52 protein-coding genes, 1 pseudogene and 1 riboswitch are annotated in these 57,671 nt (G+C 46.2%); of the genes and pseudogenes, 23 read left to right on the top strand and 30 right to left on the bottom strand.

Annotated features, from left to right (window positions below):
* Positions 1-411: 411 nt before the first annotated feature.
* Positions 412-2,949 carry a M1 family metallopeptidase gene (locus FC47_RS01165; RefSeq protein ID WP_056967581.1) on the bottom strand — a complete coding sequence of 846 codons (2,538 nt, stop codon included), beginning with the start codon at positions 2,947-2,949 and terminating at the stop codon, positions 412-414.
* Between the two features lie 295 nt (positions 2,950-3,244).
* Between FC47_RS01165 and FC47_RS01160 the strand changes: the two genes are divergently transcribed.
* Positions 3,245-4,645 carry an amino acid permease gene (locus FC47_RS01160; RefSeq protein WP_006500710.1) on the top strand — a complete coding sequence of 467 codons (1,401 nt, stop codon included), beginning with the start codon at positions 3,245-3,247 and terminating at the stop codon, positions 4,643-4,645.
* Positions 4,646-4,705: 60 nt separating this feature from the next.
* On the opposite strand, the gene FC47_RS10860 is transcribed toward FC47_RS01160, so the two are convergent.
* The 5 genes from FC47_RS10860 to yaaA form a co-directional block, all read right to left on the bottom strand.
* A complete protein-coding gene (locus FC47_RS10860; protein ID WP_235803975.1) occupies positions 4,706-5,227 on the bottom strand; it encodes a DMT family transporter in 522 nt (173 codons plus the stop codon).
* Positions 5,228-5,233: 6 nt separating this feature from the next.
* Positions 5,234-5,617: a DMT family transporter gene (locus FC47_RS10855; protein ID WP_056967580.1), complete on the bottom strand. Its 384-nt coding sequence runs from the start codon at positions 5,615-5,617 to the stop codon at positions 5,234-5,236.
* Positions 5,618-5,799: 182 nt separating this feature from the next.
* On the bottom strand, positions 5,800-6,498 hold the full coding sequence (locus FC47_RS01145) for a class I SAM-dependent methyltransferase (protein ID WP_033934712.1): 699 nt from the start codon (positions 6,496-6,498) through the stop codon (positions 5,800-5,802).
* A gap of 22 nt (positions 6,499-6,520) precedes the next feature.
* A complete protein-coding gene (locus FC47_RS01140) occupies positions 6,521-7,771 on the bottom strand; it encodes a chloride channel protein (protein ID WP_039946114.1) in 1,251 nt (416 codons plus the stop codon).
* Between the two features lie 21 nt (positions 7,772-7,792).
* Complete coding sequence (gene yaaA / locus FC47_RS01135) at positions 7,793-8,536, bottom strand: peroxide stress protein YaaA (RefSeq protein WP_006500714.1); 744 nt, start codon at positions 8,534-8,536, stop codon at positions 7,793-7,795.
* Positions 8,537-8,673: 137 nt separating this feature from the next.
* Here yaaA and FC47_RS01130 point away from each other — a divergent pair, with 137 nt between their 5' ends.
* Positions 8,674-9,513 carry a prephenate dehydratase gene (locus FC47_RS01130; RefSeq protein WP_006500715.1) on the top strand — a complete coding sequence of 280 codons (840 nt, stop codon included), beginning with the start codon at positions 8,674-8,676 and terminating at the stop codon, positions 9,511-9,513.
* 99 nt (positions 9,514-9,612) lie between these two features.
* Here FC47_RS01130 and FC47_RS01125 read toward each other — a convergent pair whose 3' ends face one another.
* From FC47_RS01125 to FC47_RS01115, 3 genes are read right to left on the bottom strand one after another with little or no spacing between them, the layout of a single operon-like run.
* Positions 9,613-10,818, bottom strand: a complete 1,206-nt coding sequence (locus FC47_RS01125; RefSeq protein WP_033934713.1) for an ABC transporter permease — start codon at positions 10,816-10,818, stop codon at positions 9,613-9,615.
* Positions 10,815-11,501 (bottom strand): ABC transporter ATP-binding protein, encoded by a 687-nt coding sequence (locus FC47_RS01120; RefSeq protein WP_033934777.1) that lies wholly within the window; start codon positions 11,499-11,501, stop codon positions 10,815-10,817. The genes FC47_RS01125 and FC47_RS01120 overlap by 4 nt, the downstream gene beginning before the upstream one ends.
* Positions 11,494-12,558 carry an efflux RND transporter periplasmic adaptor subunit gene (locus FC47_RS01115; protein ID WP_006500719.1) on the bottom strand — a complete coding sequence of 355 codons (1,065 nt, stop codon included), beginning with the start codon at positions 12,556-12,558 and terminating at the stop codon, positions 11,494-11,496. The genes FC47_RS01120 and FC47_RS01115 overlap by 8 nt, the downstream gene beginning before the upstream one ends.
* Positions 12,559-12,794: 236 nt before the next feature.
* Positions 12,795-12,887: riboswitch (TPP riboswitch) on the top strand.
* A gap of 112 nt (positions 12,888-12,999) precedes the next feature.
* Between FC47_RS01115 and thiW the strand changes: the two genes are divergently transcribed.
* The 3 genes from thiW to FC47_RS01100 all read left to right on the top strand — a co-directional run bounded on the left by thiW (position 13,000) and on the right by FC47_RS01100 (position 14,454).
* Positions 13,000-13,494 carry an energy coupling factor transporter S component ThiW gene (thiW, locus tag FC47_RS01110; RefSeq protein WP_006500720.1) on the top strand — a complete coding sequence of 165 codons (495 nt, stop codon included), beginning with the start codon at positions 13,000-13,002 and terminating at the stop codon, positions 13,492-13,494.
* Between the two features lie 97 nt (positions 13,495-13,591).
* Complete coding sequence (locus FC47_RS01105; RefSeq protein ID WP_006500721.1) at positions 13,592-13,825, top strand: cytochrome b5 domain-containing protein; 234 nt, start codon at positions 13,592-13,594, stop codon at positions 13,823-13,825.
* A 125-nt stretch (positions 13,826-13,950) separates the two neighbouring features.
* Positions 13,951-14,454 carry a prolyl-tRNA synthetase associated domain-containing protein gene (locus FC47_RS01100; protein WP_081036714.1) on the top strand — a complete coding sequence of 168 codons (504 nt, stop codon included), beginning with the start codon at positions 13,951-13,953 and terminating at the stop codon, positions 14,452-14,454.
* A gap of 42 nt (positions 14,455-14,496) precedes the next feature.
* Here the strand turns inward: FC47_RS01100 and FC47_RS01095 are convergent, their stop codons facing one another.
* Positions 14,497-15,363 carry a TrmH family RNA methyltransferase gene (locus tag FC47_RS01095; protein WP_033934716.1) on the bottom strand — a complete coding sequence of 289 codons (867 nt, stop codon included), beginning with the start codon at positions 15,361-15,363 and terminating at the stop codon, positions 14,497-14,499.
* Positions 15,364-15,546: 183 nt separating this feature from the next.
* Here FC47_RS01095 and FC47_RS01090 point away from each other — a divergent pair, with 183 nt between their 5' ends.
* Positions 15,547-16,041 carry a hypothetical protein gene (locus tag FC47_RS01090; RefSeq protein WP_056967579.1) on the top strand — a complete coding sequence of 165 codons (495 nt, stop codon included), beginning with the start codon at positions 15,547-15,549 and terminating at the stop codon, positions 16,039-16,041.
* Positions 16,042-16,188: 147 nt separating this feature from the next.
* Here FC47_RS01090 and guaA read toward each other — a convergent pair whose 3' ends face one another.
* The 3 genes from guaA to FC47_RS01080 form a co-directional block, all read right to left on the bottom strand.
* Positions 16,189-17,742, bottom strand: coding sequence for a glutamine-hydrolyzing GMP synthase (gene guaA, locus FC47_RS01085; protein WP_056967578.1), 1,554 nt, complete (start codon positions 17,740-17,742; stop codon positions 16,189-16,191).
* A 355-nt stretch (positions 17,743-18,097) separates the two neighbouring features.
* The gene (locus FC47_RS10850) at positions 18,098-18,244 is read right to left on the bottom strand and encodes a hypothetical protein (RefSeq protein WP_155519125.1); all 147 of its coding nucleotides are present in this window, start codon (positions 18,242-18,244) and stop codon (positions 18,098-18,100) included.
* A gap of 140 nt (positions 18,245-18,384) precedes the next feature.
* Positions 18,385-19,620 (bottom strand): RNA-guided endonuclease TnpB family protein, encoded by a 1,236-nt coding sequence (locus FC47_RS01080; protein ID WP_056967577.1) that lies wholly within the window; start codon positions 19,618-19,620, stop codon positions 18,385-18,387.
* Between the two features lie 155 nt (positions 19,621-19,775).
* Here FC47_RS01080 and FC47_RS10845 point away from each other — a divergent pair.
* Positions 19,776-19,910, top strand: a pseudogene (locus FC47_RS10845) (ATP-binding protein); the annotation flags it as partial.
* 399 nt (positions 19,911-20,309) lie between these two features.
* On the opposite strand, the gene coaA reads toward FC47_RS10845, so the two are convergent.
* From coaA to helD, 3 genes are all read right to left on the bottom strand, one after another.
* Positions 20,310-21,233 (bottom strand): type I pantothenate kinase, encoded by a 924-nt coding sequence (coaA, locus tag FC47_RS01075; RefSeq protein ID WP_056967576.1) that lies wholly within the window; start codon positions 21,231-21,233, stop codon positions 20,310-20,312.
* Positions 21,234-21,532: 299 nt separating this feature from the next.
* Positions 21,533-23,626, bottom strand: a complete 2,094-nt coding sequence (locus FC47_RS01070) for an LTA synthase family protein (protein WP_039946001.1) — start codon at positions 23,624-23,626, stop codon at positions 21,533-21,535.
* A gap of 185 nt (positions 23,627-23,811) precedes the next feature.
* On the bottom strand, positions 23,812-26,115 hold the full coding sequence (helD, locus tag FC47_RS01065; RefSeq protein ID WP_056967575.1) for an RNA polymerase recycling motor HelD: 2,304 nt from the start codon (positions 26,113-26,115) through the stop codon (positions 23,812-23,814).
* Between the two features lie 177 nt (positions 26,116-26,292).
* Here helD and FC47_RS01060 point away from each other — a divergent pair, with 177 nt between their 5' ends.
* The 3 genes from FC47_RS01060 to hflX all read left to right on the top strand — a co-directional run bounded on the left by FC47_RS01060 (position 26,293) and on the right by hflX (position 28,978).
* Entirely contained in the window at positions 26,293-26,940 is a 648-nt protein-coding gene (locus FC47_RS01060; RefSeq protein ID WP_056967574.1) for a VTT domain-containing protein, read from the top strand.
* A 79-nt stretch (positions 26,941-27,019) separates the two neighbouring features.
* Complete coding sequence (locus tag FC47_RS01055; RefSeq protein ID WP_056967573.1) at positions 27,020-27,667, top strand: histidine phosphatase family protein; 648 nt, start codon at positions 27,020-27,022, stop codon at positions 27,665-27,667.
* Between the two features lie 30 nt (positions 27,668-27,697).
* Positions 27,698-28,978 (top strand): GTPase HflX, encoded by a 1,281-nt coding sequence (gene hflX, locus FC47_RS01050; RefSeq protein WP_033934724.1) that lies wholly within the window; start codon positions 27,698-27,700, stop codon positions 28,976-28,978.
* A gap of 49 nt (positions 28,979-29,027) precedes the next feature.
* Here hflX and FC47_RS01045 read toward each other — a convergent pair whose 3' ends face one another.
* The gene (locus tag FC47_RS01045) at positions 29,028-29,486 is read right to left on the bottom strand and encodes a TetR-like C-terminal domain-containing protein (RefSeq protein ID WP_338141051.1); all 459 of its coding nucleotides are present in this window, start codon (positions 29,484-29,486) and stop codon (positions 29,028-29,030) included.
* 324 nt (positions 29,487-29,810) lie between these two features.
* Here FC47_RS01045 and FC47_RS01040 point away from each other — a divergent pair, with 324 nt between their 5' ends.
* On the top strand, positions 29,811-30,854 hold the full coding sequence (locus FC47_RS01040; protein WP_056967572.1) for an aldose epimerase family protein: 1,044 nt from the start codon (positions 29,811-29,813) through the stop codon (positions 30,852-30,854).
* A gap of 88 nt (positions 30,855-30,942) precedes the next feature.
* Entirely contained in the window at positions 30,943-31,608 is a 666-nt protein-coding gene (locus tag FC47_RS01035) for a type 1 glutamine amidotransferase (protein WP_006500548.1), read from the top strand.
* Between the two features lie 79 nt (positions 31,609-31,687).
* Here FC47_RS01035 and FC47_RS01030 read toward each other — a convergent pair whose 3' ends face one another.
* The 5 genes from FC47_RS01030 to FC47_RS01010 all read right to left on the bottom strand — a co-directional run bounded on the left by FC47_RS01030 (position 31,688) and on the right by FC47_RS01010 (position 34,517).
* Positions 31,688-32,509, bottom strand: a complete 822-nt coding sequence (locus FC47_RS01030; RefSeq protein WP_033934727.1) for a DUF6681 family protein — start codon at positions 32,507-32,509, stop codon at positions 31,688-31,690.
* Between the two features lie 14 nt (positions 32,510-32,523).
* Positions 32,524-32,967, bottom strand: coding sequence for a hypothetical protein (locus FC47_RS01025; protein ID WP_033934728.1), 444 nt, complete (start codon positions 32,965-32,967; stop codon positions 32,524-32,526).
* A gap of 89 nt (positions 32,968-33,056) precedes the next feature.
* Positions 33,057-33,494, bottom strand: coding sequence for a Fur family transcriptional regulator (locus FC47_RS01020; RefSeq protein ID WP_006500551.1), 438 nt, complete (start codon positions 33,492-33,494; stop codon positions 33,057-33,059).
* A gap of 46 nt (positions 33,495-33,540) precedes the next feature.
* A complete protein-coding gene (locus FC47_RS01015) occupies positions 33,541-34,101 on the bottom strand; it encodes a guanylate kinase (RefSeq protein ID WP_033934782.1) in 561 nt (186 codons plus the stop codon).
* The gene (locus FC47_RS01010) at positions 34,101-34,517 is read right to left on the bottom strand and encodes a bis(5'-nucleosyl)-tetraphosphatase (protein ID WP_006500553.1); all 417 of its coding nucleotides are present in this window, start codon (positions 34,515-34,517) and stop codon (positions 34,101-34,103) included. The genes FC47_RS01015 and FC47_RS01010 overlap by 1 nt, the downstream gene beginning before the upstream one ends.
* Before the next feature lie 198 nt (positions 34,518-34,715).
* Here FC47_RS01010 and FC47_RS01005 point away from each other — a divergent pair, with 198 nt between their 5' ends.
* Positions 34,716-36,104, top strand: coding sequence for an amino acid permease (locus FC47_RS01005; protein WP_048345754.1), 1,389 nt, complete (start codon positions 34,716-34,718; stop codon positions 36,102-36,104).
* 49 nt (positions 36,105-36,153) lie between these two features.
* Here FC47_RS01005 and FC47_RS01000 read toward each other — a convergent pair whose 3' ends face one another.
* From FC47_RS01000 to FC47_RS00985, 4 genes are read right to left on the bottom strand one after another with little or no spacing between them, the layout of a single operon-like run.
* Positions 36,154-37,227 (bottom strand): ABC transporter substrate-binding protein, encoded by a 1,074-nt coding sequence (locus FC47_RS01000; RefSeq protein WP_056967571.1) that lies wholly within the window; start codon positions 37,225-37,227, stop codon positions 36,154-36,156.
* Positions 37,224-38,042 carry an ABC transporter permease gene (locus tag FC47_RS00995; RefSeq protein ID WP_006500556.1) on the bottom strand — a complete coding sequence of 273 codons (819 nt, stop codon included), beginning with the start codon at positions 38,040-38,042 and terminating at the stop codon, positions 37,224-37,226. Before FC47_RS00995 ends, FC47_RS01000 begins: the two co-directional genes overlap by 4 nt.
* Complete coding sequence (locus tag FC47_RS00990; RefSeq protein ID WP_056967570.1) at positions 38,039-38,854, bottom strand: ABC transporter permease; 816 nt, start codon at positions 38,852-38,854, stop codon at positions 38,039-38,041. Before FC47_RS00990 ends, FC47_RS00995 begins: the two co-directional genes overlap by 4 nt.
* On the bottom strand, positions 38,851-39,957 hold the full coding sequence (locus FC47_RS00985; RefSeq protein ID WP_056967569.1) for an ABC transporter ATP-binding protein: 1,107 nt from the start codon (positions 39,955-39,957) through the stop codon (positions 38,851-38,853). The genes FC47_RS00990 and FC47_RS00985 overlap by 4 nt, the downstream gene beginning before the upstream one ends.
* A gap of 295 nt (positions 39,958-40,252) precedes the next feature.
* Here FC47_RS00985 and FC47_RS00980 point away from each other — a divergent pair, with 295 nt between their 5' ends.
* Positions 40,253-40,861 carry an Lreu_0056 family protein gene (locus FC47_RS00980; protein WP_056967568.1) on the top strand — a complete coding sequence of 203 codons (609 nt, stop codon included), beginning with the start codon at positions 40,253-40,255 and terminating at the stop codon, positions 40,859-40,861.
* Between the two features lie 111 nt (positions 40,862-40,972).
* Here FC47_RS00980 and FC47_RS00975 read toward each other — a convergent pair whose 3' ends face one another.
* Positions 40,973-41,767, bottom strand: a complete 795-nt coding sequence (locus tag FC47_RS00975; RefSeq protein WP_006500560.1) for an acetoin reductase — start codon at positions 41,765-41,767, stop codon at positions 40,973-40,975.
* Positions 41,768-42,037: 270 nt separating this feature from the next.
* Here FC47_RS00975 and FC47_RS00970 point away from each other — a divergent pair, with 270 nt between their 5' ends.
* The 6 genes from FC47_RS00970 to FC47_RS00945 all read left to right on the top strand — a co-directional run bounded on the left by FC47_RS00970 (position 42,038) and on the right by FC47_RS00945 (position 50,458).
* Positions 42,038-42,406 carry an RDD family protein gene (locus FC47_RS00970; protein WP_155519124.1) on the top strand — a complete coding sequence of 123 codons (369 nt, stop codon included), beginning with the start codon at positions 42,038-42,040 and terminating at the stop codon, positions 42,404-42,406.
* 432 nt (positions 42,407-42,838) lie between these two features.
* Positions 42,839-44,152: a cytosine permease gene (locus FC47_RS00965; RefSeq protein ID WP_056967566.1), complete on the top strand. Its 1,314-nt coding sequence runs from the start codon at positions 42,839-42,841 to the stop codon at positions 44,150-44,152.
* The gene (locus tag FC47_RS00960) at positions 44,149-45,234 is read left to right on the top strand and encodes a DUF917 domain-containing protein (RefSeq protein WP_034540629.1); all 1,086 of its coding nucleotides are present in this window, start codon (positions 44,149-44,151) and stop codon (positions 45,232-45,234) included. Before FC47_RS00965 ends, FC47_RS00960 begins: the two co-directional genes overlap by 4 nt.
* A gap of 3 nt (positions 45,235-45,237) precedes the next feature.
* Positions 45,238-46,797 carry a hydantoinase/oxoprolinase family protein gene (locus tag FC47_RS00955; protein ID WP_056967565.1) on the top strand — a complete coding sequence of 520 codons (1,560 nt, stop codon included), beginning with the start codon at positions 45,238-45,240 and terminating at the stop codon, positions 46,795-46,797.
* A gap of 215 nt (positions 46,798-47,012) precedes the next feature.
* Entirely contained in the window at positions 47,013-49,424 is a 2,412-nt protein-coding gene (locus tag FC47_RS00950) for a Xaa-Pro dipeptidyl-peptidase (protein WP_056967564.1), read from the top strand.
* Positions 49,425-49,546: 122 nt separating this feature from the next.
* Positions 49,547-50,458, top strand: a complete 912-nt coding sequence (locus tag FC47_RS00945; RefSeq protein ID WP_056967656.1) for a proline-specific peptidase family protein — start codon at positions 49,547-49,549, stop codon at positions 50,456-50,458.
* A 42-nt stretch (positions 50,459-50,500) separates the two neighbouring features.
* On the opposite strand, the gene FC47_RS00940 is transcribed toward FC47_RS00945, so the two are convergent.
* On the bottom strand, positions 50,501-50,887 hold the full coding sequence (locus FC47_RS00940; RefSeq protein WP_056967563.1) for a winged helix-turn-helix transcriptional regulator: 387 nt from the start codon (positions 50,885-50,887) through the stop codon (positions 50,501-50,503).
* A 153-nt stretch (positions 50,888-51,040) separates the two neighbouring features.
* On the opposite strand from FC47_RS00940, the gene FC47_RS00935 reads away from it, so the two are divergent.
* The gene (locus tag FC47_RS00935) at positions 51,041-51,619 is read left to right on the top strand and encodes an NADPH-dependent F420 reductase (RefSeq protein WP_056967562.1); all 579 of its coding nucleotides are present in this window, start codon (positions 51,041-51,043) and stop codon (positions 51,617-51,619) included.
* Positions 51,620-51,757: 138 nt separating this feature from the next.
* Here the strand turns inward: FC47_RS00935 and FC47_RS00930 are convergent, their stop codons facing one another.
* Complete coding sequence (locus FC47_RS00930) at positions 51,758-53,389, bottom strand: glycoside hydrolase family 43 protein (RefSeq protein WP_202812957.1); 1,632 nt, start codon at positions 53,387-53,389, stop codon at positions 51,758-51,760.
* A 16-nt stretch (positions 53,390-53,405) separates the two neighbouring features.
* Positions 53,406-54,797 (bottom strand): MFS transporter, encoded by a 1,392-nt coding sequence (locus tag FC47_RS00925; RefSeq protein ID WP_056967560.1) that lies wholly within the window; start codon positions 54,795-54,797, stop codon positions 53,406-53,408.
* Between the two features lie 58 nt (positions 54,798-54,855).
* Between FC47_RS00925 and FC47_RS00920 the strand changes: the two genes are divergently transcribed.
* Both FC47_RS00920 and FC47_RS00915 read left to right on the top strand, forming a co-directional pair.
* A complete protein-coding gene (locus tag FC47_RS00920; protein WP_155519123.1) occupies positions 54,856-56,742 on the top strand; it encodes a helix-turn-helix domain-containing protein in 1,887 nt (628 codons plus the stop codon).
* 110 nt (positions 56,743-56,852) lie between these two features.
* Positions 56,853-57,494, top strand: a complete 642-nt coding sequence (locus FC47_RS00915) for an HAD family hydrolase (RefSeq protein ID WP_056967558.1) — start codon at positions 56,853-56,855, stop codon at positions 57,492-57,494.
* Positions 57,495-57,671 lie beyond the last annotated feature (177 nt).

The following is a 57,671-nucleotide window of genomic DNA, read 5'->3' as shown; positions in this document are numbered from 1 at the left end:
TATGACGAAACCATCATTACCTACTTTTCGAAAAAATCAATGTATAAGTAGGAAAAAACTAATGTATATCGAGTTAGGGGCCCCTAACATTACCTACTATGTTGATAAAAACACGTAATCGGAGGTAATTCACAAAGTCGGTCTAACCCTATCAGCCTTAGAATATACAGATTTACCTACGATTCACAGAAAAAATGGCAAAAGTAGATAAAGCAAAATAAATCGGCTATGCATGTACCTACTTTTGGTAAAAAATCTGTCGATAGTAGGTAATTTCAAGCCGCCCAAGCCCTCAAGCCATACTTTCTTCACAAGGCATGCAGTCAAGCAATCATAAAAGTCGGGTTCCTGCATACTTTCAGGATTATCAGCCAGCCGCCAAAAGCTGCCAGTTTTTTAGTTTCTGTTTCGTTATTCGGCAACCGTCTTAGCAATTGCAGCATTAACCGCGGCCTGCTCGCTTTCAATCAATTCTACGCGACTGGCAATCACCTTTTCATCCATTTGAATTTCGCGTTTCAGCATTGGGTCGTTTTCCTTAGGCGTAAAGAAACGCTTGAATTCGGCCAATCGCTGCGCAGTCTTAAAGATACGAGAGATTACGGTAATATAGGTTGGAAATTCCATGTCGCCGCCAACGGTCTTTTCCAGCCATGACCATTCTTGCTGGATCCAGTCCCAGGCTGCCTGTTGACCATGATCATTAGCCAAAACGCCTCTAAACCAAGCCCGCAGATCCTGTGGCTTGATGGTATCGGCATCTTCAAACCGATCAATCAGCTGGGCAATCAATTGATCATCCTGCGTCTTGGTCAAAGCTGCACAGATATCCTGCTTAAAACCGGCATCGGCAGTCTTTTGATAATCCGCCAGCAGCGTATCAAATAGTTCCTGGCTGCCATAGTTTTTAACCTCGTTGGCCAGCACCAGTCCCCGTACATCAGCCGGCAGATCCGCCAGATGATCCTGATACTGATCAAACAATGCCTGCGCCTGCTTGATTGTGTCACGGTTTTGCGCATACAAGGCCGCGCTCAATACGATTGGCCGCGTTAATTGATCATCATTGGACTCATCTTTTTGTGAAAGCCAGCCAAGCCGCTGCACCTGCTTGACGCTAAGTTGATCAAACAGCTGCTGCAGTTGACGCTCTGTCTTGGCAGCCGGCTGGACAAAGTTTTTGAGACTGTTAGCCACATGGTACAGCATTTCATTAACGATTCCAGAACGACTGTCTTTAAAGCGACTCAGCAGCGGGACGATCTGAGCATAGGAAATCTGCCGTCCTTCTGCCAACAGACGCAGATCCTGCAGCAGCTGCAGCTGATCGATGGCTCCCAGTTCATCAAGGTGATCCAAAATATCATTTAGCAGCGTCTCATCATATTTAACGATGACATGCGAATTATCGCCTACATTAACGCGGAACGGCCGACCATTTTGTTTTCGCAGCTGGGCATAGTCGCCTAAAACCAGGCTTTGTTCGCTAAAGATCGCTGGTGCCTGATTATAATTGGCATTTAATGGAATCTGCCAGAGACGGCTCTTTTCCTCGCCATCACCAATAAAGAACTGCTGCTGACTGAGCATAAGCTTGCCATCCTCAACCTTGACCTCGACTACCGGATAGCCCGGATGCTCCAGCCACGACTCCATGATCTGGCCAACATTCATTCCTGAAGCCTCGCCTAATGCCTGCCAAAGATCGGCTCCCGTAGCATTGCCATATTGATGGGCAGCAAAGTAGTTCTTCAAGCCCTTGCGCATCGCTTCATCGCCCAGCAATGCCCGCACCATTACCAGCATCCGCGCACCTTTGGCATAAACGATCGCTCCATCAAACAGCGTATCGATCTCCGCGGGGTCATCAACGGCAACGTGAACCGACTGCACGCCATCCGTAGCATCCCGCTGCAGCGCCATTGGAACCTCAGAAGTCTGAAACATCTCCCAAACGTTCCATTCCGGCTCCAGAGCATCGACAGCCACGTATTCCATCATGTTGGCAAATGACTCATTCAGCCAAAGATCATCCCACCACTTCATCGTAACCAGATCACCAAACCATTGATGTGCCAGCTCATGCGTGATGACCGTGGCAATCAGCCGTTTTTGATTGAGCATCGTATTGTCCGGATCCAAAAGCATGTAGGCCTCACGATAGGTAACCAGGCCCCAGTTCTCCATCGCGCCGGCTGAAAAGTCTGGCAAGGCTAATTGATATGACTGTGGCAGTGGATATGGCGTCTGGTAAAAGTCTTCATAAAACTCAATCGCGCGTTTGGCAATATCCAATGAGAAATCAAGTTCTTTTGGCTGATGGGCCTTCGTAGAAAAGACACCGATCTCAACGCCGCTCTTGGTTTTGGCAAACTTGCTCTGCAGCTCGCCAAACGCAAATGCAACCAGATAAGTAGACATCTTGACGGTTTCTTGGAAGTAGTGCACGCCATTTTCAACATGATCTTCCGGCATATTGGCAATGATGGTTTCGCCTGGCTGTTCGTCATACTTGATGGCTAACGAAAACGTCGCCTTGGCTTCTGGCTCATCAATCCCAGGAAAAGCCTGCCGCGCCGCCGTGGTTTCAAACTGCGTACCAATCAGCTGCTTTTTTTGGCCGGCAACCGTGTAGTATGACGGATAGATCCCCATCATCGTATCAGTCAGCTTGGCATCATAAACTACTTTTAACTCCACGTCGCCAGAATGCGGCAGTTCAAGCTGAATGGCTTCTTGACGGTCGCTGAAGCTGAATGGTACGTCCTGTCCATCAGCCTGAACGCTGGCAACGTTTAGAAACTTTTGATGCAGTGCAATCTTAGTGTCCACAGCATTGCCTTTGATCGTCGTAATGCCTTTAAAATGCTTGGCGGCGCGGTCGATATCCAGGTAGATGTCGTAGTGGACTGGTTGAAATTTTTCATAAAAACGCGTTGAGTCTGCCATTTTCTTTCCTCATTTCGTTAAATTTATTGAACATTATAACGCCAATTGCTAAAAAGATTGAAACCGAGTACCTCATCAGCCTTCAATTCTTATAATTTTTTAATTTTAAATGGTATTCTTTGCCAGAATCGGTATAATGGTAGCTAGTTATTTTTAAGGAGTTTTTATGCAGTTTTTCCATAACCAATTAAATATCCATCTGATTATGGTCAGCTGCGCAACATCTGATTAAGCTTAACGGTAATGATGAGCGGTTCATAATTTGAATCGCTCTTTTATTTTTGGAGGACACAGCATGAGCGAGAAAAACCACGTCGCGCCAAAACTAAAGCGCACGATGACGGCTGGACAAATGGAAATGATCTCTTTAGGCGGCGCAATTGGCGTTGGACTGTTTATGGGATCAAAATCAACCATCAAATGGACCGGGCCTTCCGTACTTTTGGCCTATGCCTTTGTCGGTTTGATTCTGTATATCGTAATGCGAGCTTTGGGCGAGATGATCTACGTCAATCCCAGCACGGGGTCGTTTGCTGACTATGCCACCCATTACGTGCACCCAATGGCCGGCTACATGGCAGAATGGGCCAACGTTTTTGAATATATCGTGGTCGGGATGTCAGAAGTTATTGCTTCAACTGAATATCTCAAGTACTGGTGGCCGCATACTCAAACCTGGGCTGCAGGTCTGATCATCATCTTCTTTTTAGCCATCGCCAACCTGGCCAGTGCCAAAGCTTATGGTACCTTGGAGTTCTGGTTTGCCATGATCAAGGTCGTAACGATTGTTTTAATGATTATTCTAGGCTTTTTGGTGATTCTGCTGGGATTTGGCAATGGCGGTCATCCCATTGGCTTTAGCAATCTTTGGGCTCATGGCGGCTTTTTCACCGGCGGCTTTAAGGGCTTTATGTTCTCAATGTCGATCATCGTTGGGTCATATGAAGGAATCGAGCTATTGGGAATCTCGGCCGGTGAGGTTGCCAATCCGCAAAAAGCCGTGGTCAAATCGGTTAAATCCGTTTTGTTTAGAATTCTGATCTTTTATGTCGGTGCGATTTTCGTCATTGTTACGATCTACCCGTGGAATCAATTAGACAGCGTCGGCTCGCCATTTGTTGAGACGTTTGCCAAAGTCGGCATTACCGCAGCGGCTTCGATTATCAACTTTGTGGTTTTGACGGCCGCTTTATCCGGTGCCAACTCAGGGATCTACAGTTCTAGCCGAATGCTTTTCCGCTTGGCGCATGAAGGCAATGCTCCACGCCTGTTTGGCAGACTTTCCAAGCACGTGGTTCCCGATGCGGCAATTCTGGGAATTTCTGGCGGGATTCTGATCGGCTTTGTCTTAGACATCTTCGCCGAATACTTCAGCAAGTCAACTGCCGATCTCTTTGTCGTTGTCTTCAGTTCATCCGTTTTGCCAGGGATGATTCCTTGGTTTGTGATCTTGTTGGCTGAACTGCGATTCCGGCAGCATAATCCTGAACTGATGCAGGATCATCCGTTTAAACTGCCGCTTTATCCATTTTCAAACTACTTTGCGTTTGCAATGCTGATCATGATCGTTGTCTTCATGTTTATCAACCCTGATACGCGCATCTCAGTAATCGTTGGCGCGGGCGTCTTAGTTCTGGCCGCGATCGTCTATCTTTGCCGTAACGGCTTAAATGGCAAAAAACAAGCTGTCAAATAATCAAAAAGCCAAGCTGGTGGATCCCCACCACGCTTGGCTTTTCATATTGACACAACCTGGTTAGTTTAATGATCGACGATGCGAAAAGGCCTGCAGCGGCATCATCTGCAAGAAAGTTGCCAAAACAATCAGGCAGCTGGCCAAGATATTGACCGGACCAAATTGAGTGTGCAAAAGCGCCACCGCCAGAATCGTTGCCACCAAAGGCTCAAAAGCTCCCAGCATCCCTGTCGTACTAGGATCGATATATTGTACGCTGGCCAGGTAGAGCGTATAGGCCAAAAGCGTACCGCCAATAATAATCCAGCCAATCAAGGCCACGTCTAACGGTCGCAGGGCCGGCATTGGCATAATAAAGTACAGCGGGATAAAACAAATGCCACAGATCAGCATCGACCAGGCCGTAACATTAAGCGTGCCATAGCGGGCAAACAGTCGCCCGGGTGCCATCGTGCTGATTGCATTAGCCAGCGCAGCCAAAAGCGCCCAAAAGCATGCTTGCGGCGACAACGCCAGATGATTGAGATTGCCGTTGGTCACCAATAAAAACGTTCCAACCAAGGCTACGATGATCGATACCACATCGATTCAGCGCGGCATCATTTTCTGGGCAGCTGCCGTATAACCAATAATGATAACTGGCGCCAAGTATTGAATCACCGTGGCTGTCGGGGCATTGCTGTACTTAACGGCCGCAAAATAAGTCAGCTGCGACATGCCCATCCCAAAAAAGGCAAATAAAACCAGCTGCAGTACGTCATGACGATTGCTAAACAATGCCTTGGTTGACGATCTTCCAGTTAGCTTGGCCAAGATGAGCAGCAGCATTCCAGCTCCTAAAAGCCGCAGCCCGACCAGCCAAACCTCACTGACCGTCGTTTCGCCAAACAGATATTGCACGGCAACGCCTGAAGTTCCCCAAAAAGAAGCTCCCGTAACGGCCAGCAGAATGCCTTTCGTTCTCTTATTCAAAATCTTTCCTCCCTGTCGAATGCATACTGAATAAGGATAAGCTTTTCATTACCAAAGAACAACCAGCATTTAAAAAAAGCTCATAAAAAACGCTCAGCAGTCGGCAATCGCCTCTCAAAACCGCTGAACGCTTTATTTTCAATCGTTTTTAATCATCAGCGTAACTGCCAGCCTGCTTGCGGCTAGAAACGCTTGGCCAATAAGATTTTAGTACTTAACCATGGAACACCCCACCAGCCGTTGACGCCGCACTGGTGAACCGTAATATCATGAAAGCCCAGCCCTGCCAAAATCTTTTGGTACTCATCAAAATGCCTAAAATCAATAATTGCCAGCGTACCATCGCTTTTTAAGGTCCGAGCTGCTTCTTGAACGGCACGCGCGCGATTGATCGTTGGCTTGACCTGATGCAGCGTCATCCAAATCAAAATCCCATCAAACTGGTGATCTTTAAATGGCAGATTCAATATGTCCGCTGCCTGCACTGAAGCGCGATCTGCCATTGCCGCAGCTTGAAGACTGTCCTTGGCGCGGGCAAGCGAATTATGCGACTGTGCAGATTTGCGCCCGACTTCGACCCCTGTTGCATGTCCTGGGATCGTCAAGCGCTTTGCCAGCTTTACCAGCACCTTTCCTTGATCAGTGCCAAGATCAAGCACCTGCGCGTCAGAAGACAGATGCAGATACGTGATTGTTTCATCAATTATCTGCTCTTTGCCGCGCCATGATGCATTTAAATACAGCCCTAAACAGATCAATAACAAAACCGTCACCAGCCAAAACAGCCATTGATGCCAGACAACGGCCGCCCCAATCGATAACATCGCTGCCAGCGCGATTGCCAAAGGCACCAGCGGCGCATCTACTCGCTTAGACTTCATCAGCACCGTCCTTTCTTCTATCTTATGCTTTTTTAGCCTGCATCCAGCTGGAAATTGCCATGCTTAGTGCCACGCCTAATCCTAATGGCAAAAGGGCTGAAAAATTCAAATGACAGACTTCAAACAGCATAAACATTGCCATTAATGGTGCCTGCTGAGTAGCTGCCAGGAAAAAAGCTGCCCCTAAGACAGCAAACTGCATCAACGGTTCGCCAGGCATTGCCTGAATAAAAATCATCCCTAACAGTACGCCTAAAGACGAACCCATGGCAATTGATGGCGTCAGTGTCCCACCATAGCCGCCACCACTGATTGTTGCCAAAGTAACCAGCCCTTTGGCAAAAAAGCCGAACAGCAGTAAAGCAACTGCCGAATGAGAAACACTGGTCACATTGATTGCCATCTGGGCCACGCCCCGGCCATTCCCCATGATTTCTGGGAAAAAACAGGCAACGGCACCCGTCAGCGCCCCAGCCAGCGGCATTGTAATAAAAATCCGTCGATCCTTAACGCGCAGTGCACTGGCGCGGCCAATCAACCGTTTGTACCAAGTACCCAAAAAGCCCATCAGCGGTGCCACGATCACTACAAAGGGAATCAAGCGCAGCGAAAACTGACGTGACGCCACCAGATAATACGGCTGCCAGCCTTTGACGATCGCACCGACCATCGTTGCAATCGCAGCCATGGTCAGACTGACGATCACGGCTTTTTTATCAATCTTTTTATAGAGGATCTCCAGGCAAAACATCGCTCCTGTAATCGGTGCAATGTAGACGCCGGCAAAACCGGCCCCAGCTGCTGCGGCAATCAGTAGGCGGCGGTCTTCTGGAGCCAGCTTAAGCCAGCCAATCTGATCGCCCAATCGAATCCACGACTGGGCCCACATTGCGCCGGCTTCTCTTGGGGCCAGCTCCCGACCGATGGATCCCCCAGTCCCGACATAGAACACCTGGGCCGTGACGTGCATGATCGTGGCCCCCATTGGCATTTTTTCGCCATCAACGGCCTTGCCCAATTTAACCGGTCGATAGTGCAGCTGCATAAAGTACCAGACGACTGATACGATCAAAGCCCCAATAATCGGCGCCAGCAGCCGGTTTAATGGCGTGGCTGAAAACGCGACCGGAATCGCGTTGGTTTCGGTAAAATGAAAAAATACTCTTTCCGTTGCGTCCAGGACAATGCTTAACAAACCGGAACTGGCTCCGGCAATAATTCCCATGACAATCGTTGCAATTGCCAGCGCACGACTGTCACTTGACTTCTCTATTCTCAATTCTCTCTTCCCATCCTAATCTGCTACAAAAACCAAGTTATCATTTGTCGATGCCTGCTCATCATAATGATAGCCAAGATCAAACTGCTTTACGACTGCCAGATCATCAGCCTGACGCTCAGCCAGATAGCGCACCAGATTACCCCGTGCGATCTTGGCCCGTGTGGCTTGAGTCTTGAAGCGGCCATGCTCTGCTTTGACAAACGTGCAGCTGACCAGTTGACGCTTGCCTTTGACGTAAGGAATGACTGCTTTGGCATATTCTTTTGATGCCAGATTCAAAACCAGCTCGTCTTGTGCATAAAGCTCATCGGCCAGTCTGCTGCCCCAAAACTCATATAGATTCCTGGTCCCGGCAACTTTAGCTCGATCACCCATGCCCAAGCGATAGGAAACGATTCCGTCAAACGGCCTCAATAAGCCATAAAAGCCCGATAAGATGCGCAAGTGGTCCTGAACATAGCCAAGTGCTTTCTCATCAAAAACTCCCGGAGCCATCCGCTGGTACTGCAGGCCGGTAAATGCCAGCAATGCCGGGGTCAGCTGATGATAAAGATCCATCTGCTGCACCCATTGATAGTTGGGAATGGCAATTTTTTCGCTGCAGTCCCACCAAAGATGATGAAGCTGGTCGTAGCTTAAACTGCGCAGATAATCTAAAATCGTTTCCGTTTGCGGCAAAAACTGCGGTAAGCCTTGAATCGGCAATGAATCCGGATCAGCTTTCATATTCCGAGCCGGAGCAATGATAATCTTCATAAAAATCTCCTTTTATCGACCCGTCTATTTTAGCATGTTCCCAAACAAGCACCACTAACTAATCCGGTAATGGTTGTCATAATTTAGACAATCAGCTAAGATTAGAAGAAATTTTTTAGATTACGGAGGAATTATCTATGATTGCACAACCGCAGCGAACCGGGGTTACCGTTGGCTATCAAGGCGTCCCGGGATCATTCTCTTCTCAGGCCATGCATCAATGGTTTGGCCAGGTTGAAAGTCGCAACTATCCTAAGTTTGAAGACGTTTTTTTGGCACTGCAAAACGGCGCAATCGACTATGGCGTCGTCCCAATGGAAAATTCCTCAACCGGTGCCATCAATGACAACTACGATCTGATCAACAAGTACCATTTCTTTATCGTTGGCGAGCAGTCCATCTACATTGCTCAAAACCTATTGGGCGTTAAAGGAGCCAAACTCAATGACATCAAGGAAGTCTATTCGCATCCCCAGGGTCTTTTGCAGACCAGCCAGTTTTTAGCCGCGCATCAGATCCAAGGAAAAGAATGCCTCAATACGGCACTGGCAGCTAAAATGGCCGCTGAAAGGCAGGATCCGGCAGTTGGCGCGATTGCCTCGACTGAAGCAGCCAAATTATATGATCTAGACGTTTTGGCACCCAGCATCGAAAACGATAAGTCTAATCACACGCGTTTTATCATTTTTGGCCGCGCACCAGAAGTCTTGCCGGATGCTGATCGAATTTCATTGATCTTTACCTTGAAAAATGAGGTTGGTACGCTCTATGAAGTCATGCGCGTCATTAAGGAGCATGCTATCAACATGGTGCGGATCGAATCGCGGCCTTTGCTGGGCAACCCCTGGGAATATTATTTCTATGTTGACCTAGATGGCAATCTGGCTGACCCGCGGATTACCGAAACTTTGGCTGAACTGAAAAACTATACGACCTCACTGCGTCTGCTTGGCAATTACCATCGTCAAGAAAATTAATTCCATCAGCTCAAACCAAAAAGGCACGCTGTTCAAGTTCAAGCTTGACAACGTGCCTTTAATGGTTTCTTTAAACTGCCGCTTTTCAATGAAAATTGACTAACGCAGAATCTCGATCAGGTTTTTGTTGGCAGCCTGTTTAGCCGGCAAGATCCCAAAGATGATCCCGACTGAAGCTGAGACCCCAAATGCCAACAGGAACGAATTCAAGGTTATGACGGCATGAATGTGGTAAGGCATGAAATTACTGATTATGCCCGCCAGCAGCCAGCCGATGACAAAGCCCAGCAACCCGCCGCCGACCGTTAAGACGATGGCTTCTAACAAGAACTGGGCCATCACGTTTTGCGGCGCGGCCCCAACGGCCAGCCGAATCCCGATTTCCTGCGTTCGCTCCGAAACCGAGATGTACATCATGTTCATGACCCCAATCCCAGCGATAAACAGCGAGATCCCCGCAATGGCACTGATAAAGGCCGTCAAACCGGTAATCATGTTGTTGACTTTGGTCAGTTCCGCGCCGGCATCGACTGCCATGTAGGTACCATCGTGAGCGCTGGTTCCCTTCTTTTCCATGTATTTCTTGATCTTTTTGGTAACCTTGCCGGCATTGGCGCCTTGATAAAAGGTCAGCTTAATGCCATAGCCGGTTGTCGCCGTAGTCCCCGAATAAAACAGCTTGGTACCGCCAATCAGATCTGCGCCGTACTTGTTGTCATTATAGGTGTTGGCCTGTGAGCGATACACCCCGACCACGCGATAGTCGTGATCCCCAATCGAAACTGAAGTGCCGACTGCATTTTGAACCGTCTGATACTGCTTTTTAGCCAGCGACTCTTTCATCAGAATAACCGGTTCTTCAGTCAAAAGCTCATTGGTCGTAAGATTGCGGCCCGCTATAATGGAAATCTTGCTGGTTGGCCGCTTAAGCAGTGAAATCGTGGCGTTGTTGACCCGCTCATTGCCAACCAGCGGCGAGACGGAAGCATTGTTGGTTTCATGCGAGATTGCGGCTTTTTTCACCTTAGCGCCAAATCGTTCCTCAATCGCGTTTAAGTCCGTTTCGGTAAATCCGGAAGCAGCTGACTGCGAATCGTTGGGCGTAAAGTAAAGATAGGTATACTGCTCGCCGTTTTGAGTCGTATTAAACTCGTCGCTGAGCCTTTTTTTGACCCCATTTCCCAGTGCCAGAATCGTAATTACCGCTGCGATCCCAATCGTAATCCCAATCGTCGTCAGAAAACTGCGCTTGGGGTTGGCTCTTAGCGATTGCAGAGCACTGCGCAAGAGTTCGGCATTTCTCAATTTGCTCCCACCTTTCGATCGTCGACAATTCGGCCATCAATGATCTTGACGACGCGCTCGCACTGTTCGGCAACCCGTGGATCATGCGTCACCATGATGATGGTCGTATGCTGAGTCTGATTGAGCTGCTTAAACAGGTCCATGATTTCCTGACTGGTTTTAGTGTCCAAAGCCCCCGTTGGCTCATCGGCAATCAAGAAATCAGGATTGGCAATGATGGCGCGCGCGATTGAGACCCGCTGCTGCTGACCACCCGAAAGCTCAGTGGGCAGTTTGTCATCATACCCTCCTAGACCAACACGACTCAAAACTCGGGCCGCCGTTTTTTTTGCCTGCCGCCGACCCACTCCCGCATACAGCAGGGGCAAAATGACGTTTTCGGCAATACTGATGTCGCGAATCAGCTTAAAGTTTTGAAAGACAAACCCCACGTGCTGGTTGCGCAGCTTGGCAAAATCCGCCCGCGTATAGTCATGGATCGCCTGGTCATTGTAAAAATAGTTTCCTTCAAAATCATCATCCAAAAAACCGATGATATTGATCAAGGTCGACTTGCCAGACCCTGATTCCCCGATAATCGCCATCAGTTCACCGGCCGCAACCTGCAGATTGATATCATGCAGCACGTGAAATCGAGTCGCACCCTGACCATAGTACTTGTTAACGTGTTCCAGTCTAATCATTGCCATCAGCGCTCACCTTGGTCCCGTTATGCAGCTTGCTGTCTGGGTTGGTAACGATCTGCTGACCAGCCTTGACGCCGCTTTTGACTTCAAAGTATTCATTGACCCGCTTACCGCTAACGGCAACTGCTTTGGCCTTACCGTTTTTAACGACGTAGACCTGCCCATTTTTAACGCTGGATTTTGGAATTCGCAGCTGGTTTTGCGCAACTGAAGCCTTGACCGTCTGCCCATCCATAAAGTCTTTGCTGCTTAGATCGGCATCGACCTCGTAGCTGGCACCGTTGCTTTGCGAGTTCGTGGTCGGCACCGTGGCCAGGTAGCTGATCGTCGTATCGGCCTGTTTGCCCGTTGCCAGTGCCCGCACATGAATCGCCTGACCAGTTTTAAGCTTGCTGTAGTTATATTCCGATACTTTGGTCTTAAGCTTCAGATCGTTGGAATAGATCGTGATTACCGGTGCGTCCTGCTTAGTGTCGTCTACCGTGACCGTACCATCAAATGGTGCCGTTAAAGTCTGGGTGACCTTTTGACTCAGCGTGTTGACCTTATTTTGAGCTGCCGTAACGTCGCTTTGCGCATCGGCCAGACTGGCTTGGGCCTGGGCAACGCTGCTGGCCGATCCAGAAGCCGTGCCATCCTCGCTTTGCGCCGCCGCATCCTTTTGCGCCGCACTGACATTGTTTTGCTGTGCCGTTACGTTGCGCTGTGCCTTGGCCAGTTCCTGCTTGGCATCGGTCAGTTCTTCATTGGCACTCTCGCTGTAGGTCGTTACCAAAGGATCGCCCTCACTGACCTTTTGTCCGTTGGCAACCCCGATCGACTGCACCTTGCCAGATGGCAGACTCAAGACCTGCTGCTGTTGGGCGGCAACGGTCCCGGTCAGCGTCAAAGGAGTCGTTTTGGCAACCTTGGCAACGACATAGCGTGAAGACAGCGCGGCCTTGTTCTGCTTGATTTTATTGATGATCCCCATCCCAATCAGCAAAACCAAAACGATTGCCGTGCCGATCGTTGTCTTGCGGTGATTTTTTACCCAATGTTTTATTTTTTGCATAATCTTCCCCAGTTTCTACTTCTCAAAAATCCGTTTGAATGCGACAAATGTACTAAAAGCAACAGATGTTTTAGTTAGTTACTTAAGTGATTAACTAGATAATACCAAATTTTTCTTAAAAGGCAATCCTTATTTTAAAAATTACTTAAATACTTTATCTAACGACCAATGAATTTAGTGCCATCGCCGCTTGTCAATCCCAGCAATGCAGTGGTTAAATGGTAGTTGAAATAAAATGACTCTGTCTGGGGTGCCATTGATTTGGCTGAGAGATACCCACATAACCTGATCTAGTTAGGACTAGCGGAGGGAGACAGCTTAATTTGGCGTGGCCGCATCGTCACGTTCTTTTGATTAATGATTAAGCACTCTTTCTCGGCACTGGGAAAGAGTTTTTTTATTGGTTTGAGATGATTTTAAAACGTTTTTAGGAGGAATCTTATGAAAAAACGGACCTATCAGCTGGTGCTGACCGCTGTCTTGTCAGCACTGGCCGTTTGTGGCGGCAGCATGTTCTCATTTCCCATTGGCGTGGCCAAATGCGCGCCAACGCAAAGTCTGATCAATATTGTTGCTGGCGTGGTCTTGGGGCCGGAATGGGCAGTCGTGCAGGCGCTTTTGACCTCAACCGTGCGCAATCTTTTAGGCACGGGGACGCTTTTAGCCTATCCCGGCAGCATCTTTGGCGCCTGGCTGAGCAGCTGGCTGTTTAAGCGGTTTGGCAAGATATGGCTGGCGGCTTTGGGCGAATTGATCGGTACGGGTTTGATTGGCGCGCTGGTCTCCTATCCAATCGCTGCTTTGCTGATGAGTGCCAAGGGATCACTTTTCTTATTCGTCCCCAGCTTTGCAGTCAGTGCCATTGTTGGCGGCCTGTTAGCCTGGGTGATCTTAAAAGCTGCCTGGCAGCCAATCAGTCGCTTTGCCAAAATTTAATATTTATTTAGGGCAGTTATTTGGCTTTTTTCCATCAGCTCTTGTACAATTCAGTTATCAAGCTACAATCGTTTTCTCATTAAGGAGGAATCAGCAAATGGAAAAAACATTTACTTTAGCCGAATTAAAGCAGTTCAATGGTCAAAACGGTCAGCCGGCCTATGTTGCCGTTAAAGGCACGGTCTACGACGTAACTGAAGTGTCAGCATGGCAAGGCGGCAAGCACCATGGCGTTACGGCCGGCACTGATGCCACCGCGGCTATTGCTCATGCTCCTCATGGCGAAAGCGTCTTGGGCAAGCTGAAAGTAGTCGGTAAGCTGGCTGACTAACTGCCGCGATTCATCGACATCATCTAAACTGAAAAACAGTCATGGTCCTCAACCGTGACTGTTTTTTGTTGAAACGCTTTCTTGCTTTGATTATGATGGTAATAAACATTCAAGAGGTGAATCAAATGACTAAAGGTTCTGCAATCGCCTACCAAGAACTGCTTGACGAGCTGCAAAAACTGGACATCAAGTACGAAATGGTGGACCATCCCGCCGCTAAGACCACTGCAGAAGCCGATGCCTATATCGCTGGTAAAATCGGCGTCCGCACCAAATCGATGTTTCTAAAGGATAAGAAGAAAAACTTCTACCTGGTGATCATGGACGATGCCAAGCGCATGGACTTTAAGGAGTTTCAAGAGCTTACCGGCACTAAGCACATCTCAATGGCTCATGACAGTGACATTGAAGATCAGCTGGGGCTTGAGGCCGGTATCGTTTCGCCATTTGGCATTATGAACAACACGGCTCACAACATTCAGATCTACTTTGATCAAGACATGCTGGCTGAAAACATTCCATTAACGTTCCATCCCAATATCAATACGCATACGATCTTTCTTTCAGCGGCCGATCTGATGAAATTCATCAAAGCTCAAGGATTCGACTATCAAATTATTGATCTGTAAACTCAAAACGCCCATTCGTGAATGGGCGTTTTTTGAATGCTGCTATTCGGCAACCCGATTGCCCAGTTCCCAAAATGCCAGGGCTGAGGCGGCCGCAACGTTTAAAGAATCGACTCCGGGAGCCATTGGAATCTTGATCGTGAAGTCGCTTTGCTCGATCGTTGCCTCTTTTAGTCCTGGACCTTCTGAACCCATGATAATCGCCAGGCGGTCCACTGCAGTCAGCTTGGGATCGTCAATGCTGACGGTATTATGCCGCAATGCCATGGCTGCCGTCTGATAGCCAGCTTGATGAAGCAGATCAATACCAGCATGCTGCCAGGTTTTGGCGTCAACATAAGTCCAAGGTACTTGAAAAACGGTTCCCATCGCCACGCGCGAAGACCGGCGATAAAAAGGATCCGCCGAGTCGCTGGTCACGATGACGCCATCAATGCCCAACGCCGCCGCTGACCGGAAAATCGCACCAATATTGGCTGGATTGACCACGCTCTCGAGCACGGCAATACGGGGATGCTCAGCCGGCATGGTCGCTAAAAAATCAGCCAGCTCCAGACGCTTGACGCGATGCATCGCTGCCAGTGCGCCCCGCAAAAGATTATAGCCCGGCAGCTGACGAAGCAGTTTGCTATTGGCAACGTAAATTGGCGTCTGTCCTAAGCCGCTGGTCTGATTAGCCGCCATTTCATGATCCAGATCTGCTAAATCACGCGTCAAGGCCTTTTCTTCCACTAAAAGCGAAGCCGGTTGATAGCCAGCGCGCAGGGCCCGCTCGATTACCTTGGGACTTTCTGCGATAAAAAGTCCCGGGTCAGGCTCCAATGCGTGAAACAGCTGGGCTTCATTCAACCGTACATATGGATCCAAATCCGCGCCATTCAGGTCATCCAGAAAAATTAAGTTATGCATTTTTATCTACCTGTCCTTAAAGATCTAAAACCATTTTAGCATAACCAGCCAACACCTTTAGTTAGGCAGTTTGCGTCAAAGTTAATCGAAAAGCCCGACAACGTTCGCATTTGTTTCAAAATTTCCAGCTATAATTGCAGAGTCAACCATCATCAAAAGGCCCGGCAAAACGTCTTAAAAGCCATGCATACCAGCAACTACCAAACATTTTTAAAACAGCTGCAAAAACGCGTTCCCGACTATCTGGCCACTGCCAAAGCCAACGTTGACGCTATGCAGGCCGCTTACAGCTATGGCGCTTCAGTCGTCGACCAAAAATCAAGTATCAAGATCCAAGCTGTCAGTCATGGGCGCTTAAAGCTGACTTGGCAGACTGATAAAAGCGGCAGAATTCAGCTGCCAATCGTTACCTACCGTCAATCGCGGCTGATCATCAACGGCAAAAAGCTGACCCGTTTTAAGCGTTCTTTGGTTGGCTCACCGACAGTCATTCAGCAGCCGGGGCAAAACACTGCCTATTTAAGCTATGCTGCTCCATTATGGCTCAATTTCTTAATCGTTATTTCACTGCTGAGCTGGCTAGCTTGGGCGTTCAGGATGTTTTTTAATCATCACCATTCCCAAACCAATGATCATTTCGTTTCAAAAGACGAGCCGGCCATAAGATCTTATCCATAATTTTGGAATCGTTTTATCTGCTTCCCTACTAAAAAGTCAACAGAAAAAGCCCCATGATCCACGTTTTAGTGAATCACGGGGCTTTGATTTTGGTTAGGGTTGGTTACCAGAAATACCGTTATATCGGCTTTTCTCTTTAATCAATCCCTATTCCCATTCAATTGTCGAAGGCGGCTTACTCGTGACATCGTAAAGAATCCGGTTAACGTGATCAACCTCATTTACGATGCGAACCGAAATCTTTTGCAAGACATCCCATGGAATCTTGGCAAAGTCAGCCGTCATCCCATCGATACTGGTTACGGCGCGGATACCAACCGCGTAGTCATAGGTCCGACCGTCACCCATTACGCCGACGGAACGAATGCCAGGCAGCACCGTAAAGTATTGCCAGATTTCTTCATCCAGACCAGCCTTCTTGATCTCTTCACGCAGGATCGCGTCACTTTCCCGCACGATTTCCAGCTTTTCAGGCGTGATCTCGCCCAAGACCCGAATCCCCAGACCAGGACCTGGGAATGGCTGACGCCAAACCAGATCATGCGGAATACCAAGCTTTTCGCCCAGTTCACGAGTCTCATCCTTAAACAGGCTGCGCAATGGCTCGATCAGCTTAAAGCCGAGCTTCTTTGGCAGGCCGCCGACATTATGATGCGACTTGATGGTTTGCGCCGTGTCGGTCCCGGATTCGATAACGTCGGTGTAGAGCGTACCTTGGGCCAGGTATTCGGCATCCTTCATCTTCTTGGCTTCTTCGTTAAAGACTTCCACGAATTCCTTGCCAATGATCTTCCGCTTTTGTTCTGGATCAGAAACGCCCTTCAGCTTGCCCAAGAAACGATCAGCGGCATCAACCTTGACGATTTTAACACCCAGGTCGCGGCTCAAGGCGTTCATTACCTCATCAGCCTCGTTCTTGCGCAGCAGGCCGTGATCAACAAAGATGCAGGTTAATTGATCGCCAATTGCCTTGTGGATCAAAACAGCCGTAACGCTGGAGTCAACCCCGCCGGAAAGGCCCAGGATAACCTTTTTGTCGCCGACTTCTTTACGGATGCTTTCAACCTGCATGTCGATAAAGTCGTCCATTGACCAGTTCGCTTTTGCCCCACAAACGTCAAAGGCAAACTTCTTCAGAATATCCAGACCATACTGACTGTTGCGGACCTCGGTATGGAACTGAACGCCGTAAAGCTTCTTTTCATCGTTGGCGATGGCTGAGATTGGGCAGTTCTTGCTGGTAGCAACGACCTTAAAGCCTTCTGGTGCCTCAACGACGCGATCGCCATGGCTCATCCAGACATACTGCTTCTTTGGCAGGCCCTTGAACATTACCGCGTCGTCATCGATAACTTCAATATCAGCTCGGCCATATTCAGAATCGTCGGCCGGCTCAACTTTGCCGCCCAGATCATAAGACATCAGCTGCATGCCGTAGCAGATCCCTAAAATTGGAATGCCCAGCTTGTAGATTTCTGGATCGACCTTAAAGGCGTCTTTTGCATAGACACTGTTGGGGCCCCCAGAGAAAATGATGCCTTTGGGATGCATCTCTTTGATTTCTTCAGCGCTCAGCTTGTGGGAGAGCAATTCGGAATAGATGCCAAAATCACGAATCCGGCGCGTAATCAGCTGGTTGTACTGACTACCGAAGTCGAGCACAAGGATCTTGTCGAATGCATCAAGATTGACGTTAGCCACTTAGTTTCCACTCCTTTTGTAAAAGATCATTGTTTTTAAATCTAAAGGCTATTTTACGGGTAAAACCGAACAAGGTCAATCCTCAAGATGATTTTATGCCCTGGTTTGCCTAACATATTTCATTAAATTAGAATTCTCATACCATATTTACGGACGATTAATTTAAAATCAGTCGGCTGTTAAGTCAGCAAACGCTTAATATCCGAACTGGCAATCGTTAATCAAGCTTCAGTTGATGCAAACTGACTGAGGCTAAGTGAATAATTTCTTAAACTTTATTTTAATTATTCTTCAGTCTTATTTCTTAAGTTAAGACCGATTTTGAGTTAACATTAATTAATATCAGCAATACGTTTTATAGAATGGTACAATCTTCGTTGACGTCAGTGCCGACAAACATGGCAAAAACGTGCTGCTCAAAGTCGGTAACAGTTATGCAGAGGGCAAAAACGTTGACTACAATAAGTTCTTTGAACGATTCTACCGTAATGACACCTCGCATAACAGTCAACTACCACCGATTAAAATCGGTGGCTTGTAGCTCACAAGCCTAACGGCTTAGAAGTAGTAACGCACTAACGTGCTCCTTCTGCTGTGGCTACATCATCGGGTGGTTGACAGCACCCGTTTAACCAACAAGGTTTACTCATTAGTTATTAATTTGCTAAAATATGGACGTTCATTACCACTAATATACTGAGTCCCCAGGAGTTGAATGTTCATGGCGCCAATGCGATCATCATTTGATTTGTACCCGCATCGATCGCAAACATACAAATGTTCTTGATGGTTACGATTGTTTTTCCAGATGCGACCACATTTCGGACAACGTTGGCTCGTGTATTTAGCTGAAACTTGAACTACTTCGCTCCCGACTAAACGAGCCTTATAAGTTAAAAATTGGCCTAGCTGATAGAAAGCCCAGGATACTTGTTCATAGCGCTTTGCTTTTGCAACCTTTTCAGTCGCAAATCGTACATTAACTAGATTTTCCAAAACAAAGAGAGTATCAGCACCATAACGGTTAACGAGTGTCTTTGACAACTGATGATTGACATCAGTCATCCAGCGGTTCTCTCGTTGACCAATCTTCTTTAATCGGCGCTTGGCTGATTTAGTTCCTTTGCTTTGCAGCTGTTGGCGTAATCGTTTAAATTTACGGCGCTTGCGCATTACTTCTTGACCCCGGAAAAACAACGTTTTCCCTTGCTCATCATACGCAGTTGCCAAGAATCTTAATCCTCGATCAATACCAACTACATGTTGTGATTGTTCTTTTAGGTAGTCTGGCAGTTCTTTGGTTGCGCTAATGTGCATGTACCACTTACTGCCAACATGTAATATCTTAGCCATTCCAAATTGCCAAGTACCGTCTAAATATTGATCGAATCCTTGGCAAGTAAATGGTGCTTTTATACGACCATTAACTGTATTGATAGACATTACATGATTGTCTTTAAGTGACCAATCACGATTGCGTTGTAAATCTAATTGAGGTCGTTTGAAACTGATCGGATACCATAGCCAATCTAGAGTGCGGGACTCATTTTCCCAAATATCGTTGCCATATTGATCCTGCCTGCCTGTGTTATAACGATAAGGTTTTTGAGCCAATTGTGTTTTAACAGTTCGATAACGAGCAACGACATTACGAATTGCTGACTGAGCCATTTGCGCTTTTAATCCATAATCTTTTCGCAATTGATGGTACAACGCCCTGTTTAACTTCGCTTGAGCCATTTCAAAGCTATGGTTAAACATATACTGAGAAACTGCATTACAAGCTTGCCGGTAATTCTCTAAGGATTTAGCTAAAGCCGATTCATCAAGTGGTGACTGTAACTTTAATTTGCACTTAATAGTAATGGCTTGTTGCATTAGGTTCACCTCACTTTCTTCATAGCTTAATTATACTATATTTATATGTGAAATTTAAGAAAGGAAAAAAGCGAAAAAAGAAGCACCATAATAGGTGCTTGAGTGGGGCTTTCCTCCCGTCACTAAAGTAACGGGTATCCAGCCTAGGTATTATCAATGAAAAAAGATCTGGGTTTGGGATTGGTCTTTCAATCGCCCAAAACCTGGTCAAAAACTTCAAAGGCAGCCTAAGCGTTAACTGGAAAGACGACACCATCTATTTTACCGTCAGCTTTAAAAGTCTTAAGTAATCCAGTCACAGCAACGCAAAAACACAATAGACTACTACGGCCGCGCCCTTGATAACCAGTCGCGGCATCGCAAAATACCCGACCAAAACACAGCGCCCCAGCAAGCAGGCTTGTTGGAGCGCTTTTTCTTGTAGATTCAGCTGACAATGAGCGTAAAAGTCGTTGCTAAGCATTGATTGGACCAAATTATGCGAAAAATCAAGGAATAGTAGGTAGTTTCAAGCCCCATAGCAGCTTAGGGGACCATTTTCTTCACAAGACCGGCTTACCTTAACCGTCTCACATTGCCAGGTTTCCAAAAAGTCATCGCTATTCCCCGCCAGAAAGCTTTGTCAGCAAGATCCCAACATCACTAAGCAATACTGCTGACACTTGCCATCATGACTTGAGTAACGTTCCTTAGTCTTCTCGCAGATAAATCCGATCAATATGGTGATTTTCGGCTTTATGCAGAATCACATCGGCCCGATTGCGCGTTGGCAGGATATAGTCGCGCAGATTTGGCAAGTCGACCGTATCCCACACTTTCCGAGCCATCGCAAAAGCTTGTTGACGATTGCCCTTGGTGTAAGGATAGTAATAATTGCTTGGATCTTGAAAAGCCGTATCTAGAAGCATACCGAATCGTTCTAAGTACCATTGTTCAATCAATTCGGGTTCGGCATCAATATAAATCGCAAAATCAAAAAAGTCGCTGACGTAGATTCGCTGCGTAGTTGGCAGTTGCAAGACGTTAATTCCTTCAACGATTAAGACGTCTGGTTTCTCAATTACCTGGTACTCGTCCGGAACAATATCATAGACACTGTGCGAATAAATCGGTGCCTGTACGTAATCCTTGCCGGCATTGACGTCATTTAAAAAGGTCAATAGCTTTTCCATATCATAACTTTCCGGGAATCCCTTGCGCGCCATGATTCCTCGCTTTTCCAACTCACGATTGGGATAGATAAAGCCATCAGTTGTAATCAGCTCAACCTGTTTATCTGGCATCAAGCGTTTCAGCAAAATCTGTAGCAATCGTGCGGAAGTACTCTTGCCGACTGCCACTGAACCAGCAATTCCAATAATATAAGGTATTCGCCGCATTGGTTTACGCAAAAAGGTCATCTTCTGCAGCTGCATCTGCAAGTAGTTTTGATACTGCAATTGGATCAGCTTAATTAAAGGCAGATAGACCTCACGTACATCCGCCAGCGAGATCTGGTCATTGAGCGATTTAATATCATCAAGGTTTTCCTGGGTTAAGAAAGTTTTGCCATAGGGGAAAAAACTATGCCAGGTTTCACGATCAAAGCGATCATAATTCAGCCATTCATCCATGTTATTTTGATCCTTTTTGTCAAATTTCTTTTTTAATTTTATCACAAACGATCGCTATGTGTGAAAACGTTCGCAAGTGTAAAATAAATCGTAATCCTTTCGCTACTGGCACGGTATAGCTAACATTACAGTACCGCCCCTGTTCCAGCAGCGGCCTTTTGGTAAACAGAGCAGAGCAACAGCTATTTGCGCCTATCGTAATGATCTGTTCTGCTGCAGCCATCGTTTTGCGTCCAGACCAGCATATCAGCCGTGCCTCATTAAAAAAGCTCAGCCGTTTAAGCGACTGAGCTTTTGGATTATTTAGTCGGGAACTTCAGCGTGACGCCTTTTAATTCAGGTGCATCGGTCGTGTATTGATCCAGCGTTGATTGGTTGTTGTTTTGACTCTTCAAGCTGGTCTTGCTCTTCTTTTGCGCCTGTTTAAGCTGTTTCAAGCCATTCTTCAGCGTGTACGAGTAGCTCTTCTTGTTGACTGTCTTAAAGCCTTTCAGTTTGTAGAAACGCAGCAGGTCGCCATTGACGACTTTATCAGACAGGCCAAGATCCGTCGTGACATACTTTTGAATCTTGGCAAACTCGGCTTTCTGGGCCTTGGTTGGCGACTTGATCTCCTTGCCGCTGCTGGTGTAGTAGTAATCCCCATTGTACTTGGTGTACTTGTTGGTTACCCAGTCACCATTTCTAAATGGCACGATCTGGTTGCGGTTCTTAGAAAGCAGGTCTTGACCAAACTGAACGTATTTATTGGAACTGATGCCCAATAGATCCTCAATGGTTGGCAGAACGTCGATTTCACCACCATAAGTATGGTTGACGCCGCCCTTTAAGCCTTCCATGTTGATCATGAACGGTACTTTCTGGAACATTGCCAAGTCATAATTGTCAACTGACTTCTTACCCAAGATCTGAGCAATAGCTGCCTTGTGGTTGTTGGAGATTCCATAATGGTCACCATACAGAACCAGCATCGTATTCTTGCGCAGACCGGTTGAATCCAGGTAGTTGAGCAGTTCGCCAACTGATTCATCCAGGTAGCGAGCTGTTTGGACATAATGATCAACCGTACTGTCACCGGTATTCCATGACTTGATTGAAGTATTTTTCTTGTCAATGATGTAAGGATAGTGGTTCGAGACCGTAATCAGCTTAGCATAGAATGGCTGTGGCAGCTGTTCCAGATAGTATGCGGATTCCTTTAAGAACAGCTTGTCTTTGACCCCATAACCCATGTCCTCATCCTTAACCTTTGGCAGATAGTCCTTGCTAAAGAAGTACTGGTAGCCAAAGCTCTTGTAGGCATTGTCACGGTTCCAGAAACTAGGCACGTCACCATGGAATGAGGCCGTAGTGTAGCCCAGCTTTTGTTCCAACAGAGCTGGCGCCGACTGGAACGTGTTGGTCGTCCCGTCAGTAACCATGGCCGAACCTTCTGGCAGACCATACAGCGAGTTTTCCAGCATCAATTCTGCATCGGCTGTCTTCCCTTGACCAACCTGGTTGAAGAAGTTGTCAAACGAAATCGTATCGCTGGCATGGTAAAGCTTGTTTAAGTTTGGCGTAACCTCTTCACCTTTCCACTTGTAATCGATCATAAACTGCTGGAAGCTTTCCAAGTGGATGATGATGATGTTTTTGCCTTTTGCCTGCCCATAATATTCAATATTTGGCGAAGCATAGTTTTTCTTTAAGAACTTCAAGACTGGCTTGATGTCATTGCTGTTGGCCTTAGCCTTAACCGCACTGTTATGGGTAGTCTTGACGCCATCATAGATCGTATAGGCCTGCAGTCCCAAGTATTTGACGATGTAGTTGTTGTCAAAAGTCCGCGTCAACAGCTGCGGGCGATCCTTTTCTGCCATGGCCAGGTTAGCACCAAACAGCACGAAGCCAATCATCGTAATCGTCATTGCATAGCGAACCTTAAAGTAACGCATATCAATCCGAATAAAATGCGCAGCCAGCAGAACGATCAAGATGATCACATCAGCGTAAACCAAAAAGTCGGTTGGCTTAATGATACCCATCAGACTCTTGCCCAGGTTGTTTGATGCCGCTCCAGAACCTTTGATGATGTTAAAGGTAATAAAGTCGGAAAATTCTCGGTAATAGAGAATATTGGCAAACAGCCAGGTCGAAAGCAGAAAATTAATTAAGATCATCAGCCAGTATGAAAGCCGACCGCGGAAATAAAGCGCGATGCCTAAAAAGACCAGAGCCCCAGGCAAGGTGTTAAACGCCAGCAAAAACTGCTGCATACTGTCGGAAATCCCCAAGTTGAACTTGGTTTTATAAGCCCAGTAACTCTTAATCGCAAACAAGAGCACCGTGAGAAGAAAGAAGCCCAGCTTGGTGTTCAAGCCACGCCTTACCTTCTGCAACGCTGTTTTCATAATCTTTCCTCCATCAAAAAATATCAACATTAGGTATCATACAATAAAAGATCCCTAGTCGTTACGATTATTCAACGTTTTTTAACAAATGTTTGGAATTTTTTGCATCTCAGCTTAATTGATTGCCGCCGACTTAACTGATTGGTGTTTACAAGCCCGCCTGACCATCATTAAATTTGAAGATTCTATGATAAACGATCCGTCAGCTCATACTCTTGACTCGGCACATCGGCAAACAGCTGACTGGCCTGCCCCACGCTGACGATCGTCAAATCATGCATCGCCCGTGAACAGATCGTGTAAAGCAGCTGCCGCTCACTGTCGCCATGATACTTTTGGTCGTTGGCATCCCAGACGATTACCGCGTCAAACTCAAGCCCTTTGGCCAGGTATGAAGGTACGACCAGCACACCATCAACCAGCCGCTGATTTTCAGTGCGGATCAAGTTTGCCTTAACGCCCTGCTCAGCCAGCAGCTGATAGATCTGTTCGCTGTCAGCCAGGGTCTTGCCGATAATGGCAACTGCATCATGCTGTTCTTGATAGTCCTTTAGAACCGCGACGACCTGTGCGACGGCATCGTTTAGATTTGTCAGCTGGTAGATGCTTGGCCGCTTGCCTTGACGCTCAAAGGCCTCGATTTTTTCGCCATCTTTGAGAATATGCTTGGTAAAATCTGTAATCTGTTTAGTTGAGCGATATGACTTGGTCAGCTGTACTACTTTCGTCTTTTCGGGATCAAACATCGTACCCAGCTGCCGCAGCAATTGCCGACTGTTGGCGCCCGTAAAGATTGCCTGGTTAAGGTCTCCCAGCAGCGTAAAGCGGGCATTGGGGAAACTGAACTTAAGATAGGCCAGCTGGAAGGCGTCATAGTCTTGAACCTCATCGACAAAGACATAGCGAATATCACGTTCGCCGCGCTTACCCGTCAGCAGATCATACAAATAGAGATAGATTGAGATGCCGGCAGCACTGATCTGCCGTTCTTTCAGATCCTGCGTGGTTTTTTCGATAAATGCCAACCACTGCTGCTCGGTCAAATCAAACTTCTGCAGATCAACCATCTTTGGCAAGGCCTTTAAAAACAGCAGATACTGTGCATTGATGTTGATCCACATGTTATGACGAATTGCTCGATGAATCGGCGCGAACTCCTTTAAAACGATCTGCTTGGCATAGAAGTTGTATTCCTGCTTGTCTGATTCAAACTCGCGCGGCCGATTGTTCATCATCGCGTCCATCTGCTCTTTGCTGAGACTTTGGACGGCTGCTTCTGCCCATTTTGAGCGCATGGCCCCGCCAACTCGGCTTCTCAGCTGATGATCCAGCGCATCTTTGGTCGCATCCAGACGATTGCCCAGGTTATAGTTGCGATTGAATGAGTAATAGATCGTCTTGATTTGTTCCTTGGTAAAAAACGGCTTGCCATGAAACATCAGATTCCGAAAGCGCAGGCCCCGCTGACCAAGCGCCCTGGCATAGGCACCAACTGCTTTAAAGCTGCTTAAGCTCGTCAATAGGCGATTGATGTTTTGATCGACTGCTGCCTGACTGCTTTCAAAGCGCTGCTGGAGCGTCTGAACGTGCAGTCTTGGCACCCGCCGATTAACGTATTGGAAGTAGGTCATTTGAACCATATTGTGCTCGCCCAGTTCTGGCAGCACCTGATCAATATAGTCGTTGAACAGTTGGTTGGGGCTGAACAAAACCACCTGGCTGGCCGTCAGATTGCCACGATAACGATACAGCAGCCAAGCCACGCGCTGTAAAACAGCAGCCGTCTTACCAGAACCAGCCGCTCCTTGAACAAACAGCAATTCATCTTTGGCATCCCGAATGATTTCGTTTTGCGTTTTTTGAATCGTCGTTACGATACTCTTCATCTTGGTGCTGGAATGGGTTCCCAAGGCACTCAGCAGCATCTGATCGGTTACGGCCTCATCGGTATCATAAAGCGTGACGATCGTGCCATCCTCGATCTGGAACTGGCGCTTGAGTCTGACATCGACCTCCTGCTTGCCAACGGGGGTTTCATAAGTGACCGGTCCCAGCTTGCCATCATAATAGATTGAAGAGATCGGTGCCCGCCAGTCATATACCAGAAAATGGTCCGGACGATCAGAGAACGAGGCCAGGCCAATATAAATGGTTTCAGGTTTTTGCGCACCTTTTTCCAAAAAATCGATGCGGGCAAAATATGGTTTGGCTTCCAAGCGCTTCAGTGTGCTCAAACGATCGGCGGCATGCTGCCAGCTGTTTTCCCGCTCATCAAGCATCTGCTGCTGGGCGCGAACCGACATGGCCGTATCCATCATCCCCGAATAAGTCGTGGTATTCATGTGGATATCATTGAACTGCTTGCTCAGGCCCTTCACATCCCGTTTGGCGTTTTCAATCGTGCCGCTGGCTTTTTCCTCAGCCTTGCGAACTTCTTTAACGACCTGCTCCAAATGATGCTGTTCGTATTGTTGGATTGATTCTGTCAAACTCGAACATCCTTCCTGTCTTGAAAATCTAATCTTAGAATTATAACATTTTTTGCGCCGCGATTCCGTTATTAAGACTTGTCCGCATAAGGTTTGCTTAACTTATCGCCAGCAGTCTGGTTTAGATGGTCACAAAATACTAGAATGATCTCAAAAGCTGATTTGAAGGTGGAAGCAATGGCTAAGCTCTTGTATGCTTTGACGCATATTCCTCAAGTGGTCCTCCCTTTGTTCAATTCACTGGGCAGCTGGACCTACGTCATATTATTTAGCCTGATCTTTATGGAAACTGGTCTGGTTGTTTTTCCTTGGCTGCCAGGACAGTCGCTGATTTTTGTCACGTCTTCGTTTGCTGCTTTGCACGGTGCCGAGGTCAAGATGAGCATTTTAGTACCCGGCTTTTTTATCGCGGCCGTGCTGGGCGACACGCTTAACTATCTGATCGGTACCCGCTTGATCAAATGGCCCTGGCTCAAGCGGCGGCTGGCTGGTCCGACTATGGCGAAAGCCCAGCTGTTTTTCAGCAGATATGGTTTGCGTGCGATCATCTTTGGGCGTTTCGTCCCGCTGATCCGCACCTTTGTCCCGCTGATTTCCGGCATCGCCAAATACCGCTTTGGCCGTTTTATGCTTGGCAATGTCTTAGGCGTGGCCATCTGGGTAGTCTCCGGCGCGCTGGCGGGATACTATCTTGGCAGCATTCCATTTGTACAGGCCCATTTTTCAACGCTGCTGCTGGGTTTGGTCATCTGCGGATCTTTGCCAGCCGTCTTTTTCAATCTCATCAAACGGATCCGCCGGCATATTATTGAACGCAACCTCTAACGCAATTTCGTACAATTTACCGCGGAATAATGGTAAACTGAATACTAAACAACGTACAGAATAATGGAGGTTTTTTCCCTTGGCAGTAAATGTTTATTTCGTTCGACACGGTCAGACCTACTTGAACCTGTTCCATAAATATCAAGGCTGGTCAGATGCACCGCTGACCGAAAAAGGTATTGAAGACGGCAAGCGCGTGGGCAAGGCTTTGGCCAAGATCGACTTTGACTATCTTTTCTGCAGCGATATGCGACGGACGGTTAAAACCGCAGAACTGCTAGCGGCCAGCCATCCTACCAAGATCGTTCATCCAGAGCCAGATCCAGCCTTTCGGGAAGTCTTTTTCGGCTTTTTTGAAGGCGAGGACACGGCTACGGCTTCCATGAACATTGGTCTTTGCCGTTCCTATGACGAGCTGGTCAGCAAGTATTCTGTTGAAAAGGCGCGCGATATCACCAAAGCTGCTGACCCATTCCATTTGGCTGAAAATGATGCCGAATTCTGGCAGCGCATGGACAAAGGTTTGGACCGGCTGCGCAATCTTCCTGATGGCAGTACTGCCGTCGTTGTTTCTCATGGTGCAGCCATTCGCTCAATCGTCAGCCGCTATGCCAAAGACAAGGCCCTGGCCAACGATGCACCCGTCAATGGCAGTATCACAAAACTTTCCTTGACCCCAGATCAAACCGAGATCGTCTTTTACAACCAACTGAGCTTGCCTGAATAAAACCTTGCTAAAAGGGGGAACTTTCTGTTAATGGACACTAATATACAAAGTGCTGAACCAGTAATTATCATTGGCCTTAACATGGACCAGGAAGATTATGAGTATTCCATGGAAGAATTGGCAGCCCTGGCCGAAGCCAATCAAATGGAAGTCATTGATCGTTTGGACCAAGCCTTGGATCGGCCTAACCCAGCGACCTACTTTGGCTCCGGTAAGGTGGAAGAGCTGCGTCACCTGGCCGAGGCAGAAGAAGTCGCCACGGTAATCGCCAATGACGAGCTGACGCCAAGTCAACTGCAGAACCTGGCTGATCAAACCGGTGTCCGGATTTTGGACCGAACTGCCTTGATCTTGGAAATCTTTGCCAAGCGCGCGCAAAGCCGTGAAGCCAAGATTCAAGTCGAGATTGCCCAGCTTCAATATCAATTGCCGCGTCTGCAGACGGCTGCCAATCAGCGGCTTGACCAGCAGACTGGTGGCGGATCTGGCTTTACCAACCGTGGTGCCGGTGAAACCAAGCTGGAAATGAATCGACGGACCATCAACCATAAAATCAGTCATTTGCGGGCTGAGCTCAAAGAAATCGCCAAATCTGAGGACGTTAAACGGGCTAAGCGAGAAAAAAGCGACACGCCAACAGCTGCCTTGGTTGGCTATACCAATGCCGGCAAATCGACCATTATGAATCAGCTGGTCAGTCGTTTCGGAGTTTCGGAAGAAAAGCAGGTTTTTGAAAAGAACATGCTTTTCGCCACTCTGGATACCAGCGTACGTCAATTAACGCTGCCTGATCAAAAACGCTTTTTGCTCAGTGATACGGTTGGTTTTGTCAGCAAACTGCCTACTCATCTGATCGAAGCCTTTAAATCAACCTTGGCGGAAGCTGCCAGTGCTGATCTGCTCATCCAGGTAATCGACTATTCCGACCCTAATTATGAAGCCATGATGCGCACGACCGAAAAGACGCTCAAACAGATTGGCATTGAAAACATCCCAATGCTGTACGTCTTTAATAAAGCTGACCAGACCGAGTTTGAATATCCAGTCATGGAAGGCGATAACCGGATTATTATCTCAGCCAAGGATGATGAATCCATTCAGCTCTTGGTCCAGGCCTTGCGTCGTCATCTTTTCAAAGACTACGTACAGACTGAGCTGCTGATTCCATTTGCCGATGGACGAACGGTTTCCTACATCAATGAAAACTGCAATATCTTAGAGACTGAATATCTCAATAACGGTACGCGGCTCAAAGTCGAGATGTCACCGCAAGATTTTGCCCGCTTTGAACGCTACGTCATTAAAAATTAAAAAAATCTGGCATCGACTGCATCGATGTCAGATTTTTTAATTGAGGTATCTAGTTTAAACCATCGCGTTCCATTTGATCCGAAAGATTGTGCATTGACTGCTTAACAAAATCAATGACGTCTTGCTGCGGAACCTCATAGTTGTTTTGCCGCCACCAGTAAAAGGCCCCTAGAATCGAACCGCTCAAAATGTAGGCCAGCATTTCTGGATTCTTGGAGTTTCGCAAAGCCGTAACGATCGTGTCTTGATTTTCAGTAACGTGACGCTGCCGCAGCAGAATCTCACTGACGATCTTCATAATCTCGCCGTACAAAGAGCTTTGCGAGCTGCTGTCGGCTAGATTGCGGAAGATATCACGATTATCGCTGACATACTTGATCAAGATTTCAACAAATTCATCCTCATTGCGGTCTGACTGATCAATCAAGATGTTCAAGCGCGTACTGATCGTCTGTTCCAGCAGATCATACTTATCATGAAAGTAACGATAAAAGCTGCTTCGATGCAACAGTGCCTCATTACAAATTTGATCGATTGTCAAATGTCCAAACTGGTGAGTCTTTAATAAGCTTTCCAGAGCATTTTGGAAATCTCGAACTGTTCGATTCATTTTCATTAAAATCGGCCTTTCTATTTTGAGATTATACTTAGATTATAAAACGTTGCTTTATGATACAAAACATCTTTCTTAGTATTATAGTTCTTTTAAAAGACAGTTCAATTAATATGTTTTCTTGATTTGTCTTATTTTTGGTATTTTTAATCACAAACTAGCGTAATATGGTACAATCTTTTTATGAAAACGTTTGCTTTTTAAGAGGTGGATTTAATTATGGAAATTAAAGAAAGCAGTTTCGGTACTTTTGAAGGACAAGAAGTCAAAAAATACACGCTTATCAACGATCAGGACGTGCAGGTCAGCGTTTTAAACTATGCCGGTCTGTTACAGGAAATCTCGGTTCCAGGCAAAGACGGCAAGCGCGTCAACCTGGTTTTGAGCGCAGCCGACATTGAGCACTTTACTGACAACGGCATGTGCAACAACCGAGTGATTGGCCGTGTTGCCGGACGGCTGGCCAAGGGCGAGTTCACGATTGACGGTCAGGAATATCACGTCGACACTAATGAAAACGGCAATACGCTTCATGGCGGCCCGAATGGTTTAGGCAACCAGTTCTTTGAAGCCGAAACCGTTACGACGCCAAATACCGTTAAAGTTGTCTTAACCAAGACCATGACGCCTGAAATCGACTCTTTCCCAGGCAATGAGAAAGTTACGGTTACCTACTCACTGAGCAATGACAACCGTGTCGTAATCGATCTGGATGGCGAAACGGATGCCAACACGCTGTTCAACCCAACCGTTCACACCTACTTCAACCTTGGCGATTCTGACGTGGCAACCGTTGAAGATCAAGTATTACAGGTTAACTCCAAGTTCCACTTAGACGTTGACGATGAAAAGATTCCAACTGGCAAAAAGCTCGTAAATGCCGGCACGCCATTTGATTTCCAAACTCCTCGTCGTTTGGGCGATGCGCTTAATGAAATGAAGAGTACTAAAGAAGGCGGCTTTGATGACATCTGGCAGGTTGAACCAAGCACGAACGTCAACCACGAACCAGTTGCCACGCTGTCTGACCCTGCCAGCGGCCGCAAGATGAAGCTGTACTCAGATCGCAATGGTTTGGTAATGTACACTGCCAATGGAATGGACAAGTCGCTCCAATTCAACCGGCCAAGTGCCTCATGGTGTGCGCTGGCAATGGAAGCCCAAACGCTTTCTGACACGCCTCACCATCCAGAATTCGGCGATATCACCCTGCGTCCTGGCAAGCCAGCTCACCACCGCATCGTTTACGCAATTGAATTTTAATCAAATCTGATATCAAAAACCGGCAGCCAGCAAGACAGGCTGTCGGTTTTGCTATAGAATAGGGTCTAAAACAAGGAGTGATCGATTAATGAGAATCAACGTTTTGCAGCACACCCCCAACGAAGGCCCTGGCGTAATCAGTGAATGGGCCCACCAGCGCGGCCACGAGATCTACGTCTATCATCCGGCCCAGTTCAACAAGCTGCCCACGGCTGATGAAACCGATATGCTGGTCATCTTAGGCGGTCCGATGAGTCCTAATGATGATCTGCCCTGGATTGCAAAAGAGCGGCAATTGATCAAAGAACTGCTGGCCCAGGACAAGCCAATGTTTGGTGCCTGCTTTGGCGGACAGCAGCTGGCAATGACTTTGGGCGCCACGGTTAAAGACGCGCCCGTTAAAGAAGTTGGCTGGGCTCCCGTCTTCTTAAAGAGCGATGTAATTCCTGACCTGCCTGAGGCATCTACCGTTCTGCACTGGCATCAGCAGATGTTTACCATTCCCAATGGCGCTCAGCTACTCTACTCATCAGCCGGCTTAAAAGAACAGGGCTTTGTTTATGGCCATCGCGTTGTTGGGCTGCAGTTTCACTTTGAGCCGCTGGCCGATAACGTCCGCGAGATCGTAGTCAATGATGGCGACTATGCAGCAGGATCAATTCTTAATCAGACCCCGGCTGAAATCATTACTCATCCCGTGCCTAAAGAAAATACCGCGACCATGTTTAAGATTTTGGACTGGATCAACGAATAGCTCACTGTCTGTCTTATCAAAATCATCAATGCATCAAAAAAGCTGTTGGTTAGCATAAACTAATCAACAGCTTTTGCTTTTAGCGTTTTTCTCGATCGCGATAGGCAACGTTGGCAACCAGGCCATACTGACCATCCATTAAGATCGTTGAGCCATTGCGACCGGCAATCTTATGCGGTCCACCCGTCACGAACAGATTGGCTAAATAGAGCTCATATTGCTCGTGGGCAGTATGAATGTCCGTCAAACCGACCTTGGCAATATGACCGACTGCCAGTTTTTCCATTTGATTCAAGCCCATGTATATCTCAATTCGCCGCAGATGCTTGTCATGGTAGAGCTCAAAATAAGGCGGCGTCTGTTGCGAGTCAAGCGCATAGACCGACTCACCCGTTGCAGTTTCTGCTACGATCTGACTGTCGCTTAAGCCATCATAATCCGCAGTAAAGATCCCGTCATCCAACAGTTCTTGAACGACGCGCTGCAGATTATGCTGCTCGTGCTCATCAACCTCCACTTGAGCTGGAATGATATCCTGATGAGTAAAGTAGCCATTTGGCGCATTGTTGATGACACGAGCATTGCGTTTTGGCTTGGCATCCTCAGCAGTGGGAACGACCCCAGTAATCTTTGAAAGCCAAGGCGACAAAAAGTCAAACCGTGAGTTGCGGTCTAGATAGTAGTAGACCGCGTTGATGTACAGACAATAGGTGATCAGAATCACGGCGAGGCAGTATAGCAGCCCCCGCACCCATGCATGGTTGATCAAAAGGCGCGTGGTAACGTAGATCAGGTACAGATCACCCAAAAAGGCAATGATAATGTAGATTCGATTTTTCAGCTTGGCATTGATATTAAAATATCCCAGCCAATGATTGATCATGTCTAGAAAACTAAGCACTGTCGCGATCCCCCTTATTGATTGGTGTCAGTCGTGGTTGTCGTCGTGCCAGTCGTCGAGTTGGTACCAGTCGAGTTATCAGTCGTCGTGCCAGTAGTCTGACTGGTGGTCTTGGCCGATGAGCTGGTAGTGCCGGTACCAGCAGTCGTACCATTATCCGTAGTATTGTCGGTCGTTTTAGCTGATGAGGTCTTAGTCGTTGACTCCTCATCAACACTGTTGGTCTGATGACTGCTTTGCACATCCGGATCGCTTTCACTGCTTGGCTTTTTGCGGTCACTGCTATGACTGCTGTCTTGGTCATCTTTTTGACTGGTGCTCTGACTAGTCGATGAAGTGCTGACGATTTTAGCCCCTTCACTGGTATTGGTGGTTTTGTTGACCACCACGTTGGTAGCACCTAACGCCAAAACCAATGAAACCAGCGCAAATGGCGTCACAAACGGTGGTGTTTTCATTGCTTTTTTCTCTCCTTTTGTCGTCTGCTCTCTATCTTAGCGCAAAAATTGCCAGTGAGAGTTTGCGAAAAAAATAAGAATTGATGAATTTAATGCGAAGCCAGCTGACGACACTGAGCACATAATCCATACAGCTCAAAGCTATGTCCCGTAATCTCGGCGCCAGGCAGCTGCTGAGTCAAAAAGTCCCAATCAATCGTTGGCAGCTGAATCTCCTGCACCCGACCGCAGCGTTGACAGATAAAGTGATGGTGATGCGATTCGTCACAGCGATACTTAACCACCATGCCGCCAGACTGCGAACTCAATTCAACCAGGCCGATCTCTTGAAACTCTTCCAGATTGCGATAGACCGTGTTATGGCTGGCACCAGGAAATGCCTGGCGCATATGCTTGTCAACCTCAGTAACACTGACATAGCGATCCGGATTGGCAACCAACAAATCAATCAGCGTTTTTCGCTGCTTGGTGACGCGCAGATGATTTTTCTGCAAGACTGCCATGGCTTGTGCTTTAGGATCCGTCATTTTTTCATCCGTCCTTTTTGAAATTATGATTTTAGCACATTTATCTTCAAATGTATCGGCTGAGCAATTGATCCAGTTTTTGCTGCGTCATTGTCCAATCATCATTGACAAGCTCAATTGCCTGACCTTTCAATTCTTGCGGCAGCGACAGATCACGCTGATATTCGCAGCTGTTGATCCGCGACTCAATTGCATCTGGGTGATCGCCTCTGATATGCAGACGCTCAAAAAGCTGTTGCGGATGGCTGACCGTCAAAAAGATTATGACGGCCTGATCGCCTAACTTGGCTCGGTACGTCAACGCTCCTTTGGTATCCAAAACGATCACGTCAAATTGATGATGCCGCCAGCCGTTTTCCAGCCCCTCAATTGAAGAGCCATATAGATGATGATCATATTCAACCTGTTCTAATAAATGCCGCTTTTGCATTGAGGAACGCGTCTCAAAATAATAGTCGACGCCATCTTTTTCATTGGCTCGCGGCAAGCGTGTCGTATGCGTAATTACCTTGGCCATATCGTATTTTTTTCTTAGATAGTTGGCCACCGTCGTTTTACCGGTTCCCGCCGCGCCAGTAATTACAAAAACCTTATGCTGCTGATCCATCATGCCTGTGTTAAATGAGCATTAACCTGATCCAGCAATTCTTTTAAGTTGTCATAGGTTAAGCGTTGGCGAGCATCTTGATAGTTGAACCAACCGGCATTCTTAATTTCTTCAGCCTGCAGATGCAGATCCTTATCCTTAGGCAGTGCGGCCGTGTAAAGCGTCATTTGCTTCCGGTTGCCGTTGGGCAGGTCGTATTCAGTGTAGACAGAAAAGCTGGTATCAATTGGCAGGACCAGACTGGTTTCTTCTTTAATCTCACGCTGCGCCGTTTCTAGGAGCGTTTCATCGCCCTCAACGTGACCTTTGGGGAAGCCCCAAAAATTACCTTCGTTTGTGCTTTGCAGCAGCAGGTATTCAATTTCTTGATCGTTATTTCGATAAACTACGGCACCTGCAGTCTTTTCAATCGCCATTTCCAAGCTCCTCCTTAATGCTTTTCTAATTGACTTTTAATGATTATGACATTATGATTATTAATGTCATTATGGCTTATTTTGTTCGGTAAATCCAATGATTATTTCGCAATTATTGCTCATTATCTTTGCCTATGATAAGCTATCACTTAAATTTATTAAGCTATTGGATATTATAACAAAGGTGGTTAAGGTCGGATGAGTTTAAATCTTTTTCGTAAAGAAAGCCTCTCACGCTATCTCAAAGCCGATAACAAATTCGTCAAGTCGCTGTCGGCTGGCGATTTGATGGCCATGGGGATCGGTGCGGTCATTGGGACGGGGATCTTTATTTTACCTGGGACCGTGGCAGCCAACGATGCAGGGCCTGGCGTCTCACTGTCGTTTCTGGCGGCAGCGGTTGTCTGTGCTTTAGCGGGAATGTGCTATGCTGAGTTTTCTTCTGCCATGCCGGTTGCCGGTAGCGCCTATTCTTATGGTAACGTGGTCTACGGTGAATTTATCGGTTGGATCATGGGCTGGGCGCTGGTATTGGAATACATGCTGGCAGTCGCCTCAGTTTCAACTGGCTGGGCAGCCTACTTCAATTCACTGCTGGCCAGCTGTGGAATCAACATCCCCAAAGCACTGTCTGGTCCTTTTGATCCTGCACATGGCACCTATGTCAACATTGTAGCAATCATCATCGTTTTACTGATTACCTGGATGCTTTCATTTGGAATGACTTCATCGGTTCGGGTCAACAACATTGCCATCGCGATCAAGATTGCAATCATCGTTGCCTTCATCGTTGTTGGGGCCTTCTTCATCAAGAAAGCCAACTACCAGCCATTCCTTCCATATGGTATGCATGGGGTCTTCAAGGGGGCAACGACAGTCTTCTTTGCCTTTTTGGGCTTTGACTGTATCTCAAGCTCAGCTGCCGAAGTCAAGAATCCGCAAAAGAACATGCCAATCGGAATTATCGGGACACTTTTGGTCGCTGCCGTGCTTTACATGGGCGTTTCAATCGTCTTGACTGGGATGGTTAAGTATACCAAGCTTGACGTTGCCAATCCGGTTGCCTTTGCGCTGCAGGCCGTTCACCAAGACTGGCTGGCTGCCCTGCTTTCAATTGGGGCACTGATTGGGATGGCAACCATGATGTTTACCATGATCTACTCTTCATCCCGTTTGATCTACTCTATCAGTCGTGACGGTCTCTTGCCATCATTTTTGAACAAGCTGGATGCTAAGACCAGCACGCCGAAGATCTCACTTTGGATCGTCGCAGCGATTATCGCCATCATGGGGGGGCTGGTTTCCCTGGATCGGCTGACTGATCTGGTTAATATCGGTACATTGCTGGCATTTACGCTGGTTTCATTTGGGATCATTCCATTGCGTAAGCGCAAGGACATCGGCAACCAAGGCGGCTTCCGCGTTCCTTGGTTCCCCGTTTTGCCAATCATTTCTGGCTGTGCCTGCCTGTTCATGATGTCGTTCCTTTCCCTTGATACTTGGATTGGGGCCGGCATCTGGTTCTTAATTGGTTTGGCACTTTACTTTGGCTACGGCTATCGTCATAGCAAGCTGGCCACTGAATAATAAACGTCAATCAAAAAAGCTGATCGAAATTTTTCGGTCAGCTTTTTAGTTACTTTTTAAACATCTTAAATTCCAAGAACAGGTCATTATAGGTGCCAATGTCTTTTAATGGCAAGTCATGATAAACCTGCAGATGCTTCATTGTTTGTTTTGGCGGATAGAAAGCCTGGTTGCTGGTAACGCTCTTTGGCAGATACTTTTTGGCAGCCTTATTTGGCGTTGCATAGCCGATATATTCAGCATTTTGCGCGGCATTCTTGGGATCCAGCATGAAATTCAAGAATGCATAGGCTGCTTTTTTGTTTTTAGCCGTTTTGGGAATCACCATGTTGTCAAACCAGATGTTGCTGCCCTCGCTTGGTACGAGGTAGTGGAGATGTGAATTGACACTGATCATTTCACTGGCTTCCCCAGAATAGGTAATGCCGACTGCCGCTTCGTTTTGTTCCATGTACATCTTCATTTCATCGGCAATTACGGCCTTGATGTTGGGCGTCAGCTGATCAAGCTTATCAGCGGCTTCACGTAATTCCTTGGCGTTGGTCGTGTTGACGGAATGATGCTGAGTGATCAGTGCCACTGCCATCGCATCACGGGCACTGTCGATCATCATGATATTGTTTTTGAGCTTAGGTGACCAAAGCTGGCGCCAATGCGAGACATCTTTACGACTCACCTTTTGATCATTATAGACTATCCCCAACGTCCCCCAGAAATATGGAATTGAATAGCGATTATGCCGATCGAACGACAGATTTAAAAACTGCGGATCGATATATTTGAGGTTCGGCAGCTTGCGATGATCAATCGGCTCTAACAGATGCTCTTTTTTCATTCGCTGAATGGTGTATTCACTTGGAACGGCAATATCATAATGCGTACCGCCCTGGCGAATCTTGGTCAGCATCGCCTCATTGCTGTCAAAAGTCTCATAATCGACATGATAGCCGGTCTCATGCTCGAACTTGGTAATCAGCTGGGGATCAATGTAGTCGCCCCAGTTATAGATCGTCAAGGTTTTATTGCCGCCATCGTTTGCTTTTTGGTTTAGCAGCTTATTGCACCCAAACAGCGCACCGCACAGCAGCAGGATGCCAATGGCAAAGCTCAGCAGTTTTTTCATTGGACATCACCTTCTTTAACCGTTACGATCTGGTTTTTGCGGCTGCCGCCATGCTTGCTGATAAAGTAGTAGCCGATTACCAGCGCCAATGATACCAAGAACATCAAAGTCGAAAGCGCGTTGATCTCCAAGTCAATGCCTTGTCGCGCCCTGGAATAGATTTCAACTGACAGCGTCGAAAAACCATTGCCAGTTACAAAAAAAGTTACTGCAAAGTCGTCCAGTGAGTAGGTAAAGGCCATAAAGTATCCCGACATGATCCCTGGAGCAATCGCCGGCAGCATTACTCGCGTCAATGACTGCCATGGACTGGCCCCTAGATCCGCGGCTGCATCCAGCAGAGTGGGCGAAAGTTCATCGATTTTGGGCAGAACCATCAAAACCACAATCGGAATCGAAAAAGCAATATGGCTGAGCAAAACGGACCAAAAACCAAGCTTCATGCCAATCACCGTAAACAGAATCAAGAAACTGGCCCCAATAATAACGTCTGGTGAAACCATCAAAACATTATTAAACGAAAGCAAGGTGTTCCGCATGGCATTCTTGGTTCGCTTAATCGCCAGCGCCCCCATCGTTCCGATAATCGTCGCCAAAAGCGCTGACAGCAAGGCAACGATCAGTGTGTTGATCACAATGGTAATCATTCGCGTATCTTGCAACAGCGTCTGATAGTGCGTCCATGAAAAGCCTTGATACTTTTCCATCGTTTTGCCAGAACTGAATGAAAAGCCAACCAGATAAAGAATCGGCAAATATAAAATAATAAAAACGATTACTAAATAGATCGCGCCCCAGTTGATTTTATGCTTCATTTAGCACGACCCCCCTTTTTCTTTTGCCGATCACCAGTTGCAAACATCACGATGAACATGGCAATGATCAATACCACACCGATCGTTGAACCCATGCCCCAGTTCTGCGTTGTCAAGAAATGCTCTTCAATTGCCGTCCCGAGAGTAATTACACGATTGCCACCAATCAGACGCGTAATCATGAACAAAGAAAGCGATGGAATAAAGACTGCCTGTACCCCAGCCTTAACCCCAGGCATCGTCAATGGCAGCTCAACGTGCATAAACGTCTGCCAGGAGTTGGCGCCCAGGTCACGACTGGCATTGATCAACGAAGAATCGATCTCGGCCAGTGAGTTAAAGATTGGCAGAATCATAAACGGAATCTCAATGTAGGCCGCGACAAAAATAAAGCTGGCATCAGTAAACAGAATCTGGTGGCTGCCCAGACCGACAAACCGCAAAAACTGATTGATCGAACCGTTTTGACTAAACAGTCCGATAAAGGCATAGGTCTTCAAAAGCAGGTTGATCCAAGTTGGCAAAATGACCAGCAGCAGCCAAAACTGACGATTCGGCAGCCGGTTGATCACATACGCTGCCGGATAGCTGATCAAAAGCGTGATCAGCGTGATCAAAAACGCGTACCAGACCGAATTGAACGTCATCCTTAAATAAACATTGGAAGTCAGGTAGCTCTGATAGTTGCCAAACGTGAACTGGCCGTTGATGTTAAAAAAGGATTGATAAAGAATCAAGACCAACGGCGCCACGACAAACAGTACAATCCACAATGCATAGGGAACGACAAACCAGATTTTTTGCTGTTTCAACGTTCATCCTCCTCATCATCACCTTCGTAACTGTCCAACCGTGCATCAAAGGCCGCTTCGGTTTCATGATAGCGCATGATGTGGATGTCTTCGGGATCAAACGTGATGCCGACTTTTTCACCCACTTTCGTTTTATGAATCGAATTGATCTTCCATTCGTGTCCTTCCTCGTCATGAACCATGATCTGATAGTCAACACCCCGGAACAGCTGCGTATCGACCGTTGCAACCAGCTTTCCCTGATCAACGGTCGTAATATCCAGATCCTCGGGGCGCAAGACGGCTTCGACCTTTTCATTTGGCTTCATGCCGGCATCAACGCATTCGAAATCATGACCATTGATATTGACCAAAAAGTCTTTTTTCATAATCCCAGGGACAATGTTGCTCTCGCCAATAAAATCAGCCACAAAATGATTCAACGGCTCATCGTAGATATCAACCGGCGTACCGCTCTGCTGAATCATACCATCATTGATAATAAAGATCTGGTCGCTCATTGCCAGTGCTTCACCTTGGTCATGCGTGACAAAGACAAAGGTGATTCCCAAGCGGCGCTGCAAAGCCCGCAGTTCAGCCTGCATCTCCACTCGTAGCTTATGGTCAAGGGCAGAGAGCGCCTCATCCAACAGCAGCACTTTAGGACGATTGACGATCGCGCGAGCAATTGCAACCCGCTGCCGCTGACCACCAGACATTTCTGTGATTTCACGCTCGCCATAGCCGTCCAGCTGCACCATATGCAAAGCATCCTGTACCCGCTTGGCAATCTCTTCTTTGGGGATTCGCTTGATTTTTAAGCCAAACGCTACGTTTTCAGCAACGTTCATATGTGGAAAAAGCGCATAGTCTTGAAAGACCGTGTTTACTTGTCGTTGATTAGCAGGAATATCATTGATTCGCTGGCCGTCAAAAATAACGTCGCCACTGGTAGCATCGTCAAAACCAGCAATAATTCGCAGGATCGTAGTCTTTCCTGATCCTGAAGGGCCTAGCAGCGTGTAGAACTTACCGGCCTCAATCGTAAAGTTGATGTCGCGCAGCACAAGGTTATCATCATACTGCTTACTGACATGCCGAAATTCAATTACTTGATTGGTCACGATGTTCTCCTTTTCATCTTTTATTTCCGCGAATTTTTCACGATTACAGCAAACTCAATTATACGCCGAAAGATACTTATCTGTCGCCTTTCAGAGCAAATTAATTAGATTAGGTTTCACGTGGAACATGCTGGTTTGGCAAATCATCCGCTGACTGATTATTTTAGTGTTGATTTATGTTTTTAAAAGTTTTTATTATTTTGATAGCTTTTCATTCAAGATGAGTTATCCTATAAAAGCTGATTATAAATGAATAATTTTTCGGTAAGAATTTTATTTTAGGGAGAGAAAAGAATTGAAAAAATCCATTGTTATCACCTCCGCCTTAGTGTCATGCTTCCTGCTGACCGCGTGCGGCAGTCAATCGTCATCCAGTAAAGAATCAAGCAGTACGGCAGCCCAAAGCAGCACTGCCAAGTCATCATCCAAAAAGTCTAGTCATTCTGACAGCCAGATTCAAAAAGCGAGTAGTAGCTCAGACAGTTCCACCACAGCTTCCAGTACTGCCAAAACAGCCAAAGTAGATGATAAAACGACCGGTGTCATGCTGGCACTCTTGGTTGAGCCTGACTGGTTCAAAGAATATATTGGCAATGATTTCTTCTGCTACAGTCCAGCCGGCGAGAATCCAATCAGTGACGCGGTTGCTGACTACAGTTATCTTACCGCGAACGGTGACCCAACCAGTTTTCTTTACTACAAGGTTGATGGCGATACCGTTACCTACAAGATGTGGGAAGTCAGTGATTCAGAAAGCGTAGCGGATGGTCATTTTGAAATCAGGACCGTTTCCCTCTCAAATCTAGAAAAAGACTACTACGTCACTCAGAGTCAAAAAGATGAGGTTAACGGCTATGTCAGCCAGTTAAGAAGCGAGGCCGACTATCTGAATCAGAATCAATAGTCTTCAATCAGCGCGTTAGCTTACATGACGCGCTTTTTAAGTATTCAAAAAGCCGTAACCCAGTGAGGATCGCGGCTTTTGTTTTGAATATTCAGTTTGAAACAGCTGGAATTAGATAAATTGAATCCCGCCATCGATTTGAACGGCTTGACCAGTCATGTAGTCGGACTTGGTCGATGCCAGCCAGGATACGTAATTGGCCACGTCAGCAGGCGTTTCAACCCGTCCCAGCGTAATGGAGCCAGAGTACTTCTTAAGGTAGTCGCCCTTGTTACCACCCCATGCTTCAACCATCTTTTCATCGATGTAGTCCCACATGTCAGTGCCAACGATACCTGGGCAGTAGGCGTTGACCGTAATGTGCTCACGGCCAAGTTCCTTGGCGGCGGCCTGCGTCAAACCACGAATGGCAAACTTGGATGCAGAGTAGGCACCCAGCATGTCAAAGGCAATGTGACCGGCGATACTGGAGGCGTTGATAATCTTGCGGATCTTGTCGCCATCGTCCTGCTTGCGGAATTGAGCAGCGGCGGCCTGCATCCCAAACAGTACTGAGTAGACGTTGACATGGAAAATCTCATCCATGTCAGCTTCAGTTTCATCCTTGAGCAGCTTGATCTGAGCAATTCCAGCGTTGTTTACGTACGTGTCCAGACGGCCGAAGTTGTCAACGGCAGTCTTAACGAAGCGTTCGTGACTTTCTTTCTTGGATGCATCGCCGGATACGGATACGACCTTGCCTTCATATCCTTGAGCGTTCAGTTCTTCAACGGCTTTCTTACCGGCTTCTTCATTACGGTTGGCGATTACGACATAGTAGCCATCCTTAAGCAGCTGGTTCGTAATGCCGCGGCCAATCCCACGGTCCCCACCAGTAACGACAGCAACGCGCTTTTCTTCAGTCATATCATTACCTCCAATTTTACAAACCAAATATGTAACAATTTTATCTTATCACTAAAGAAAGCGCTTGATCGATTAATTTGTATACAAAATCACAAGCAGTAACCTTTATAGATGCCGTGTATTTCCTTGATTTTTCAACTTGCAAAATGACAAATGGGACGTTCACGGATATCATTAATGAATATTTGCACATAAATCAACCAACTCCTCCTAATGAAATGAGATATAATTTGGTTGAATTCAAATTTTATAAGTAAGGAGGCAGTGCTGGTGATTAGCAATGATGAAAAGAAAAAAATTTTGCATCGGCGCTGGGCAATTACGGCGTTCATCGCTGTCATCTTTATCACTGCTATGGAGTTATGGTCGATTGTCTTTGCCATCTTTTTTATGTTTCTGGTAATTGTTCTTATTTTTTGGTTCTTTGAATGGATCACCGGCGCGGATCTTGACAGACATAACGTTGACGAGATGAATGAGAAACGTAAAGAAGAAGGATTACCGCCAGCCCCTTATCAAGATGAGGAGATGGACGATCATGATGATGTATCTGATACGCTATGGGACATCTATACTGCAGATCAGCTATCCCACCATCATCATGACGATTATGATGATGATTATAACGATAGATACTAAGAATTGAGATTTAAACCATCCCTTCTATGCTTCCATAAGTATGAATGACAATCCCCAAAATAACTGCAAGGTCCTGTACCCCTATATGATTTATGGCCTCATTGCGGAAATCTTCCGTGATGGGGCTGTTTTGCTTTTTTCTAGTTGCCTGTTGCTCAAGTCATAGAGCCGTCTCCCCTCCCTTATTTATTAATAAATAACAGAGATTTTTCCCATCATCTAGGGCTTTATAAAATGAATCAATTTTAAATTAAAAGATTTAAATATTCAAAAAACGTTTAAAATTTCTTATTCAAAGCAACTAATCGTATATATATTATCTAATCAAGTAAAAATATTCATTTAATATCTGTCGATTTTATTAAACTGATTATATAATTTTTAATTAAATTTTAACTATTCATTAACATTCGGAGGGGATGGGGAATTATTATGGCACAAAAAGAAAAAAGCTTTGCTTCAGACTACTCTTTGAAGCAGGTTCCAAAGTCACAACAAAAGTCCTGGATATCGCTGTTTTCCATTTGGGTCGCAATTGGCGTCGATCTGGCTGCCGTTATTTTAGGCGTGCAGCTGGCAAAGGGACTGCCTCTTGATAAAGCAATCTGGGCTGTAATTATCGGGTCGTTTATTTTGGCAACGATTTGTACGATTACGGCTTCTGTCGGCGCGGCTACCAACTTGTCAACGTCAATGATTACTCGCTATGTCTTTGGCAAGAAAGGCACGCTTGCATATTCAGCAATGATTGGTCTTTCACTGTTAGGCTGGTTTGGCGTGCAAGTCGGGTTCTTTGCAGACAACGCAAGAACAGCTTTTATCAGCGCGTTTGGCATCAACTGGCCAACTTGGGTATTTTCAATTATTGCGGGTATTTTTATGGTCGGTACGACGCTTTATGGATATCGGGCTTTTTCCAAACTAAGCGAAATCTCGGTACCGTTCCTCTTGATACTGATGCTGATTGCGCTGTTTATCGCACTGCGGACACATGGACTGCCAAAAACTCAGACATCTGCAACTTTACCATTTGGTTCTGCAATCGCGTTGGTTATCTCTTCATTTATCGTCGGTGCGGCTACCCAACCAGACATCTCACGTTGGGCTAAGAGCCAAAAAGACTCCATTATCGGAACCTTCTTCGGGATGTTCATTGGTAACTCCTTTATGATTTTGGTATCAATCTTCATGAGTAAATCACTCGGCAGCACGGACATGATGAAAATGCTGATCATGATTGGCATGGGCATCCCAGGCATCATCGTCCTCTCCTTAACACAATGGGTTACCAACACCAGTAACCTCTACTCTGCTTCTCTAGGATTCAATGTGATCTTTACTAAAGTCAAATTTCGTACACTGGTTTTGATTCTGGGTACAATCGGTACGTTGCTCGGGGTATTCGGTATCTACAACCAGTTCGTGCCATTTCTCAATATTTTGGGTATCTTCATCGCACCGGTCCCTGGTATCTACATTGCTGAATTCTACTTCATCAAAAAAGAGTTCAATCGCATCAGTAACCGTGAAGAGCCTAAATCGATCGTGTGGCGTTCAATGGCTTCATGGGTAGTTGGCATCGTAGTCACTTATTTAACGACTGACGCGCCAACTGGATTGGGTATCATTAAGCTGACGCAGATACCACCACTGGACGGAATTCTGGTTGGTTTCTTCATGCAGCTGCTGCTGAGCTACCTTACAAAGAATAAGAAAGATGAGACATTGGAGGTTGAGAAACCATGAGAGAACTAACCGAACAAGACATTGACTACATCTCAGTCGGAGCTTCTGTACTAGGATCCGGCGGTGGTGGTGATCCCAAGGTTGGCCGTTTGCTTGCCAAGAGCATGATTCAGAAGTATGGTCCCGTAAATTTGATCTCAATCGATGAGTTGCAGGACGATCAATACGTCGTTCCCGTATCTGGAATGGGAGCGCCAACCGTATCATTGGAGAAACTGCCTTCTGAGATTGAGCTGACGACCCCTCTGCAAGAACTTGAACGCGCATTTGGTAAAAAAGCTGATGTTATCATTCCAATTGAAGTCGGTGGCATCAACTCACTTTATCCAGTCGGTGCGGCGGCCAAACTGCACTTGCCAATTCTGGATGCCGATGCAATTGGCCGAGCCTTTCCTGAAGCACAGATGGAAACTTTCCACCTCCATGGCCTGGAGCCTGAACAAGTAGCCGTTGGCGATGAAAAAGGCAACGTTGCCCTGCTTAAGCCAATCAACGCCTATTGGTCAGAATACATGTCTCGCGCCCTAACCGTTCAAATGGGCGGTTCAGCATCTGTCTCTGACTACTTTTTAGCTGGCAAGGACGTCAAGGGATCTGTCGTAAACGGTACTCTTTCATTGGCTCGTGAGATTGGCGAGATTCTGATGCATCAAGAAGATTATGATGACGTCTTCAAAGCGCTATTGGATCGACTCAACGGTTTTGAGCTATACGACGGCAAAGTGACTGCTGTAACGCGCGAAACCAAGCAGGGCTTTAACTTTGGTACCGCACAAATCGAGGGGCTCAACAACTATCGAGGGAAAACGTTCAGTCTCGAATTCCAAAACGAAACACTGGTTGCCAAGGAGGGTGATGAGATCTTAGCCTCGGTTCCTGATCTAATCGTTGCCTTGGATATTGAGAGCGCCTTTCCGATTACGTCAGAGCGTCTGCAATACGGATCACGCGTTAAGGTTGTGTCATTCCCTTGTGATCCGCAATGGCGTACTCCTATTGGCATCGAAACGGCAGGACCACGCTACTTTGGCTATGATGTCGACTATATTCCAGTAGAAGAGCTGCAGGGAAAGGAGAAATAGCTTATGGCATATCGTTTAGGCGTTGATGTTGGCGGTACGAATACCGATGCTGCAATTCTGGACGACCAGCTGAACGTTATCTACACGGTTAAGGCACACACTACCAAAGACGTACAAGGTGGTATCTTCAATGCAATCTCTAAAGTACTGGCTGAAAGTCATGTAGATAAGAGTAAGATTGGTTTTGCCATGCTTGGAACCACGAAATCCACCAATGCTATCGTTGAGCGCAAGGGTCTGGACAAGGTCGCTTATCTCCGAATCGGCAAGCCGGCATCAGTTGGCATTCCCCCTTATATGGAATGGCCTGCCGATCTGAAAGCAGCCGTTAATGAAAAAGCTGCTATCATTTCCGGCGGGTATGAATATGATGGCCGTAAAATTGCCGAACTGAATCGTGATGAGGTTGATGCATTCTGTGCTAACTTAAAAGATAAAAAAACAAGCATTGCCATCGCGGGGACTTTTTCACCAGTAAATCCCACTCAAGAACTGCAAGTCGCGCAATGGATCAAAGAGGACCTAGGCAATGATGTTAAGATTACTTTGTCGCATCAGATTGGCGGCATCGGCATGCTTGAACGAGAAAACGCGTCAATCTTAAATGCTGCTTTGATGACAATCGGCGAGCAAATCGTAAATGGCTTTGAAAGTGCCTTAGCAGAACTTGGCATCAAAGCACAAACTTTTTTCAGTCAAAATGATGGAACCTTGATGACTGGTGAGTTTACTCAGAAATATCCGATCTTTACCATTGGCTGCGGGCCTACCAATAGCATTCGTGGTGCCTACCATCTCTCAGACATTAAAAATGCACTGGTACTTGACGTTGGTGGCACTACCAGCGATATCGGTGTTTTGGTAAACAGCTTTCCACGCCAATCTTCCCTTTCAGCACAGGTTGGCGGCGTAGAAACCAACTTCCGTATGCCAGACATTCTTTCAATTGGTATTGGCGGTGGTACCGTGATCCATAGAAATGATGATGGTTTCACGGTTGGACCAGACAGTGTCGGATATGAAATCGTCACTAAGTCGAAAGTCTTTGGCGGAGATGTTGAGACCGCCTCTGACAATGCAGCCAGACTTAATCGTGCATTTCATGATCAATCGGACAAGGTTGCTGATATTTCTGAGGAATGGGCTGACAGCGTATTAGCCGCGATCAACCAGACCGTTGCCGACTCGCTTGATCAAATGAAGCTTAAAAGCGGTGATATCCCTTTGATTCTCACCGGTGGCGGTAGTTTTTTGGTTGACGATCAGATCAAGGGCATCAGCAAAGTGTACCGTCCAGACCACTATGATGCAGCCAATGCAGTGGGTGCGGCTTTGGGACAAGTCAGTGGCGACGTTAACCGAATCTACAGCTTTGAAGGCAAAGATAAAGAAGAAGTACTAAAAAAAGCCAAAAACGAGGCAGTCAGCAATGCAATCAGTGCTGGCGCGGATCCAACCAGCGTTGAAATCATTAATATCGAAATTATCCCGCTTGCCTATCTACCAGGCGGTTCTGCTCAAGTTCGCGTCAAAGCAGTGGGTAGCTTGAAGCTTGACGTCTAACTAAGACAAAGAGACGATTCTGCGATTTGATCGCAAAACCGTCTCTTTTTGTCAATAATGGCTGATCAGTTCCTTTTAGAATCATTTATGACCAGTCTTTTAATAAAGATTAAGGCAATTATGCTGTCCAATACCCCAGAAAACGTGAGAATGTTATAAAATATTCACTAATTAATAAGCATAAGTGCTTAGCGTGATTTGGGGAGGTTTTGCCAATGAAAAACAATCAATTTGCCATGATGAGTCTGCCTTTTGAGCAGCAATGCCATGAACTCCAGACCATTCATCTTCTAAAAGCAAGCGAGAGCAGCACGCTTACGCCTAATCAAATGTGGCAGACGCTGTTGGAAAGAATCAACTGCAGCTGCACTTCTGAACCGGCATTGAAGCGTTGGCGCCAAGACGTTTTGGCAACGCCTGAGCTGAGCCTGGCTGACTGGCTGGCAAGCAAGCAGCCGCTCAATGACGAGGTTTTCTATCTTGTCGGCCTGCAGCTGTTAGAATTTGAACCGGCAATTGACTTTTCAATTACTGATCCATTGGCGGCGATGGATCAGATGCAGCTTTTGCACCATCATTTTGAACAATGGACGACCGCAGACGTGATTGCCGCATTCTATGATCTTTTGAACACTCATACCAAAAATGGCCAAACGCTGCTGGATGCATTAACGGCTCAAGGTTTGCTGAAATGGACTCACAAGCTGTCAGCCAATCAAAAGCCAATCTTTTTTAATGGCAAGTCGCTCGCCGTTTTTGATCCGCACGATTTCATCTATGAGGTCGTCTACGTGGAGACCGATGTTGATACTGACTTTGACGATCAAGCCGATTTGGTAAAAGTTGAAATCATGCGGCCCGCTGAATCCAATCAAGGGTTAAAAGTCCCCGCCGTCTTTACCGCCAGTCCATACAACCAAGGAACCAACGATGAATGGGGCGTAAAAGCAACCCATAATGTTAATCAAACTTTGAGTCGCAAAGAACCAGATCAGGTCTCACCTGCTGAGCCAACTTTTAATGTCCATCCACGTCATCAGATGATTAAGGGGTCCGCAAAAGCTACTGAAACCTTTAGTCAGACGCCAGCCTACACGTTAAACGACTATCTGGCGCCCCGCGGCTTTGCTTCCGTCTATTGTGCCGGAATTGGGACTAGAGATTCTGATGGTCTGCAGACATGCGGCTCGCCTGAACAGGTTGAATCAATGCAGGCCGTAGTTGAATGGCTACATGGCGATCGCACGGCTTTTTCTGATCGCACCAGCGGTCTGGCCGTCAAAGCAGATTGGTGTAACGGCAATGTAGCAATGACCGGCCGCTCCTACTTAGGAACGCTTTCGACAGCAGTTGCCACGACTGGCGTGAAGGGACTTAAAGCCATCATTAGTGAAGCCGCCATTTCAAGCTGGTATGACTATTACCGTGAAAATGGCCTGGTCAGAGCAGCCGGTGGTTTTCAAGGTGAAGATGCCGATACGCTGGCAGCCGAATGCTTTAGCCGTACCAAGCGGCCTGGCGACTATCGGCGGGTTGAGAAAATCAATAATCGCTATCTGGCCCAGATGAATCTGGCAATGGATCGTCAAACCGGCAACTACAATGATTTTTGGAATCGCCGCAATTATCGCAAACGGATCGATCAAATCAAAGCCAGCGTTATGATGGTCCATGGGCTCAATGACGACAACGTTAAGCCAAGCAACGTCAAAGCTCTTTATGACGGTTTGAAGAAAAATGCAGCCAACAGCAAGCTGATCCTGCATCAAGGCAAGCATATCTACATCAATGCCTTTCGCTCGCTGGACTTTACCGACATGGTGAATCTCTGGCTTTCCAACAAGCTTTGGAAAATCGACAATCATGCCGACGACCTTCTGCCGGCCGTATTGGTTCAAGACAATGCCTTACCAGAAACCTGGACGGCCTACCAAAACTGGGATGAAGATCACAGTGTCAAATTCTATCTCAATGCTCACCAAAAACTGAGTGAAAAAGAGCCATTGGTAACGCCAACTCGCGATTTTACCGACTATCAATGGCAGACCGAGATCTACCAGGATTGGTGTGCTCATCCCGCTCATTGGAAAAAGGCTCTGCTAAGCGAGAAGAATCGCTTCAGTCTCAGCTATCTGACCGCGCCGCTGACTGATGACTATCTGTTGCGCGGCACGCCAACCGTAAGACTAAGAGCGGCTTGTGACAATGATCATGGCCTGCTTTCCGTATTTCTGATCGACCAGGGATCGGCTAAGCGCCTAACCGAGGATCCTGTTTTGTTGAGCCGTAACGGTCTTTCGCTGGGCTATCACTGGAAATATGATGATCTGCGCGAGTTCAAGCTGCAAAATGAGCCTACGCCTTACAAAGTGATCTCCTATGGTCATATCAATCTGCAGAACCCCCATGATCCGGCCATCACGGAGCCGCTCTATCCAAATGAGTTCGTGGATCTCACCTTACCGCTGCAGCCTGTTTTCCATCGACTGCTAAGGGGGCATCAATTGCGGCTGGTGATCTGCGGTACCGACTATGAAATGACTCTGCGCGGCAATGAAAAGATCAATTATCAGATCATGACCGAAAATTCAGCCTTGTTTTTGCCTGATTTTGAAAAATTACCGTAGTTTTTCTGTCAGATTTGCCAAAGTGGCAGTGTTTTTGGTTTACGTCATCTAATAAAAAACGTAAAATAGTCTTTAAACCATTTATTTAGCGTTTATATCTGAGAGAATGGGAGTTGACGATTTTGAAACAAGGTACAACGATTTTAACCCTTGATAACGGTTATCATTTATGGACCAACACACAAGGTGAAGGTGACATTCACCTGCTTGCACTGCATGGTGGCCCTGGCGGCAATCATGAATACTGGGAAGATGCCGCCGATCAATTAAAAAAGCAGGGACTTAACGTTCAAGTTCACATGTATGACCAATTAGGCTCTTTGTATTCTGATCAGCCAGACTATTCTGATCCTAAGATTGCCGACAAATACCTGACTTACGAATACTTTTTGGATGAGGTCGAAGAAGTACGTCAAAAGCTGGGGATCGATAATTTCTACTTGATTGGCCAAAGCTGGGGCGGGCTGCTGGTTCAAGAATACGCCGTTAAATACGGTCAACACTTGAAAGGCGCCATCATCTCCTCAATGGTTGATGAAATCGATGAATACGTTGCTCATGTCAACAAGGTTCGCGAAGACGTCCTGCCAGCTGAAGAAGTTGCCTTTATGAAGGAATGCGAAAAGAACAACGACTACGACAACGATCGCTACCAAGCCGACGTCCAGGTTCTTAACGAAAACTTCGTCGACCGCAAGCAGCCATCCAAGCTCTACCACGTCAAGGATCTTGGCGGCACGGCTGTCTACAACGTCTTCCAAGGCGATAACGAGTTCGTGATTACCGGTAAGCTTAAAGACTGGCACTTCCGCGACCAATTAAAGAACATCAAAGTGCCAACCCTGCTGACGTTTGGGGAACACGAAACCATGCCTTTGGATACTGCCAAGACCATGGAAAAAGAAATTCCAAATGCCAAGCTAGTTACCACGCCAAATGGAGGTCATCATCATATGATCGACAACCCTGACGTCTACTACAAGCATTTGGCTGACTTTATCCGTGAAGTTGAATCTGACACCTTTAACAAATAATCAAAACGCTCTGCCTAAAGATTTAAGCAGAGCGGTTTTTGATTATGGTCGTTTTTGCGCAAAATCAGTTTCCGGTTGTTTATCAGTCTTGCGTTTTTCAGGATGACTGGCCAGATACTGATTACCCCAGTTATGCATGGCTTTTAGGATCGGATCCATGCTTTGGCCCAGCTCGGTCAGACGGTACTCAACATGCGGCGGCACTTCTGGAAAAACCTGGCGCTGCACGATTCCATCAGCCGTCATCTCATGCAGGCTTTGGGTAAGCATCTTTTGGCTGATGCCGGCAACGTTATGCTGCAGCTCACTGTATCTTTCGCTGGGATGCAACAGCAGTTCGCGCATGATCAGAATCTTCCATTGACTGTTCAGCAGCGAAATCGTAGTTGCAACTGGGCAGCTGCCATCTTGAACCAATTTTTTCGCCAAAATAATTCCTACTTTTTCTTTGATATCTCACTATTCTTACTGTTTAGTGCGTAGCGAACTTAAAAGTCGGTACTTACTAAAAGTAAGATTTAGTCTTATTATAAACTACAACGATACAAGAAAACAGACTTTAAAACCAGGAGGATGAAGCATATGGAAATCACAATTTTTGGCAAAGGCAACATGGGTCAAGCAATCGGCAAGAACTTTGCAGAAGCTGGCAACACCGTTCAATACTATGGCTCAAAAAACACCGCTCAGCAACTTGGCGACATCGCAATTATGGCCGTACCATATCCAGCACTGGCGGCCCTTGCCAAGCAGTACCAAGCTGAACTGACTGGTAAAATCGTTGTTGATATCACCAATCCATTGAATTTTGAAACCTGGGATGAATTAGTCGTCCCTGCTGATAGCTCAGCTGCCCAGCAATTGCAGGAGCTGCTGCCTGAAAGCAAGGTTTTAAAGGCTTTTAACACTAATTTCGCAGCTACTTTGCAGAGCGGCAAAATCGGCGAGCTGCCAACAACGGTCCTGGTTGCCGGCGATGATGAAGAAGCCAAGGCAGCTTTTAAATCGGCATTGGCATCCAGCGCGCTGCGGGTATTGAATGCTGGCAAGCTCAAGCGGGCCCGTGAAATGGAAGCAACCGGTTTTCTGCAGATGACCCTGGCTGCCAGCGAACAGATTGGCTGGGACGGCGGTTTCGGTGTTGTCGGCAATAATAAATAAAACATATTGAAAAAATGACGCTATCTAAGCTCTGCAAAAGCTTAAGATAACGTCATTTTTGTATTTAGATGAATCCAACTCAAATCGGTTTTCTTCTAAAATCTTTTATGGAGTGTTTTGGGGTGCTGAGTCAGACAGCTAGCTTAGCGGCAGATATTCAAACTGTTTGAAGATTGCGGTATTATCAGTATCTTGACCATTACCAGTTGCAAACATCCCCATAATGGTCCCGGACATGCAGCCAACTTCTTCTGGATTGATCAAACGACCATCCTGGGCATCCCCCAGTTCGTGTATTCCAGCATCATCCTTGACATAGAACTGGTAATGCTGGCCAATTGCCTTAAGCCCTAAGACAAGTTCTTCATCGCTGACCTTAGTCTGATATAAAACCTTGTCATTAGAAACCGCCTTAAATCCTGGCATATGTGGCAGCGTGTTCATTGAAGACGTAGTAAGAATCAATCGTAAGACCATTTCTCCATCAAGCAGGCGTTTCTCAACTCGGTACTGATGGTTGCTTGCCTGCATGATTACAAAGCCGGCACTTTCATTTTCAAGCCGTGGAGTAAAGCTGAATTTGGCTTCTGCTTGAAAATCAATTGAGGTTTGGCGCCGTCCGACAAAACTGATCCCTGTTTCCCGACTGCTGTTCTGCTCGTGATCTAAGGCCCAGTAAAGCTTAGGCGTGATCATGGCTTTATTGCAGAATAGCTTTAGACCGTTTGCTTCATTTTGGTATACGCGGCCATATGGCGTTCCCCAGGTAATAAATTCCAATGGCAAAGTCGTACCATCAAAAACTTGATTGGTCGTTAGATGCAGAGTACTCAGCGAGAACTTGTCCGTTGGAATTTGGTATTCCTTCTCAACGCGGCCAGTCTTAGGAGTGAAGAACGGCCAACCATGCTGCCATTCTACCGGACAAATAAACGTTTCTCGGCCTAGATTCTTGTAGAAGCCGTCAACGGTCCGCGAACCAAGAAAGACAGCATACCATTCGTCATGTTCGCCTTGTATCAAGTCCGCGTGGCCAATGTTGGTCAGCTTAACGTCATTATAGCCAAGATTGCGATTCGTCAATACTGGATTGGCTGGGTTGCCATCAAACCATGAAAAAATATCTTTGCTGCGAGCTACCGTTACCGCATGATTCTGTTCCGTTCCACCCTCTGAGATCATGAGGTAATAGTAGTCGCCGATTTTATACATATGAGGCGCTTCTGGCGACCAGGCATGCCGCAGAGCTGAGTCCCAGATTGGTACCGCCTCACTGATAACCTTCATCTTTTCAATATCATACTTGCAGACATAGATCCCTGGTTCCATTTGATCGCCATTTGGCACGACATTCCCAGTTCCAACAATGTAAGCTTGATCATCATCATCAAAAAACAGCGACGCGTCAATGCCAGGAATATCATCGAGCCAAATTGGATCTGACCAGCCTTGCCGCGGATCATTCGTTTTCACGATAAAGTTGCCCTTATCTTGAAAGTTCGCATTAATGATATAAAAAGTGCCATTATGGTAGCGAATCGTTGGCGCCATCACGCCCCCAGTCATGGTATTGGCCCGAACGTGAAAGCCATTTTCTTTCGTCATTGCATAGCCGATTTGTTCCCAATCCACCAAGTTCGTGCTAAAAAAGATCGGAATCCCAGGATACATTTCAAAACTGGAACAGGCCAGATAATAGCCATCGTCTGCCTTACAAATTGATGGGTCAGGATAAAAGCCTGGAATAATAGGATTCTTTACGGTACGCATTGTTTTTCCTCCTAAACTATTGCTCATTTTCAGTCATTGCCTTGACTTTGGTCTCATTTTCACGGCCTTTTTTATTGGTCATTCGAATCATCATGAAAGGAATAATCGCCAAAGCGAAGCAGAGTGCTGGGCCAAGATTGATAACGATATTCATTCGCGTAAGCACTGCTTGAGAAAGATCGGCATGAGCCACATACCCAACAGCACCCAGAATTGCAATCCCAATCGCTCCCCCAATCGTGTTGCCAATCTGAGCCGCAAAACCAATTGAGGAACCAATTACGCCATCTGCACGGACACCGGTTCTTAACCAGCGATCATCAATGATTTCACCAACCAGGCCTTGCGATACCAGCGTAACCATGTTAAATGCCCCATAGAAGAAACCAGTTATGACAATAACCAAAGAATTCTTTGAGAAAAAGAAAATGACACAGCAGATAATTTCTAAAACACAAGACAAGACGCCAACATACTTTTTATCAAAATGATTCAGCAAATATGGAGTATAGAAATTTACCACCAGCATCCCCAGCATCATTGCCGTTGAGAAGCTGGCCATCAGCATCGGCTTATGAACGATGTAGATGAAGTAGTACAGCATCACGCCTAAGCGGCCAAAAATTCCCGTTAAAAAGAGAATCATCGCCAGAATCAGCATACCTGAGTCGCGATCTTTAATCGTTTCCCAAAATGATTTGAAAATTTCAGCAATTACGTTACGCTTTTCGTTTTGTGCTAGTGATCCACCACTGACAACTTCTTTGGATGAAAAATAGCAAATGTAGAAACATGGCACCGATAAAATTGCAAAAATCAGTGCTACCATGAAATAGCTCTTGGAAGTTGAAGAATTGCCACCACCAAAGAAAATCAGCATTGGCATCGTTACCGCACTCATAATTACGCTCGCAACATTGGAAACAATACCTTTGACAGCATTCAACGATACCCGTTCCGTATTCACAGTGGTCATTGACATTGGAATGTATGTTTCCGCACCATTAACCATCGTATATAAAATACTGCAGATCAGATAGGTTACCGTACACCAGATTGCCTTTAGCGTAGTTGAGCCGTTAATGTTTAAAAACATCAAACAGCTAAAGAGGGCCAAAAAAGGCGTGCCAAACAAAATATAAGGTCGATAGCGTCCCCATTTGGTATGCGTATTTTCAGCAATTGATCCAAAGACTGGATTCCAAAAAGCAGTCAAAATTCGCGCAACCAACATGACAGTCGAAATAATAATTGGCGTCAAGCCAACAACATCTGAGTAATAAACAGTTAAATATGAGCTAATCAGCGTCCATGACAGCTGGCTGCCTGCTTCACCCATCCCATAACCGATCTTACGCAACATTGAATAGGAAACATCAGTCTTATTTTTAGTTAAGCTCGTGTCCATAGGTATCTTCCTCCTTTGATGTTTATTATGTTAAGATAAAAAGAATCCGCTTTCTTTATTGAGAGGTTTTATTTTTTTAGCAATAGATATCAAAACAAAAGCAAAAACTAAAATTCAAGGAGGACTTTTTATGATTATTTCGGAAAGTAATCTTCTGCACTATATCCAGTCAAACTTTACCGACAGTCTTACCTTAAATGACCTGACAGCAACGTTTTATATTTCTAAAAAACGTATTTCGGACATGATTCGAAACGCGACTGGTCGGTCATTTTCTCAATACTTAATCGACGTACGTTTAGAAGAGGCCGTCAACCTTTTGCGCAACACGGAGCTGCCAATTGCTGAAGTAGCTTTGCGATCTGGCTTTTCTTCCAACAGCGTCTTCAGTCAGATTTTTCACAAACGATACCAGATGTCCCCCAGTTCTTTTCGTCAGCATCTTGAAATAAAAAAAACCGGCAGTCTGGATGAAACAGTCCAAATTACTGGTTTTACTAATCTTAAATATCATCATAAGTGTCCGATTGGCATCGTGGTTGGCAGCATTAGCCAGTTAGCTAATTACAACTTTCAGCAGCAGCTTTTGCATACGCTTAGAAAGCTTAATACCAAACGCATCGTCATTAATGGCTTTTTTTTCCCCGATAACGTCATTGGCAGCTCATTGCAGAGTTTTGATGATTTAACCTTTATTAAAGCCGCCTTTGATTTCATCACCAGCCATCAGCTAGAACCGATTATTCAACTGTCCATCAAGCCGCGCTATATTAAGAGCAACAATCAAACCGTGGTCATCAACGAAATTCCTCAAATATCCTCTGACGATTTTGTCCATCGTCGGTTGGTCCAGCTGCTGACCTTTATTAAGAATCTGTACCCCACCTCTACTATCAGCAAATGGCGATTTTTATTTTGGTACGACCCAGTTGATACTAACTCGCCTAAACAATTCTCACTGTTTTATCAAAAGGTTTACCAATTGATCAAGCAGATTCTACCAAAAGTAAACGTCGGCGCTGGCAGTTTTGTCGTTCCACATGATCTGAATAATTTTCGCATCTTTTGTCAAAAATATTTGCCAAAACTCCCTTTAGATTTTATTACGTGCGATTTTATTCCTGACTTTTCCAACAGCAGGATTGGCAGTTTTAAAGAATCGTTTTCCTCATTTGCACAGATAATCCAAGAATGTAATGTATTAGTTCAGCAGATTAGGAGTGCCAGTGGTCAAAAACACCTTCCTTTTTTAATCTCATCTTTTTCACTAAGCGCATCTGACCGCAATATTTTTAATGATTCATTGGAAAAAGGCGCGCTACTGCTTCAATTTCTGCTCCAAACCACGCTATATTGTGATGAGCTTTATATCTATGCCTTTTCTGATTATTCGTCGGCATTTATTGACACCCACGGACCAATGTGGGGTGGCAATGCCATCGTTTCTCGTGATGGCTTTTTTAAACCTAGCTGCTTTGCTCTTTATTTTCAGCAATTCGCTTCTACATCAATTATCGCTTCTGGATCGCATTACGTTGCCTATCAAATTGAAAAAGATCATTATTGTATTTTCTTTTTTAATCCTACCGATCTTGTAACTAAATATTTCAACCAAGCTGAATCGCTGGTCTCATATTTTAATCTTCAAAACCTGTATCAATCAGCCAACATTTTAAAACTGCAGGTTATCATTGAATCTTCTCAAACTATGACGGCAACCTCCTACTACGTTGATGAGCATCACGGAAATCCACTATCATTGCTGAATGATTTAGTCGTTCACAATATCATGAGCAATGAAGACGCGGCTTGGATCAATGCAGTCAACCATCCACAAAGAAAACGCGAATTACTGACAAACAATAGTGGCATGTTGGAATTCAAATTTACCGCACAGCCTCACTCATTCGGTTTGATTGAAATCAAGCCTTTTACTGAGCTCTAGCCTAATACTTAGCTGCAATACGCATGATTTTGGCTAATGGCTTCATTTCAGTTTTGCGGTACAATTGAAACGTTGAACGTTGAGGGTATGATCGTACACAGGAGGATTTTATGATTAAGAACTATATTTTCGACATTGATGGCACCTTGATCAATACGATTGACATGTACATGCCGGCAATGATCGAAATCTTGGAGAAGCACGGCTACCATACTGATCCGGCCGATGTTGAGCAAAAAAAGCATGATTTATTTGGCATTACCGGTTTGGACGCTTTAAAGATTGCTGGCGTAGCCGATGACAAATTGCGTCGCCAAATGCAACAGGAATGGTTTAAGCTGGCTTATCAACGAGAGGATCGTATCCAGGTTTTTGATGGCATTCCAGAAACTTTGCTAAAATTGTCGCAAAGTCCCGACATTCAAATCGCAATTGCCACTTCCAAACTGCGTGATGAGTACGATCATCATTTTGCCAATCTATTTGCCTTTGCCAAGCTGTTTGACATTGTCATCACCTCCAATGATACCGATCGCCATAAACCTGACCCAGAGCCGGTTTTGGCAGCATTAGATCAAATGCATGCCGCACCTGAAACTGCCGTCTATGTTGGTGATACGATAAATGATGAAAAGGCCGCACACGCCGCTGGGGTTAAATTTGCCGCAGCACTATATGGCGCCGCTACCCCTGAAAAGATCATGGACGGTGACTTTTTGCTTCACCAGCCTGCCGATCTGTTAAACATATAACCAAGATAACTGCACTGTTTTCGGTACATGCCAAAACAGTGCTTTTTTATACCAAAATAGGCAGCCAGTTCCTGTATCAACTTACAAAGACTGGCTGCCTATTGATTTTAGCGATATATTTTCAATTTAATTTAACGATGATCAGTTCATTCCGAGCCGTGTCTTAACCATCTTTTC

Origin of the sequence: Limosilactobacillus mucosae DSM 13345 (assembly GCF_001436025.1) — a bacterium.
GTDB classification, from domain to species: Bacteria; Bacillota; Bacilli; order Lactobacillales; family Lactobacillaceae; genus Limosilactobacillus; species Limosilactobacillus mucosae.
Note: the sequence above shows the minus strand (reverse complement) of the source record. Positions and strands in the feature narration are given on the sequence as shown.

Coding starts and splice junctions, on each gene's coding strand:
- FC47_RS01165 (WP_056967581.1), bottom strand. CDS start 2,949: ATGGCAGACTCAACGCGTTTTTATGAAAAATTTCAACCAGTCCACTAC.
- FC47_RS01160 (WP_006500710.1), top strand. CDS start 3,245: ATGAGCGAGAAAAACCACGTCGCGCCAAAACTAAAGCGCACGATGACG.
- FC47_RS01145 (WP_033934712.1), bottom strand. CDS start 6,498: ATGAAGTCTAAGCGAGTAGATGCGCCGCTGGTGCCTTTGGCAATCGCG.
- yaaA (WP_006500714.1), bottom strand. CDS start 8,536: ATGAAGATTATCATTGCTCCGGCTCGGAATATGAAAGCTGATCCGGAT.
- FC47_RS01130 (WP_006500715.1), top strand. CDS start 8,674: ATGATTGCACAACCGCAGCGAACCGGGGTTACCGTTGGCTATCAAGGC.
- FC47_RS01120 (WP_033934777.1), bottom strand. CDS start 11,501: ATGATTAGACTGGAACACGTTAACAAGTACTATGGTCAGGGTGCGACT.
- FC47_RS01115 (WP_006500719.1), bottom strand. CDS start 12,558: ATGCAAAAAATAAAACATTGGGTAAAAAATCACCGCAAGACAACGATC.
- thiW (WP_006500720.1), top strand. CDS start 13,000: ATGAAAAAACGGACCTATCAGCTGGTGCTGACCGCTGTCTTGTCAGCA.
- FC47_RS01105 (WP_006500721.1), top strand. CDS start 13,592: ATGGAAAAAACATTTACTTTAGCCGAATTAAAGCAGTTCAATGGTCAA.
- FC47_RS01100 (WP_081036714.1), top strand. CDS start 13,951: ATGACTAAAGGTTCTGCAATCGCCTACCAAGAACTGCTTGACGAGCTG.
- FC47_RS01095 (WP_033934716.1), bottom strand. CDS start 15,363: ATGCATAACTTAATTTTTCTGGATGACCTGAATGGCGCGGATTTGGAT.
- FC47_RS01090 (WP_056967579.1), top strand. CDS start 15,547: ATGCATACCAGCAACTACCAAACATTTTTAAAACAGCTGCAAAAACGC.
- FC47_RS10850 (WP_155519125.1), bottom strand. CDS start 18,244: ATGCGAGGTGTCATTACGGTAGAATCGTTCAAAGAACTTATTGTAGTC.
- FC47_RS01080 (WP_056967577.1), bottom strand. CDS start 19,620: ATGCAACAAGCCATTACTATTAAGTGCAAATTAAAGTTACAGTCACCA.
- coaA (WP_056967576.1), bottom strand. CDS start 21,233: ATGGATGAATGGCTGAATTATGATCGCTTTGATCGTGAAACCTGGCAT.
- FC47_RS01070 (WP_039946001.1), bottom strand. CDS start 23,626: ATGAAAACAGCGTTGCAGAAGGTAAGGCGTGGCTTGAACACCAAGCTG.
- FC47_RS01060 (WP_056967574.1), top strand. CDS start 26,293: ATGGCTAAGCTCTTGTATGCTTTGACGCATATTCCTCAAGTGGTCCTC.
- hflX (WP_033934724.1), top strand. CDS start 27,698: ATGGACACTAATATACAAAGTGCTGAACCAGTAATTATCATTGGCCTT.
- FC47_RS01040 (WP_056967572.1), top strand. CDS start 29,811: ATGGAAATTAAAGAAAGCAGTTTCGGTACTTTTGAAGGACAAGAAGTC.
- FC47_RS01035 (WP_006500548.1), top strand. CDS start 30,943: ATGAGAATCAACGTTTTGCAGCACACCCCCAACGAAGGCCCTGGCGTA.
- FC47_RS01025 (WP_033934728.1), bottom strand. CDS start 32,967: ATGAAAACACCACCGTTTGTGACGCCATTTGCGCTGGTTTCATTGGTT.
- FC47_RS01020 (WP_006500551.1), bottom strand. CDS start 33,494: ATGACGGATCCTAAAGCACAAGCCATGGCAGTCTTGCAGAAAAATCAT.
- FC47_RS01015 (WP_033934782.1), bottom strand. CDS start 34,101: ATGGATCAGCAGCATAAGGTTTTTGTAATTACTGGCGCGGCGGGAACC.
- FC47_RS01010 (WP_006500553.1), bottom strand. CDS start 34,517: ATGGCGATTGAAAAGACTGCAGGTGCCGTAGTTTATCGAAATAACGAT.
- FC47_RS01005 (WP_048345754.1), top strand. CDS start 34,716: ATGAGTTTAAATCTTTTTCGTAAAGAAAGCCTCTCACGCTATCTCAAA.
- FC47_RS01000 (WP_056967571.1), bottom strand. CDS start 37,227: ATGAAAAAACTGCTGAGCTTTGCCATTGGCATCCTGCTGCTGTGCGGT.
- FC47_RS00995 (WP_006500556.1), bottom strand. CDS start 38,042: ATGAAGCATAAAATCAACTGGGGCGCGATCTATTTAGTAATCGTTTTT.
- FC47_RS00975 (WP_006500560.1), bottom strand. CDS start 41,767: ATGACTGAAGAAAAGCGCGTTGCTGTCGTTACTGGTGGGGACCGTGGG.
- FC47_RS00965 (WP_056967566.1), top strand. CDS start 42,839: ATGGCACAAAAAGAAAAAAGCTTTGCTTCAGACTACTCTTTGAAGCAG.
- FC47_RS00960 (WP_034540629.1), top strand. CDS start 44,149: ATGAGAGAACTAACCGAACAAGACATTGACTACATCTCAGTCGGAGCT.
- FC47_RS00955 (WP_056967565.1), top strand. CDS start 45,238: ATGGCATATCGTTTAGGCGTTGATGTTGGCGGTACGAATACCGATGCT.
- FC47_RS00950 (WP_056967564.1), top strand. CDS start 47,013: ATGAAAAACAATCAATTTGCCATGATGAGTCTGCCTTTTGAGCAGCAA.
- FC47_RS00935 (WP_056967562.1), top strand. CDS start 51,041: ATGGAAATCACAATTTTTGGCAAAGGCAACATGGGTCAAGCAATCGGC.
- FC47_RS00930 (WP_202812957.1), bottom strand. CDS start 53,389: ATGCGTACCGTAAAGAATCCTATTATTCCAGGCTTTTATCCTGACCCA.
- FC47_RS00925 (WP_056967560.1), bottom strand. CDS start 54,797: ATGGACACGAGCTTAACTAAAAATAAGACTGATGTTTCCTATTCAATG.
- FC47_RS00915 (WP_056967558.1), top strand. CDS start 56,853: ATGATTAAGAACTATATTTTCGACATTGATGGCACCTTGATCAATACG.